Source organism: Actinomadura chokoriensis (genome assembly GCF_041463665.1).
Taxonomy (GTDB): domain Bacteria; phylum Actinomycetota; class Actinomycetes; order Streptosporangiales; family Streptosporangiaceae; genus Spirillospora; species Spirillospora chokoriensis_A.
The window spans coordinates 287,306-342,679 of sequence record NZ_JAXCEJ010000002.1; the positions used below are offsets into that span (position 1 = coordinate 287,306).

Genomic DNA, 55,374 nt, shown 5'->3' on the forward strand with positions numbered 1-55,374 from the left:
GCGGCTCCCTCATCGATGCCCTGGAATCGGATTTTGCGATCGTCCGGACAGTTGAAATAGATCAGCGAATAGGAGGGGCCAAAACCAATCTGCTCCGGCACCTTCACCAACGGCCCTTCGCGGTTGAAATCGGCGGCGAACCGCGTGCACCCGTTCACGACCTCGGCCGGACCACCCAACGTGAACGCCTTGTCCCGGTAGTGGGGCTGGTTGATGTCCCTGACCGACGACGCGGCCGAAGAACCAGTTCCCGCCACCGTGCCCGGATCCGGGCTTCCACCCTCGCCGCACGCGGCCAGACTCAGTGTTGCCAAAACGCAATAAAGAAATGCACTCGCTCGCATAGATAGATCATTCCACCGGGGGCGTTCCTTCCTTGACCATCCCGAACCGCTGGCCAGTTCCGGTCACACACGATCATGCATGTGGACCATCACCCGCGTTGTGACGCCGGGCGGAGTCAGAGCTCGAACTGAACCTGCCTCCCCGTCCAAGGTCGGAGTCTTGGCCGCCCCATGAAGTCCGTGCACTTCTACTCGGTGCCGCACTGATCGGCGATCGACAGCGAGCCGGACCAGCGGCTCATCTCCCACCGAGGGAAATCAGAGGCCGTAGCGGGTGAGGACGTCGCGTTTGCGCGGGGTCATGAACTTGCGGGTCATCCGGCCGGTGGTGAGCCACGCGATGGCGTCGCCGTTCCTGGTACTCGCCAGCATCTTGTCGACCAAGTAAGGCGCGACATCATCGACGTGGTCGCACAGAATGTTGAGTATCTTGCGCTGTTTCGCCACCTGGTCCGGCGCCGCGGCCGCCTCCCGGAGCCATCCTTCGGTGATGAGTATGCCGGGGCTGACCTGCCCGACCCGAACGTCGGTGCCGGCGGATTCCTTCACCAGCGCACGAGTGAAGGAGTCCAGCCCCCGCTTGGTCGCCGAATAGACGCCCATACCCGGCCGGATACGGCCATCACTGCCACCACCGAGGACATTGAAGATCTGGCCGCCGCCGCTGGCGCGCATGCCACGGACCGCGACCTGAGAGCCGAACACGGTGCCCAGCATGTTCGTGGTGACCATCACGCGAACCTCGTCCGCAGGGGTCTCCACGATCGGACGGGTGGTGTGAGCGACACCCGCATTGTTGATCCACAAGTCGACCCCGCCGAGCACGTCCACCGCGGCGTCCCACAGCTTCTGGACCTGCGCGGCATCGGTGACGTCCACCGCGTGCCCGTGGACCGTGACGCCGTCCGGCGCATCTTTCCGCAGCCGCTCGGCGGCATCGTCCACCGCGTCCTGGGTGCGGCCGGTGACGACCACGGAGTTTCCGCGCCGAACCAGTTCACGCGCGAGCGCGAAACCAATTCCCTTCGTACTGCCGGTGACGACTACATTGCGCACGGCTACTCCTGGAAGCAGATACGGACAGAAGTTCACGCCATTCCGTGCCCCGTACCCGGAATGGCGCCGAGCTTACGCCGTCACAGCGTTCTCGGACAGACCTCCAGGTCTCCTGGCAGCCGCGTCCCGGCGCCTCCGCTCGACGAAAGGCGACCCGCTCCCAGGCACGGCACAGGGTACCGTCCGGTAACGGTCAGCGGCATGCGACAGCGTGGGCACGCGCAGCAATTCGGCCTCGTCCGCAAGCACCACCCGGACCGGTTCCAGGACCCCGGTGCAAGGAGGAGGGCGCTGCGCGCACCCGGCTGATCAACGCGGCCAGGGACGTCCTCATCAACCACCGCGCGAGCTATGACGCGTACCGCGGCCAGGCTGAGGAGAAACCCGAGGTCGCCGCCGATCCCTGGGGCTCGGCGGCGAAGGGCCGTCCGCGCACCCCGCCTCCGCCCCTGCGCAGGCAGGACGTGCCGCACCGCCGTATGCCTCCGCCGCCCCGATACGGCAGGTCGCCGACATGGCCGCCGCCCGCCGCCGCCCGCCGCCGGCCGTCCTCCTGCCCGGGTACGCATCCTCTCCAGGATCGCCATCGCCATCGCTTTCATCTGGGTCGGCGGCTTCACGCTGATCATCGTCAGTATGTTGCTGTCGTCTCCCACCCCGGACACACCGGATCCGGAAGCCGCGGTACCCGCCGGGTTCGCCGGGGGCTCACTCTTCCTCGATCTCCCGATGCCACGCGGCCATCCCGGCAAACCCGGGAATCAACGTCAGCTGCTCCGGCCGGTAGAGCAGCCGCGCCATCGCGACCGCGAGCCAGGGCACCCCCGGCCCCCGCAACTGGACCGGCTCGCAGTCCGGGAAGGTCAGCAGCAGGCGGAAATGGTCGGGCGTGGGCAAGAACTCGCTGAGCCCGTCATGCCAGAACGACAACGGCCCGACGCCGGTGGCGATCAGCAGCCGTTCGCTCGTCAGGAAGACCCGCGCGATTTGATGCTCGCGCCATTGCGCAGCCGCGAGCGCATTCGCGCGGTTCCGCGCCATCGCATTCCCGGCGGCGTTGACGGCGAGCGCCCCGAGTATGAATCCCGCCGAACCGAACGCGAGGACCGACTGCTGCTGATAGGTGACGTCCATGGCGTAAAAGCGGGAGTACTCCAGCGGCAGCTCCGCATACGCGGACTCACCGTCCCGAAGCCGCATCGAGACGAACGGCAGCGGCTCCAGCTCCCCACCGGTCACCACATGCCGGAACAGCTCTCCCCCGGCCAGCAGGCCCTGCTGATGCTCAACCGGTCCCCACGCCATACCCGTCTCACAATGTCGTCGATACGCAGGAATGAACCACCCGAAGGTTACCGCCACTTCAGCGATCAAGCCCCCTGCCACCGGACGCGAGCGGGCAGCCGACCGAGCCTCCGAGACGCGACTTCCTGGGCCCGATACCCCATCCGGCTCCTTGGAGTTCCGCAGGCCGATCCCCCAAGCCGAGCCGCCTCTACCAGACGTCCCAGAGCCGGTGTGCGAGCTCTTGCGCCACGTGATCAACAGCCCCCAGGTCGGCCGCTCGATCAGCCGTCAGGAAACACCCCGGTGCAGGTCCAGTTCGCCGTGCCTTATGCGCGTCAGCAGTCGCGCAAAGTCCGCGGAACGCAACCCCATACGCGAACCATCCGGCTCCTTGGAGTCTCGAACACCAATAATGCTGCCAAGTCTCGCCAACTCAACGCAGGCTTCGTCGTTGACACCGCCGCTGTATGAACTCTTCCGCCACTTCGTCAAGACAGTTCCTTCAGCTTCTGCTCGATCAGAGACCTCGACGCGGACCGAGAGAGAGCCTCGGCACCGATCTCATCGAACCGTATCGTGAGGGTGCGGACCTCGTCACCGGCCTCGATCAGCCGGCCACCGATCTGCGCCCCCGCGTAGGCGATGTCTCGATTACGAACAGTGAGAACCTGAAATGGCCCGTCGAACCCTGGGTGAGCGCCTGCGGACGAAGGGACGATACGCATAGTCACGTTGTGTGACTCTTGCAGGTCAAGCAGCCTGTGAAGTTGGTCGCGCATGACATCCCTACCGCCGACTAGATGGTCCAGTACCGTCTCGTCGAACAAGATCCACAATCTCGGTGGCTGCGGTCGGCTCAGCATCTCCTGCCGCTTGAGCCGAACCTCCAATGCACCTTCGATGTCCCCGACACCCGCACCGGCCAAAAGCAGCGACCGGGCATATTCATAAGTCTGAACCGGGACCGGAAGCGACTGACCGTGATATATCTTGATCACGTCGGCCGCCAATTCGTACTGAATGTACTGTTTGAACCAGTCGGGGTCATGTCCCGTGCGGGCGTAGTGCAACAACCGCTGGAAGTGACCACCCGTGTTCCACACCGAATCAAGTCGCTTCATGTGATCATCTTGCGGCCTGAGTCGTCCAGCCTCCCAGTTGGATACGGTGCCACGAGCCGCCTTTGCGATCAAACCGACCTGCGCCAGTGAGAGCCCCCTCTGAGTGCGGTGAAACCACAGGTCAAAGGCCAGCCAGGACCAGTGTGAAGCGTTCGGGTCGATCGTCTCACGGACACTCACTGGCCCTCCAGGTGTATCCAGCGAATCGCGATGCACAGCACATTAACTCTCGAACACCGATCCTGTGCGAGATCACAGAAAACAGGACGGGTGGATATGAACGATCAAGTGCCAGTGGTTCAAATGCCCAGTTCACACGAAATCCGGATGACCCTACTCGGAGTGGACTCATCGGTCTCGCTCGCACGGGAACTCGTCCGCTACGCCCTCACCCGTTGGGGTTGCGGCCGGGACCTGATCGATGACTCGACGGTCGTCATGAGCGAAATCGTGACGAATGCGGTCGAAGCAGCGAGCGGGCATCTGCTCAGAATCCGGGTCGCACTGGACAGCGGTGCGCCGGTACTGGAGTGCTGGGACCCGTCCCCCGAACTCCCACGCGTGTCCGCCGCGGGCCTGGACGCCCTCAGCGGACGCGGCCTCGCGATCATCGCCGCCTACGCCAAGGACACCGGCGTCCGCCCGTCCGCCACGGGCGAGGGCAAGATCGTATGGGCCCTGATGCCCGTCCCCGAGAACGCTCCTGCTCCTCCGCAGCCGTGCCCGAACGGCGCGGCCTCACCGTGAACGTGGTTGCCCGGGTTCACGGATCCGTGAAGCGCTCGCCGTGCGCCGGTACTGCTTGCTGTACTTGTCGCGGGCCCGCCGGATCCGCGTGTGCAGGTCCGCGAGATCGCCCTCTTCCATGCCGGCGAGTTCGGCGCTCCCGGTCTCCCGGACGAGGGCCTTCTCGGGCTCGTTCAGCGAGTTCAGCAGCGCCTTCATCGGGCCTCCCGCGGGCGGTGCCTGCGTCGAGCGTCGCACGGTTCCGCTAAAGGGAGGGACGAGAGCCACCGGAGAACGGCAAATCGCGATATTCGGGCTGGTCGACCGCTCTCCGGGCCGAGCTCAGGCGGCCTGGGGCTGGGTGTCGGCGGTCGTCACGCGGCGGGCGAACGCGCCTATCTCCTTGATGGCGAGCAGGCCCTCGCGGGAGATGTCGGCGAAGATCTGGAAAACGTGGGCCTGCCCCTCCCAGAGCTGGAGGGTGCAGGGCACGTCGGCGGCGCCGAGGCGTTCGGCCATCAGTTCGGCGTCGGCCCGGATGACCTCGATCGCGCCCGCCTGGATGAGGGTGGGAGGCAGGGCGCTCAGGTCGGCGTGCACCGGGGAGAGCCAGGGGTCGGTCAGTTCGGCGCCGGGGAAGCAGGTGCGGACCATGTCCCACATGCGCGGCGCGGGGATGAAGGGGTCGAGCGGCGCGTTGACGTGCGCGATCTTGACGTCGATGTCAAGGTCGGCGAAGGGCGACAGGGCGGCGATCCCGGCGGGACGGGGCAGGCCGTCGCGGAGGGCGTGGATCGGGGCCATGAACGCGAGGTAGCCGCCCGCGGAGTCGCCCGCGATCACGACGTCGTCCGCCGCGTGGGTCTCCAGAAGCCACCGGTAGGCCGCGACGCAGTCCTCGATGGTCGTCTGGATGGTGACGCGGGGCTGCATGCGGTAGGCGACCGAGAGGACCGGCATGCCGGCGGCCTGGGAGATGCGGGCGATCATGCGGCGGTGGGTGCGCAGCCCGCAGGCGACGAAACCGCCGCCGTGGAAGTAGAGGATCACCCCGCGGGAGTCGGCGGGCACCCCGGGGCCGCGGACCCACTCGGCGGCGCAGCCGAGGCCCTTCACCTTTGTGAGCTTCGTGCCGCGCGGGGGCACCAGGAGCACGGCGCCGAGGTCGAGCAGCGGGGCGAAGCGCAGCGTCAGCGGGGTCCATGGAAGCCGCGAGACGAGCGGCCGCATGAACCAGCGCATCAGCCGGGCTGCCACCCGCGCGCCCCGGCCGCATCCCGAACGTTCCTCGATGACCGGTGCGATCGCCATGTGCCGTTCCTCCCGCCGTGTCCGGACGGGAGCTTACCAAGTAAGTGCTTGGGTATCTACGGGTGGAGTGCCTCGTCGGGCAGGCCCGCGGTCACCCCGGTGAAGCGGACGGTCAGGCCCTCGCGTTCGGGGGCGCAGCAGTACGGCCCGGCCATGGCCTCGACGCCCGGCGGGAAGGGGGCCAGGCGGATCAGTTGCCAGGGGCCCGAATCCGCGCGGGCCCGGATCGTGACGGCGTCGCCCGAGCGGCTGGCGCGGAGGGTCACCTCGCGGCCGTGCCAGGGGACGGGGCCCGACGACCAGTCGGAGACCTTGCGGGTGACGACCGCGCCCAACTGGAGTTCGCCGTCGCAGTATTCGACGCCTGCCTTGATCCAGTTCTCCTCGTCCAGGCGCACGAGGAGGCCGGCCTGGTCGAACTGCTGGTCGTAGTCGGCGACGAACGAGACCTCGGCCGCCGCCTCGGGGCCGAGGGGAGACAGCAGGGCGTGGCCGCCGTCGCGGTCATAGCCGTAGGACGTCGTCCGCCAGAAATCGCTGCCCTTCGCGGCGGTGACGAGCAGCGCGGAACCGTCCCGGACGGCCGAAGGGGGCGGGTTGAGCCATTCACCGGAGCTCACGCCCCGGAATCTACGGGAGGGGTGGGGTTATCTCCACCCCTGGCGATGGACATTCCCCCCGGTCTTCATGGAGCTGGGCCCAGTGCCCGCGGAAATGTCAGACGCGAGGATTGTGATTGGACGAGGACACCGGCGCTGGGAGGGGCACCAATGGCGAGCACGGCGGCACTGGGGGCGATGCGGAACAGGGCACGACCGCTGCTCACCGAGGCGGGGCTGCTGGTGGTCCTGTTCGCGTTCTACAAGTGGGGGCGGACGCTGATCGAGCAGGGGCCCGCCCAGGCGATGTCGAACGCGGCATGGCTGTGGCGGTTCGAGCGGTCGTGGCTGCCGAACGAGGTCGATTTCCAGCAGTGGGCGCTCGGCTGGGACCACACCGCACTCCTGGCCAATGTCTACTACGTGGGCGTCCATTTTCCGGGGACGGCGTTGCTGCTGATCTGGCTTTATGTGCGGCACAGGTCGTCCTATGCCAGGGTGCGCAACGAACTGGTGGTGCTGACGGCGGCCGGGCTGGGTGTGCACATGCTGTATCCGCTCGCACCGCCCCGCCTGGCCGGGATCGGCGCCGTCGACACCATGTCGACCGTGGGGCCGTCCGCCTATCCCGCCGCGGCGGACGGTGTCGCCAACCAGTACGCGGCGATGCCGTCCCTCCACATCGGGTGGGCGCTTCTCGTGGCGGTCGCGGTGGTCCGGGTGTCGCGGAGCCGGTGGCGGTGGGCCGTCGCCCTGCACGCGCCGGTCACGGTCGTCGTGGTGGTCGTGACGGCCAACCACTACTGGACGGACGGGATCGTCGCCGCCGTTCTCCTCTCGGCCGCGATGGTGCTGGTTTCCGTCGCCGCCATGGTGCGGCAGGGCATGGTGCGGCAGGGTGGAGTGCGGCAGGGTGTTGGGCATGTTGCCGACGCACACGAGCGCCCAGGTCCCGGACGTCCCCGTCGCCCTGCTGCCGGTGGGGAGCTTCGAGCAGCACGGGCCCTTCCTGCCCCTCGCGACGGACACGGTGATCGCCTGCACGCTGGCGGCGGAGATCGCGAAGACGCATGCGGTGCGGACGCTCCCGCCCGTGACGATCTCGTGCTCGCATGAGCACGCCGGCTGGCCGGGCACGGTGAGCATCTCGGCGGCGACCCTGCTCGCGGTGGTGGGGGACGTCGCCGAGTCGCTGCGCAGGGCCGGGGTGCCGAAGCTCGTACTGGTCAACGGGCACGGCGGCAACTACGTCCTCGGGAACATCGTGCAGGAGGCGTACGGGGACATGGCGCTCTTCCCGGGCTTCGACGATTGGGAGGCGGCCAGGCGCGCGGCGGGCGTCGAGACGTCCGGGGACGGCGACATGCACGCTGGGGAACTGGAGACGTCGATCCTGCTGCACGCCCATCCGGAGCTGGTCGGGGACGGGTACGAAACCGCCGATCACTTGGCCGGGGACCGGCGGCATCTGCTGACGACGGGGATGGCTGCCTACACCGGGTCGGGCGTCATCGGGCGCCCTTCACTGGCCCGCGCCGGCAAGGGCCGGGACGCGCTGCGGAGTCTTGTCGCGGCGTTCGGGGAGGTCCTCGCGGTACTTCAGCAGCAGGGTCGCGGCACCGGGCAGGCACGCGATGAGGCTCAGCACCCCGTACACGACGGAGACGGTCAGACCCTGCGCTGAGCCGAGCCCGGCGGCGCCGAACGCCAGCGAGAGGACGGCCTCGCGCGGCCCCCAGCCGCCCACGTTGATCGGCAGCACCATCACCAGCAGCGCCAGCAGCAGCAGCGGAAGCAACTGGACGACCGGTGCCGTCGCGCCGACCAGGCGGGCCGCGACGACGAACAGCGCCAGATGACCGGCCAGCGCCGCGACGGACAGTCCCACGATGCCCGGCCAAGCGCGCCCGGCGGCGCGAAGGTCGCTGAATGTGGACGCCAGGGAAGGATGCTTCCAGCGCCCCAGAACGAGAATCAGCAGTAGCAGCACCGCGATCCCCACCGGGATGAGTGCCGGAGCCATAGCCGACATCAAGGCCGGGTAGGCGAACAGCGCGGCAAGGCCCGCGACGATGGCGACACCCTGACCGGCGGTCCGTTCGAGGAAGACGGCCCGCACCCCGCGAGCGACGTCTCCCGAACGGTGGCCGTGGCTCACCGCCCGGTGAACGTCCCCGAGGACGCCCGCCGGAAGTACGGCATTGAGGAATTGGGATCTGTAGTAGTCCGTGATGGCACCGGCCATGGGCAGGTGCAGGCCGAGGCGTCGCGCGACCAGGCACCAGCGGACCGCGCTGAGCACCGTGGTCATGAGCCCAATGGCGAGCGCAAGAACGACGGATTCGGGATCGATGGCATGGAGCGCCGCCACGAAAGCGTCCGTGCTGTGCCACCACAGCAGCGCGGCGAGGATGCCCAGGCCGATGACGAGGCGCCCCCAAGGCCAGAGCTTCTTCACGATGTTCCCCCAGGTAGAGCAAGCAGATCCAGGTGGTGGACCTCGACGGTGAGCCGGCCTCCGGCGCATTCGGCGAGGCGGCGGCCCAGGTAGTCGTCCGCGAACGGGGCCAGGTCCGGTCGCTGCTCGACCGCGGCGCCGACCCAGCCGCGCAGCCATTCGGCGGTCAGCGCGGCCTGGCCGGGGCCGAGCCGCCACGGGCTCGGACGGGTCACGACGGTGGCGCCGCGGCCTCCGAACGCCTTGACGGCGGTGGTGACGGCGTCCGGTCCGAGCAGCCCGCGGCGGCGCTGGTGGGCGTCGAAGGCGGCGGCGAACTCGGCGTCGAGCGGCTCGGACGGGGACAGCCGGACGCGGCCGACGACCGACAGGGTGAGCAGCGCCGGGCAGCCGGTCGCCGCGGCGACCGTCTCGATCTCGGCGGCGGTGAGCACGTCCAGCAGTGCGGACGCGACGACGAGCGACGCGCCGACCAGGTCGGACGCGCGCAGCCCGGCGAGGTCGCCCGCCCGCGTCTCGATCGTCGCGGGCGGCCCGTCGGCGGTGACGTAGGCGTTGGCGCGGGCCAGGTCGAGCAGGACGGGGTCGTCGTCGTACAGGATCCAGTGCTGCGGGCCGCGCAGCCGCCCCGACAGCCAGCGGCCGAGCGAGCCGGTGCCGCAGCCGAGGTCCCAGATGACCAGCGGCCCGTCCGGCGGGAGCGCGGCCCGCAGCGGGACGAGCAGGTCGGCGGCGCGGGCGGCGGCGTCGGCGCCCTCGCGCAGCGCGAGCCACGACGGCGAGTACCCGGTCATCGCGCCTCCCTGCGCAGCCGGGACAGGACGGCGGCCATGCGGCGGGCCGTGTCGTCCCAGCCGGGCAGCATGCCGCGGCGCAGCCGGGCGGCGGCGCGCAGGCGGCCCCGGAGATCGGGCTCGGCGAGCCAGCGGCGCAGCGCCGCGGCCAGCGCGCCGGGATCGTCCGGCGGGACGAGCAGGCCGGGGACGGCGCCGGTCGGGTCCCAGCCGAGCGTGCCCGGGACGCCGTCCACCGACGTCGCGACGACGGGGACGCCGCGCGCGAGCGCCTCGGTCACCACCATCCCGAACGTCTCGGCGCGGGACGCGAGGACCAGCAGGTCGGCGGCGGCGTAGGCGTCGTCCAGCCGCTTGCCGGTCAGCGGGCCCGGCAGGTCGACGCGGCCGGTGAGCCGGCGGGCGCCGATCAGCCGGCGCAGGCGGGCCGCGTGCTCGGGGTCGCGGCCGAGCGGCCCGGCGCATTCGCAGTGCCAGGGCAGGTGCCCGAGTCTGGAGAGCGCCTCCACGAGGACGTCGTGCCCCTTGCGCGGGGTCACCGACGCCACGCACAGCAGGCGGCTCGCGCCGTCGGTGCCGGACGCGAGCGGCGCTGGATCGGTGCCCGGCGGCACGGCGTGGACGCGGGACGGGTCGAGGCCGTGGTGCGCGACGAGATGGTCCTTGGCCCATGGGCTGGTCGCGACGACGGCCCCGGCGGCGCCGAGGACGTCGCGTTCACCAGCGTTCAGGTCGTCCTGCCCGGGTTCGTCCGCCAGCGGGAGGTGGACGAGGACGGCCAGCCGCAGCCGCCCTGCCTCGGGGACGACGACATCCGGCACCCCGCACGCGACCAGGCCGTCCATCAGGACGACGGCGCCGTCGGGCAGCGCGGCGAGGGTGCGGGCGAGGCCGTCCCGCGCGGCCGGGTCCGGGCGAGGCCACGCGCCCGGCGCCGCAAGCTCCCGGACGGGACGCCCCGACGCCGCCAGCTCGTCGCACAGTCGCCGGTCGTAGCGGTTGCCGCCGCTCGGCGCGTCTCCGTCGTCGATGCCGCCCGGGACGACGACGCAGGTCTCCGGCGCGGTGGGCGGGGTCACAGGTCGCGCTCGTAGCTGGCCCAGGCGACGTGCGACTCGTGCAGCGTCACCTCGATGCCGGACAGCCCGCGCGCGTTCTCGCCCAGCGCGCCCGCGTGGACGCGATCAGCGAGCCGGTCGGCGATGACCTTGGCGAGGAACTCGGTGGAGGTGTTGACCCCCGCGAAATCCGGCTCGTCGTCCAGGTTGCGGTAGTTCAGCCCGCCCAGGACCTCGCCGAGTTCGCGGGTGGCGAGCCCGATGTCGACGACGAGCCCGTCCGGGTCGAGATCGGCCCGGCGGAACGACGCGTCCACCACGTAGGTGGCGCCGTGCAGCCGCTGCGCGGGGCCGAAGACCTCGCCGCGGAAGCTGTGCGCGATCATGACGTGGTCGCGGACGGTGATGGCGAACAACGGCGTCCTCCTCATTTCCGATTCAGCTCGTATCCGATTCAGTAGACGATCCGGTGGCACAGGGCGGGGACGTCGCCGCTCGCGAGCGCCGGCATGACGTCCGGCAGCTCGGCGAACGGGCTCTCCCCGGTGATCAGCGCGTCGAACGCGGGGTTCGCCAGCAGGCGCAGCGCCAGCGCGAGCCGGTCGGCGAAGCCGCGGCTCGCCCGGCGGGACGGCGGCAGGGCGCCGACCTGGCTGCCCCGGACGGTCAGCCGCCGCGAGTGGAAGAACTCGCCGAGCGGGACGCTGACCCGCCGGTCGCCGTACCAGCTCAGCTCGACGACCTGCCCGTCCGGCGCGAGCAGCTCCAGCGACCGCGCCAGCCCCGCCTCCGTCGCGCTCGCGTGGACGACCAGGTCACAGCCGCCGAGGGCCCGCTCGGGCGAGGCGAACTCCACGCCGAGCGCCGCCGCGACGCCGGCGCGGGACGGGTCGGTGTCGACCAGCTGCACCCGGCTCCCCGGGAACCCCGCTAGGACCCCGGCCACCGAGCAGCCGACCATCCCCGCGCCGACCACGGCGATGCGGTCGCCGACGAGCGGCACCGCGTCCCACAGCGCGTTCACGGCGGTCTCGACCGTCCCGGCGAGGACGGCGCGCTCCGGCGGCACGTCGTCCGGGACGACGCTGACCGCGCCGGCCGGGACGACGTACCGGGTCTGGTGCGGGTAGAGGCAGAACACCGTGCGGCCGGCCAGTTCCGACGGCCCGTGCTCGACCACCCCGACGTTCAGGTACCCGTACTTGACCGGGCCCGGGAACCTCCCGTCCTGGAACGGCGCCCGCATGATCGCGTGCTGGTTCGGCGGGACGCCGCCGCGGAACACGATCGCCTCGGTCCCCCGGCTCACGCCTGAGTACACGGTCCTGACCAGCACCTCTCCCGCTCCGGGTTCGGGCAGGACGGCAGCGCGGATCTCCCCTTCACCGGGCGACCGGATCCAGAAGGCGCGCGCGTCGCGCTCCATCCGTGCTCCTTCCCCGCCTGACTCGCACCCGCCTGACCCGCACCCGCCGGTCGCGCCGCGCGAACAGCCACAGCACGTCCCGCCCGAACGACCACACCAGCAGCGCGAGCGCCGCCGCCACCAGCGGTCCAGCGTGCGGGACGACGCCCGCCGCGGCGGCGACCAGCACCACGCCCTGCACCACCGCGACGGCCTTCCGCGCGACGCTCGGCCGCAGCTCGGCGCGCAGCCACGGCGCCGCCCAGGCCGCCGCGCCGAACACGTACCGCATGGCGCCGATCGCGAGGACCCACGCCCCCGCCGACCAGGCGACCTCGACGCTCAGCACCAGCACCAGGAAGGCGTCGACCTCCATGTCGAACCGCGCCCCGAGAGCGGAGGCCGTGCCCGTGCGCCGGGCGACCCGGCCGTCCACGCCGTCCAGGACGAGCGCCACCGAGGCGGCCGCGACCAGCGCCACGGTGTGCCCGCCTCCTGTCAGATGCCCCGCGACCAGCGCCGTGACGCCTCCGGTGAGCACCACCCGGGCCAGCGTCACGTGATCGGCCGGGCCCAGCGTGCGGCACCCCCGGAACGCCCGGCGGAGGAGAGCCCACGACGCCAGCGAGTATCCGACGCCCACGGCCAGGCCCGCGTGGCCGGGGCGAAGCACCGCCAGCAGCGCGAGCTGCGCCGCCACCGCGAGACCCAGCTCGGGGCCGCGGGTGAGCCGGGGCCGGCGCGGCGGCGGGACGGACACCCGCACCTGCGGCACCGGCCGCGTCAGGGTCATCGGCCGCGACATCAGCGCACCTCGCTGACCGGCGCCTCATCGAGAACCGCGGGGGCGTCCAGCTGCGGCAGGTCGTGGCCGAGCCGGTCGCGCTTGGCGGTGAGGTAGCGGACGTTGTCGTCGCTGACCGGGACGAGCAGCGGCACGCGGGCCGCGACGGCGACGCCGTAGGACTCCAGCGCGCTGACCTTGCCCGGGTTGTTCGACATCAGGCGCACCGACCGGACGCCGAGGTGACGCAGGATCCGGGCGGCCGGTCCATAGTCGCGGACGTCCACCGGCAGCCCGATGGCGGTGGCCGAGTCGACGGTGTCGAGGCCCTGGTCGTCCTGCAGGATGTGGGTGCGGACCTTCGCCACCAGCCCGATCCCCCGGCCCTCGTGCCCGCGCAGGTAGACCAGGACACCGGCGCCCTCGCGGACGATCGCGTCCAGCGCCGCGCCGAGCTGGTCCCCGCACTCGCAGCGGGTCGCGGCGAAGATGTCGCCCGTCATGCACTCGGAGTGCATCCGGACGAGCACGTCCCCGCGCCCCCGGACGTCGCCGCGCGCCAGCGCCATGTGCTCGTGCCCGTCGACCGGATCCCGGAACGCGACGGCGCGGAACACGCCCCGCCTGGTCCGCAGATCCGCCTCCGCGACGTCCTTCTCGTCGATGCCCTGCTCGCGCATCGCTCCCCTTCCTCGGCTCCGCAATCACCCGTGGTACGTGGCGACCGCACCGGCTGGTTGCGTCCAGAACGGTCCGTACAACCGATGGCACGCAGAGGAGGCGCCGCAGGGTTCAGCGCAGGCGCGTCCGAACCACCAACTCGTGAAGGGCACGGCGGTTCCCGGGAACTCGGCAGGGGGCGCGGGCTGTCGACACGATTGTCCGGCCGCTGCAAGGCGATTACAGATCAGCCACAGACTTGCAGAAAGTTTCTGCAAGAGCTTTACGTGGTTGAAACACGTTGCTAACGTCCCGGTCCAGTCACCCCCAGTACCGACCTGCGGGACGGCGGCCCCGGCGGGCTCGTCCCGCGAAGGAGGACACCATGCGGCGCATCCCCCTGATCGGCGGCACCCCTCTCGCGGGCGGCATCGTGTGCGCCGCCGCCGCGCTCACCCTTTCCGCCTGCGGCGGCGATGACGGCGGCGGCTCCGCAGGCGGCGCGAACGCGGCGGGCCTGCAGGGCCGCGGGCCCATCACCTTCGTCACCGGCAAGGACCGCTCGGGCTACCTGCAGAAGCAGATCGACGGCTGGAACGCCGACCATCCGAAGGAGCAGGTCCGCGTCATCGAACTGCCGGACGAGCCGAACGACCAGCGCCAGCAGATGATCCAGAACGCCACCACCAAGTCCGACGCCTACGCGGTGCTCAACCTCGACGTCGTGTGGACCGCCGAGTTCGCCGCGAACCGCTGGCTGGCCGAGCTGCCCAAGGACAAGATCGACCTGTCCAGGATGCTGCCTGCGACGATCACCACCGGGCAGTACCGCGGCCGGCTGTACGCGGTGCCGTCGACGTCCGACGCCGGGATGCTCTACTACCGCGAGGACCTCCTCAAGAAGGCCGACGTCTCCGCGCCGCCGAAGACCTACGCCGAGATGTGGGACGCCTGCGACAAGATCCAGAAGCTGCCCGAGGCGAAGGACGTCGACTGCTTCTTCACCGAGGTCAACAAGACCGAGAGCATGACGATCAGCGCGGTCGAGGCGATCGGCAGCGCGGGCGGATCGATCATCGGGCAGGACGGCAGGACGGCAGGCCGGCGCTGAACACCCCGCAGGCCGCGCAGGGCGTCCAGTTCCTCGTCGACGCCAAGAAGGAGCACATGCCGAAGGAGGCCGTCACCCTCGACACCGAGGGCGGGCGCCGCTACTTCCAGTCCGGGAAGCTCGTGTTCCAGCGGCAGTGGCCCTACCAGTACGCGCTGGCGAACCAGAAGGACGGCTCGTCCAAGGTGGCGGGCAGGTTCGCGGTCGCGCCGCTGCCCGGCCCGAACGGCCCCGGCGTCGCCAACCTCGGCGGCCACAACCTCGCGATCTCCGCGTTCGCGAAGAACAAGGCGACCTCGCTCGACTTCATCCGGTACCTGACCGGCGAGCAGTCGCAGCGCGCCAACCTGCTCGCCACCTCGCAGGCCCCGACGGTCGCCGCGCTGTACGACGACCCGGAGATGGTGAAGAAGTTCCCGTACCTGCCCGTCCTGAAGCAGGCCATCGCGAACGCGAGGCCGCGTCCGGTCGCGGTGAAGTACGGCGACGTGACCGCCGCGATCCAGGGCGAGATGTACGACGCGGTGACCGGCAAGAAGCCCGTCGACCAGGCCCTGACCGACCTGCAGGCCAAGCTCCAGCCGCTGACCGCTCAGTGAGCGGCATGACCACCGTCCGGAACGGGACGCCGTCCGCCGCGGGCACCCCCGCGGCGGGCGCGCCCCGCGGGCACGGGCGCGACGTGCAGGGGACGAGGCGGCTCGCGGCGCTGCTGCTGTCGCCGACGCTGCTCGTCCTCGCGCTGGTCATCGGGTACCCCGTCCTCGCCGGGTTCCGCGAGTCGCTGTACGCGCGCGGCGAGGGACTGGACGCCCAGGGCTTCGTCGTGGAGGGCGACCGGTTCGTGGGCCTGGACAACTACACCGCGATCTTCCAGGGCGACCGCGCCGACGCGTTCTGGAACGCCTTCTCCAACACCACGTTCTTCACGCTGACGACCGTCGTGCTGGAGACGCTGATCGGCGTCGCGATGGCGCTGATCATGCACCAGGCGTTCCGGGGGCGCGCGATCGTGCGCGCCGGCATCCTCGTCCCGTGGGCGATCCCGACCGCGATCTCCGGCCTGCTGTGGCGCTGGATCTTCCAGGCGGACGGCGCCGCGAACGCGGTGCTGGGGCGGCAGATCCTGTGGACCGCCGACGGGTTCGCCGCCAAGGTCGCCATCGTCGTCGCCGAGGTGTGGAAGACCTCCCCGTTCATCGGGCTGCTCGTCCTCGCCGGGCTGCAGATGATCCCCCGGGACGTCTACGAGGCGGCCCGGGTGGACGGCGCCGGCCCCCTCCAGCAGTTCTGGCGGATCACGCTGCCGCTGGTCAAGCCCGCGCTGCTGGTCGCCGTCCTGTTCCGCATGCTCGACGTGCTGCGCATGTTCGACCTGCCCGCCGTGCTGATCGGCGTCAACCAGAGGTCGGTGGAGACGCTGACGATGATCGCCTGGTTCGAGGCGTCCAACCTGCGGTACGGGTCGGCCGCGGCGTACGCGACCGTCCTGTTCCTGTACATCGCGCTGATCGCGTACCTGTTCGTGCGGCTGCTCGGCGCCGACATCATCGGCGAGGCCCGCCGGCAGGCGGGACGCGAGCGGAAGAAGGCGGCATGACCCGGCCGAAGCGCCTGCTGTCCTCTCTCGGGTTCGCGGCGGTGGCGCTCTACTGCCTCGCGCCGTTCTACTGGATGACGATCTCGGCGTTCCGCCGCCCGCAGGACCAGTTCGACAACTCGATCGTCCCGGCCCGGTGGTCGTGGGAGAACTTCTCCGCGGTCTTCTCCGGCGACAACGGGTTCGGGCGCGCCCTGCTGAACAGCGTGATCGTGGCGGGCTGCACCACCGTGCTGACCCTGCTGATCGGCACCTTCACCGCGTACGCGCTGGCCAGGCTCGACTTCCGGTTCAAGAACGCCGTGCTCGGGCTGATCATCGCGAGCACGATGTTCCCGGGAATCTCGCAGCTCGTCCCCTTGCTGAAGCTCTTCACGGAGATCAAGTGGATCAACACCTACCAGGCGATGGTGCTGCCCAGCCTCGGGTTCGCGCTGCCGCTGTCGGTATGGCTGCTCACGGCGTTCTTCCGGCAGCTGCCGTTCGAGCTGGAGCAGGCCGCGATGGTGGACGGCTGCACCCGCGGCCAGGCCTTCCGCAAGATCATCGTCCCGCTGGCGGCGCCGGGGGTGTTCACCACGGCGATCCTGACCTTCATCGCCGCGTGGAACGAGTTCCTCATCGCGCTGTCCATGGTCAACAAGAAGGAGATGCAGACCGCCACGGTCGCGATCTCCAAGTTCACCGGCGTCTCCGGGTTCGACCAGCCGTTCGGCACCCAGATGGCGGCCGGGGTGATCGTGACCGTCCCGCTCATCGCCGTGGTGCTGGTCTTCCAGCGCCGGATCGTCGCCGGGCTCACCGCCGGCGGTGTCAAGTAGCCCTGACCGCTCCCGATCCGAAGGATGTTCATGACCCAGGACGCCCTGCTCGCAAGCGCCTCCCGCGCGGAGGCGGGCACCCGCTGGTGGCGCGACGCCGTCATCTACCAGGTGTACGTGCGCAGCTTCGCCGACTCGGGCGGAGACGGCGTCGGCGACCTGCCCGGCATCAGGTCCCGGCTGCCCTACCTCGCCGGCCTCGGCGTGGACGCGCTCTGGCTGACCCCGTTCTACGTCTCCCCCATGGCCGACTTCGGCTACGACGTGGCCGACTACCGCGACGTCGACCCGCTGTTCGGCACGCTCGCCGACGCCCGCGACCTGATCGCCGACGCGCACGGCCACGGCCTGCGGATCATCGTCGACGTCGTGCCCAACCACACGTCCGACCGGCACGCCTGGTTCCAGGCCGCGCTCGCCGCCGCCCCCGGCTCCGCCGAACGCGCCCGCTACATCTTCCGGGACGGACGGGGCCCGGACGGCGCGCAGCCCCCGAACGACTGGGAGTCGGTCTTCGGCGGCCCCGCCTGGACCCGGGTCCCGGACGGCCAGTGGTACCTGCACCTGTTCGCGTCCGCACAACCCGACCTGAACTGGGAGAACCCCGAGGTCCACGCCGAGTTCGCGGACATCCTGAAGTTCTGGCTCGACCTCGGCGTGGACGGCTTCCGCATCGACGTCGCCCACGGAATGGCCAAGGCCCCAGGGCTGCCGGACGTCGGCCACACGAACCAGGTCGAAATGCTCGGCACGGCCGTCCTGCCGTACTTCGACCAGGATTCCGTGCACGACATCCACCGCGAATGGCGGCGGCTGCTCGACTCCTACGACGGCGAACGGATCGCCGTCGCCGAGGCGTGGGCGCCGACGCCGCAGCGGCTCGCCGACTACACCCGTCCGGACGAACTGCACCAGGCGTTCAACTTCCACTACCTGACCGCCCCCTGGAACGCCGACGGGCTCCGGGAGGTCATCGACGAGTCGCTCCGCACCGCCGCCGCGGTCGGCGCGCCCGCGACGTGGGTGCTGTCGAACCACGACGTGAAACGGCACGTCACCCGGTACGGCGACGGTGAGCGAGGGCTCCGGCGGGCCCGCGCGGCGGCGCTGCTGACGCTCGCGCTGCCCGGCTCGTCCTACCTCTACCAGGGCGAGGAGCTGGGCCTGCCGGAGGTGCTCGACCTGCCGGAGGAGTTCCAGCAGGACCCGCAGCGGCTGCGCGGCGCGGGCGCCGGCCGCGACGGCTGCCGCGTCCCGCTGCCGTGGGAGGGGGAGCAGCCGCCGTTCGGCTTCGGCGCGGGCGCCGCGTCCTGGCTCCCGATCCCCACCGCGTGGCGCGACCTGACCGTCGCAGCGCAGAGCGCCGACCCCGGCTCCATGCTGGCCCTCTACCACGAGGCGCTGCGCGTCCGCCGCGAGCATCCGGCGCTCGGCGACGGCGAACTGCGCTGGGAGTCGGGTCCACCCGGCACACTTGTCTTCGTGCGGGAGAACGGGGGAAGGCGGCTCGCGTGCGCGGTGAACACGGGCGGCCGCCCGGTCCGTCTTCCCGTGCGGGGAACACCGCTCCTCGCGAGCGGACCGGTCCACACGGCGGACGGCCACGCGGAGCTACCCCCGGACACCGCTCTGTGGTGGGACGGCGAGGAGGGCTAACTTGAAACCCATGACGACGCGCCTGGCGGACATCGCGGCACACGCCGGGGTGAGCGAGGCGACCGTGAGCCGCGTGCTCAACGGCAAGCCGGGCGTGTCCCCGACCACGCGCCAGGCGGTGCTGACCGCCCTGGACGTGCTCGGCTACGAGCGCCCGGCCCGGCTGCGCCAGCAGCGGGCCGGGCTGATCGGGCTGATCATCCCCGAGCTGACCAACCCGATCTTCCCGGCGTTCGCCGAGGTCATCGAGAGCGCGCTGGCCCGGCACGGGTACATGGCGGTGCTGTGCTCGCAGGCTCCGGGCGGCGTCGCCGAGGACGACTACATCGAGATGCTGCTGGAGCGCGGCGTCGCGGGGATCATCTTCGTCAACGGCCTGCACGCCAACGCGGGCTCCGACCGGGCCCGCTACGCGCGGCTGCTGGAGCAGGCGCTCCCGATCGTCCTGGTGAACGGGCACCGGCCCGACATCGACGCGCCGTTCGTCTCGAACGACGACGTGGCGTCGCTGGAGGCGATCGTCGCGCATCTGGCCGCAATGGGCCACCGGCGGATCGGGCTGGCGATCGGCCAGGACGTGTACGTGCCGACGCGGCGCAAGACCGAGGGGTTCCGGCGCGGCATGGCGGCGCACACCGACCTCGCCCCGGACGAGGTGGACGAGCTGATCGTCAACACCATGTACACGGTCGAGGGCGGGCAGGCCGCGGCGGCCAAGCTGCTCGACGCCGGCTGCACGGCGATCTGCGGCGGCAACGACATCATGGCGCTCGGCGCGATCCGCGCCGCCCGCTCGCGCGGCCTCCAGGTGCCCGAGGACGTCTCCGTGACCGGCATGGACGACTCGCTCCTGACCGCCTACCTCGACCCTCCGCTGACCACCATCCGGCAGTCGGTGCGGGAGATGTCGATGGCGGCGGTGAGCACCGTTCTGGACGAGATCCGCGGGGCCCGCGCGCCCCGCACGGAGCTGCTCTACCGGCCGGAACTCGTCGTCCGGCGCTCCACCGCCCCGGCCCCGGCGGCGGCCCGGCTGTCCCCCGTCAAGGAGGGCTGAGCCGCCGGCCGGGAGGGCTTGACCGTACACTGACCGGGCGGTCGGACAGGTCCTGACGGCACCTGTCCCGCGGCCAGGTTGTTGTAACGGTTATGTTTCGGCGCATTGACAGTGAGCCGGGTCCCGGTCTTTCCTTCGTGGGAGCGCTCCCACACGGTGCAAGAAACAACCTGAGAGGGGTCCGCCATGAGGGCCATCATGCGGCGCGGACTGAGTACGGCGATGGCGGCGGTACTCGTCGGCAGCCTGTCCGTCGCGTGCGGCGGGGACGACGGCGACGGCGACGGCGGCTCGGACAGCGGGCCGGTCGAGCTGACCGTCGACGTCTTCGGCGAGCCGGGCTACGACGCGCTCTACAAGCAGTACGAGCAGTCGCACCCCAACGTCAAGATCAAGCAGCGCAAGGTCTCCACGCTGGACGAGTACAAGCCGCGCATCCAGCAGTGGATGGCCACCGGAAGCGGCGCCGGCGACGTCGTCATGCTGGAGGAGGGCATCCTCCCCCTGTACATGCAGCAGCAGGCGAAGTTCCTCAACCTGTTCGACTACGGCGGCAAGGACCTGGAGAAGAACTTCCTGCCGTGGAAGTGGCAGATGGGCCTCACCGCCGACGGCAAGCAGCTCGTCGGCCTCGGCACCGACATCGGCCCGCTCGCCATGTGCTACCGCAAGGACCTCTTCAAGAAGGCGGGCCTGCCCACCGACCGGGAGAAGGTCGGCCAGCTCTGGGCGACGTGGGACGAGTTCCTCGCGACCGGGCAGAAGTTCCAGCAGAAGGTGCCCGGCACCAAGTGGCTGGACGGGCCGACCGCCGTCTTCCGCGCCACCGTCCTGCAGAACGCCGGCGCCGGCCCCGGCTACAGCTTCTTCGACAAGAGCAACAACCTCGCCTACGACAGCAACCCGGCCGTCAAGCAGGCGTTCGACACGTCGCTGAAGTTCGCGGAGAACAAGCTCACCGCGGACATGTCGATCTTCACCCCGCCGTGGCAGACCGCCCTCAAGCGGAACACCTTCGCCGCCCTGCCGTGCCCGTCCTGGATGCTCGGGGGCATCGAGGAGTTCTCCGGCGACTTCGGCAAGGGCAAGTGGGACGTCGCCAAGACCCCGGGCGGCGCCGGCTACTGGGGCGGCTCGTGGCTCGCCGTCCCCAAGCAGACCAAGCACGCGAAGGCCGCCGCCGAGCTGGCCAAGTTCCTGACCTCCCCGGAGGGCCAGGTGGCGGCGTACAAGGCCGCGAACGTCTTCCCGTCCTCGCCGCAGGCCGCACAGGACCCGGCGGTCGCCGGAGCGAAGAGCGCCTACTTCGGCGACGCCCCGGTCGGCCAGATCTTCGGTGAGCTGGCGGCCGGCGTGAAGCCCGTCCACCTCGGGCCGAAGAACGAGGACGTCCGCGCCGCGGTGGAGAACGTCCTGATCTCCGTGGGCCAGGGCAGGCAGAAGCCGGCCGACGCCTGGGCGAAGTCCGTGGACGAGGCCAAGAAGGCCGCCAGGTAATCCCCGGCGACCCGTGACCACGGCGGCGGCGCCGCGCCGTTACCTCCCCGCCGGCGCCGCCGCCGTTCCCATCTCCCCCTCGTCCCGTCCTCGGAAAGGAGGCGCACGACGATGACCACCGACCTGCGCCCCAGCCGGAACGGCCCACCGCCGCCGCCTCCACCGGCGAAGACCCGCCCGGGCGCCACCCGCACCTGGCGGACCCGGCTGGCCCGGCTCGATGTGAAGGGCGCGCCCTATGCCTTCATCTCGCCGTTCTACATCGTCTTCCTGATCTTCGGCGCGTTCCCGCTCGGCTACACGCTCTGGGTCTCCCTGCACGACTGGGAGCTGGCGTCCGGGACGCGCGAGTTCGTCGGGCTCGACAACTACGACTACCTGCTGACCGACGCCGACTTCTGGCACGCGACGGTCAACACCATCGGCATCTTCGCCGTCTCGACGATCCCGCAGCTGCTGGTCGCGCTGCTGATCGCCAACGCGCTGAACCGGCGGATGCGGCTGCCCACGCTGTTCCGGATCGGCATGGTCGCCCCGCTGGTCACCTCGACCGCCGCCGTCGCGATCGTGTTCACCCAGATGTTCGACACCAACTGGGGCATGATCAACTGGGTGATCGGGCTGTTCGGCGTCGACCCGATCCACTGGTCGAGCAGCCGCGGCTGGTCCTGGGTCGCCATCGCGATGATGGTCGACTGGCGCTGGACCGGCTACAACGCGCTCATCTACCTGGCCGCCATGCAGGCGATCCCGAAGGACCTGTACGAGGCCGCCGCCATCGACGGCGCCTCCCGGATCCGGCAGTTCTGGCAGATCACGGTGCCGATGCTGCGGCCCACGATCATCTTCACGGTGATCATCTCGACGATCGGCGGGCTGCAGCTGTTCACCGAGCCCGTCCTGTTCAGCGTCGGCACGCCGAACAAGATGGACGGCGGCCCGATGCACCAGTTCCAGACGATCACGATGTACATGTACGACAACGCGTTCGGCCATGACCGGTACGGCTACGGCGCGACCGTCGCCTGGGCGCTGTTCGTGATGATCATCGTGTTCTCCCTGATCAACTTCCTGGCCGTGCGGCGCACGGGAGGCACCAAGTGACCACGCTCCTCGCAGGGCCCGGCGGCAGGCCGGGCACCCCGAACGGCGGAGCACGGCAGGCCGCGCGGCACGGCCGGTTCCGCGGCATGTGGAACGCGAGCCCGCTGACCTACCTCACGCTGATCGCCGCGCTGGCACTGTCGATCTTCCCGATCTACTGGATGATCATCGTCGCGACCCGCACCAACAGCGTGGTCGCCGACGTCCCGCCGCCGCTGCTGCCCGGCGGGCACGGAGCCGACAACGTCGGCCGGCTGTTCGACAACCCCGAGGCCTACTTCGCCAAGGGCCTGCTGAACTCCGCGCTCGCCTCCGCCGCGGTGACGGTCTCCACGGTATTCTTCGCCTCGCTGGCCGGCTTCGCGTTCGCCAAGCTGCGCTTCCGCGGCAAGAACGGGCTGCTGCTCACCATCATCGCGACGATGATGATCCCGGTGCAGATGGGCATCATCCCGCTCTACATGATCATGGTGAAGCTGGGCTGGCAGAACCATCTGCAGGCGGTCATCGTGCCGTTCCTCGTCACCGGGTTCGGCGTGTTCATGATGCGGCAGTACGCCGACCAGGCCGTCCCGGACGAGCTGATCGAGGCGGCCCGCGTCGACGGGTGCACCACGTTCGGCATCTACTGGCGCGTCGTGCTGCCCGCACTGCGTCCCGCCGCCGGCGTTCTCGGCCTGTTCACGTTCATGCAGACCTGGAACGAGTTCATGTGGCCGCTCGCGGTGCTGAATCCCGACAACCCGACGGTGCAGTTGTCCATCAACAACCTGGCGAACGCGTATTTCAAGGACTACACGCTCATGTTCGCCGGCACCAGCGTGGCCATCCTGCCGCTCCTCGTCGTGTTCATCATTTTCGGCCGCCAGATCATCGGCGGAATCATGGAAGGTGCTGTGAAGGCGTGACCTCCCTACAGGACGACACCAGCGCGGCTCCCGCCGCGCCTTTCCCGGCCGGGTTCCGCTGGGGGGCCGCCACCGCCGCCTACCAGATCGAGGGAGCCGCCGGGGAGGACGGGCGCGGGCCGTCCATCTGGGACACCTTCTGCCGCACGCCGGGCAAAGTGCTCAACGGCGAGAACGGCGACGTCGCCGTGGACCACTACCACCGGTTCCGCGAGGACGTGGCGCTCATGTCCGACCTCGGCCTGACCTCGTACCGGTTCTCGATCTCCTGGCCCCGGGTGCAGCCGACCGGGGCCGGCGCCTTCAACCCCGAGGGCCTCGACTTCTACCGGCGGCTGGTCGACACGCTGCTGGAGGCCGGCATCGAGCCCTGGCCGACCCTCTACCACTGGGACCTCCCCCAGCCGCTGGAGGACAAGGGCGGCTGGCCCGAGCGGGAGACCGCGCACCGGTTCGCCGAGTACGCCGCGCACGTGCACGCCGCGCTCGGCGACCGCGTCCGCCACTGGACGACGGTGAACGAGCCGTGGTGCGCGGCGTTCCTCGGCTACGCGTCCGGGGAGCACGCGCCCGGCCGCCGGGACGCCGCCGCGTCGCTGATGGCCGCGCACCATCTGATGCTCGGCCACGGCCTCGCCGTCGAGGCCATGCGGGCGCACATACCGGACAACGCGTTCGGAGCCGCCGTCAACCTGTACGCGGTGTCGCCCGCGACGGACGACCCCGCCGACGTGGACGCCGCGCGCCGCATCGACGGCCTGCAGAACCGGCTGTTCCTCGACCCGCTGCTGCTCGGCCGCTACCCCGACGACGTCCTCGCCGACACCTCCCGCTACGGGTTCGACCCGCAGGACGCCGACCTCGCCGTCATCAACCAGCGGATCGACCAGCTCGGCATCAACTACTACTCGCGGCACACCGTCGCCGGCACCCCCGGCGAGGCGACGCAGACCGCGTCGTCGCCGTTCTCCACCCACTCCCCCTGGGTGGGCAGCGACCATGTCCGGTTCGTCCCGGCGGGGCGTCCCGTCACCGGGATGGGCTGGGAGATCGACGAGCGCGGCCTTCACGAGGTGCTGACCCGGCTGCACCGCGAGTACCCGTCCCTCCCGCTGTACATCACCGAGAACGGCGCGGGATACGACGAGACCCCGGACGGAAATGGCACGGTCCAGGACGTGGAGCGCATCGCCTATCTGGACGCGCACCTGCGCGCCTGCCACGAAGCCATCGCCGAAGGCGTCCCGCTCGGCGGTTACTTCACCTGGTCGCTGCTGGATAATTTCGAATGGGCTTGGGGCTATTCCAAGCGCTTCGGGCTCGTCCACGTCGACTACGCCACGCAGCGCCGGGTGCCCAAGGACAGCGCGCGCTGGTACGCCGGGGTGATCCGGCGGGGCGGGCTGCCCGGACGGGCCTGACCCGGGGGACGGTGGACGGTACGGACGAAGGGGGCCGGATGGCGGGCAGGAGCGCGCGTCCGACGTTGGAAGAGGTGGCGGCGCGGGCCGGGGTGGGCCGCGGCACGGTGTCGCGGGTGGTCAACGGTTCGCCGCGGGTCAGCCCGCAGGCCCGCGAGGCGGTGCTGCGGGCGATCGAGGAGCTCGGGTACGTGCCGAACCGCGCGGCCCGCGCGCTCGTCACCCGCCGCACCGACACCGTGGCGCTCGTCGTCGCCGAGTCGGACCAGCGGCTGTTCGGCGAGCCGTACTTCGCCGGGATCATCCGCGGGATCAGCAACGGGCTCGGCGACACCGGGCTGCAGCTCCTGCTCGCCCTCGCCCGCTCCCCCGCCGAGTACGGCCGGCTGGAGGAGTACCTCACCACCCAGCACGTGGACGGGGTGCTCCTCACCTCCCTGCACGCCGAGGACCCGCTGCCCGCGAAGCTGGAGGCCAACGGCGTGCCGACCGTCCTCGGCGGCTGCCCGCCCGGCCTGGCGCCGGTCAGCTACGTCGACGTCGACAACCGCCGGGGGGCCCGCGAGGCCGTCAGCCACCTGATCTCCGGGGGCCGGCGGCACATCGCGGCGATCGCCGGCCCCCAGGACATGGGGGTCGGCATCGACCGGCTGGCCGGCTACCGGGAGGCGCTCGCCGCCGCGGGGCTGCCCGAGTACGTCGAGTACGGCGACTTCGGCGAGGCCAGCGCGATCGCCGCCGCCGAGAAGCTGCTGGCCACCGAGCCGGAACTGGACGCGGTGTTCGCGGCGAGCGACCCGATGGCGTTCGGCGCGCTGCGCGTCCTGCACCGGCGCGGGCGGCGCATCCCGGACGACGTCGCGGTGATCGGGTTCGACGACTCCTCCGCCGCGCCGCTCGCCGACCCGCCGCTCAGCACCGTCCACCAGTCCCCGGAGGAGATGGGCGTCGAGATGGCGCGGCTGCTGGTGTCCCGGATCCGCGGCGAGACCGTCGACGACCCCGTGGTCATCCTGCGGCCGCACCTGGTGCTGCGCGAATCCGCCTGATCTACGATCATCGGATGGGTTACGAACCGTCCGCCGACGAACTGGTCCACCTGTCCCGCTGCGCCGAACTCGCCGCCGAGGCGCTGGAAGAGGGAGACGAGCCGTTCGGGTCGGTGCTGGTCGCCGCGTCCGGGAAGGTCCTGTTCGAGGACCGGAACCGCACCGCGGGCGGCGACCACACCCGCCACCCCGAGTTCGAGATCGCCCGGTGGGCGGCGGCGAACATGACGGCGGAGGAGCGCGCGGCGGCGACCGTCTTCACGTCCGGCGAGCACTGCCCGATGTGCTCGGCCGCGCACGGATGGGTCGGGCTCGGCCGCATCGTCTACATCATGTCGTCCCGGCAGCTGGTCGCGCTGCGCGCCGAACTCGGCGTCGCGCCCGGCCCCGTCGCGCCGCTCCCGATCCAGGAGGTCGCGCCGGGCGTCCCGGTGGACGGCCCGGTCGCCGCCCTCGAAGCGACCGTGCGCGAACTGCACGCCCGCACCCGCACCTGAGGGCGGCGACTCCTTCACCGCCTGGTCAGCGCCTCCAGCCGCTCCACCGCCGCACGCCAGTCCGACGGCAGCCAGCAGCGCGTCGCCCGGTGCCCGGCATAGGCGAGGGTGTAGGTGAAATGATCCGCCACCAGACACCCCTCCTCCGACGACTCCGTCGTGACGACGCGGTCGAGCGCGTCCCGCAGGCCGCGCATTTCATCGTCCTTCAACGTGATCTTGTCGCCGTCGACGAGCGCCGTTCCCGAATTGCCGACGGTCACCCGTTTCCGAATTCCGGCGAATCCTCCGGTGCGCTCGTAGGCGACCAGCACATCGGGCCCGGTCGCAGCGGGCATTGACGCCTCCTTTTCGCGCGGGCCGCCGGGCAGCACCCACGCTTCCCTGTGACGGCGGCCCGCGGCCCGGGCTACTCGCTGAAAAGGATTCCGCCGGTGTCGCGCGCGGCGACGCAGCGGTTCGGGAACGTCCGCTCGAACTCCCGGGGGTTGCCGCGCCAGTTGCCGTGCGCGCTCACCTGGACCGGCGCGTGCTCCTGCGTGCAGGGCGCCGTCTTCGGCGGGATGTTCCCGACCTCCCCGTCGACGGATTCGAGCTGGTCACAGGCCCGGGCGGCCTCGGGCATCCCGCCGTCCGGGTCGCAGAAGAGGCTCTTGGCGGTGACGGGACCGCTCTCCGGCGTCACCGTGAACATGTAGAAGCCGGTCGGGCCGGCCGCCTGCGCGGGCGCGGCCGGCGCGAGGACCGCCATCCCCGCCAGCGCGGCCGCCCACCGGAAACGGGCACGCGACATGTGCATGTGTTCCTCCTGAATTCGTCCGCCGCGATCTGCGGCAATGGACCTACCGGGACGTCACATCGTGGTCGGCGCCCTGTCGCATCCAGCCATTAGGCGCCACACACTGCCACAAACAAGGGCAGATCAAGTCCCGACCGGGCCACCGTTGCACACTTAAACGAGGTCTGCCCATTTGCGCAGCGCGACTTGACCACAAATTAACCGCGCCCTGTGGTTTCCCGCACGGAACGTGCGGCCCCGAGACCGGCTCGCGGGCGGCGAACCGGTCCTCGATCACCATGGGTAGGTGCCGCCGTTCTCGTTGAGGAATACGCCGGTTTCGGGAGCTGAGATCTGGCGCGCGATGTGAACTCCGCCTTCGGTTGCCGTGAGGACACCCGCGTGGCCGTTGAGATCGGTTGCGCAGAAGCCCGGGGAGAGTGCGTTGACCCTGATGCCCGAGTCGCGGAGTGCGTCGGCGTAGATGAGGGTTATGGCATTCAGGGCCGCTTTGGACGAGTTGTAGCCGAGCAGCGTCGCGTACTGGGTGAGTACCTCGGCGGGGTCGCTCAGAAAGGCGAAGGTGCCGAGACCGCTGGAGACGTTGCCGATGTACCCGGACTCCGACCTGCGCAGGAGCGAGAGCATGGCATTGGTGACGGCTATGACGCCGAAGACGTTGGTCTCGTAGACCTCGCGGACGGCGGCCACCGGCACCTCGCTGGGCGGGCGCAGCCGGTCTCGGGTGATGGCGGCGTTGTTGACGAGGACGTCCAGGCGTCCGTGGTCGGCTTCGATCAGTTCGGCCGCGGATGTGATCGTCGCGGGATCCGTCACGTCCAGGTGGACGAAGCGGGCGTCCATGCCTTGGTCGGTCAGGCCGGCGGCGGCGGTCCTTCCGCGTTCGGGGTCGCGAGCTCCGAGGAGCACGGTGTGGCCGTCTTCGGCGAGCGCGGTGGCCGTTGCCAGGCCGATGCCCTTGTTGGCGCCGGTGATCAGAACGATCTTCTTGGTGGTCATGGGGCCACCTTGGTCCTGCGCTTCGGGATGCGGGAGAGCACCGTCGAAGCTGGTATCGGCAGTGCCATGGTGGAGGCGGCGCCGGGCGGGGAGACTGGACGGGTGGAGTACGGGGACCGGGCCGAGTTGGCCGCCTTCCTGCGGCGGTGGCGCGCACGGATCCAGCCTTCGGATGTCGGGCTGGAGCGGGGGCGCCGGCGGACGCCCGGGCTGCGGCGGCAGGAGGTCGCGCAACTCGCGGGCATGTCGGTGGACTACTACGCCCGGCTTGAGCAAGGGCGGGGGCCCCGGCCGTCGCGGCAGATGCTCGTCGCGCTCGGGCGGGCGCTGCGGTTGACCGATGACGAGCGGGCGCATCTGCACTACCTGGCGGGCGAGGTGCCGAGGCCGTCGCCCACGCCGGCGCGGGAGGTACGGCCGGGGCTGCTGCATCTGCTGGAGCGGCTGGACGATGCTCCCGCGCTCGTGTGCGACGCCAAGTACGACGTTCTTGCGTGGAACCCCATGGCCGCTGCGCTGCTGGGAGACTTCGCGTTGGCGCCGGAGGGCGAGCGTAACGTCGTCTGGCGGTTCTTCACCCGGCCGGAATCTCGCGACCGTGTCGATCCCGCGGATGCGCGGCGGTTCGCGCGGGAGACGGTCGCCGATCTGCGCACGGTGGCGGGCCGGTATCCGTGCGATCCCGGCGTTCGCGGGCTGATCGAGCGGCTGCTGGCCGCGAGCACCGAGTTCCGGGAGTTGTGGGACGGGGGCGACGTCCAGGTCAGGCGCTCGACGCGCAAGCGGATCCGGCATCCGGTGGTCGGGTGGCTCGACCTTGAGTGCGACGCCTTGCACGATCCGGCGCGCGACCAATGGGCGATCTTCTACACGGGGGCGTCGGAGACGGCGGCCGAGGCTCTTCGATCGTTGCGGAGTCTGGCCGCCGCCGGGTGACGGATCAGGAAGCCGCATCTTCCTCAGGCTGATCAGCCGCCGCAGGTGCCGCCGTTCAGGGTGAACCGGCCGGGCACGCCGTTGGCGCCGTCCTGGCGGCCGAGGAAGCCGAACTCGGCCGTGCCGTGCGGCGGGATCGACCGGTTCCAGTCCGCCGCCGTCACCGTGACGGACGATCCGTCCTGCACCTGGCTGCCGTTCCACAGCTGGGTGATCGCCTGGCCGTCCGGGAACTCGAAGCCGAGCCGCCACCCCTCGATCTCGCCGTCGCCCAGGTTCGTGATCCGCACCGTCGCCTGGAAGCCCTGCGGCCACGTCCCGTCCACCTGGTAGGACACCGAGCAGGCGGACGCGGCGGGCTCCGTCCGCGCCGGGCTCGCCAACGGCGGCGCGGCCGTCTCGTGGGACGAATCGGGCGCCAGGGCGCTCAGCAGCACGCCCGCGAGCACCACCGCGCCGACCGCGGCACCGGCGACGACCAGCGGCTTGCGCACCGGCACCGGCAGGGGGGCGGCGGGGGGAGGCGGCTCGTCCAGGACCCGCGTCGGCTGGTGCCCGTCCCGCGGGACGTCCGGCGTCCAGCGGCCCTCCCCGGCCGGAACACCGCGGGTCGGGGCCGCCTGGAAGCCGGCGGCGCCCGCGAGCACGCGCGCCGCCTCGCGGGCCGTGGGCCGGGCTTCGGGGTCTTCATGCCGGCAGTCGCGGGAGAGGGCGGCGACCTGGGCCGGGATCGCCGAGGCGCCGGCCAGGGACTTCTCCAGCATCACGCCCAGCGAGTAGATGTCGGCCGCCGAGGTCGGCGGCGTGCCCGCCACGAGTTCGGGGGCGACGTAGGCGGGCGTGCCGAGGAGGGGGCCGCCTGGCGTGGACGGGCCGGTGAACGCGATGCCGAAATCCAGGACCTTCGCGCCGACGGGGGTGAGGAAGACGTTCGCGGGCTTGATGTCGCGGTGGACGATCCCGGCGGCGTGGGCGGCGGAAAGGGCGTCGGCGACGCGCGCGCAGATCCCCGCCGCCTCCCGCCAGGGCATTGGCCCACGGGACAGGCGCGCCGCCAGGCTCTCCCCCTCCAGCAGCTCCATGACCACGTACGGGACGGAGCCCTGCTCGCCGTAGTCGTAGACGCCCGTGATGCTCGGGTGGTTGAGCCCCGCGGCGGCCTTGGCCTCCTGGCGGAGCCGCCTCGTGTACTCCTCGGGCCAGCCCTCCTTGGGCACCTTGACGGCCACGGCGCGGTCGAGCACGAGGTCGACCGCGCGCCAGACGGTCGCCATGCCTCCGGTGCCGAGCGGGCGCTCCAGGCGGTAGCGGTCCCCCAGGCGGTCGCCCGGGGCGACGATCTCGGGCATGCCCGCAGCCTATGCCGGGACCGGGAGTCAGGGCACGAGGTAGTGGGAGTCACGCGCGTCGGTGATCGCCATGTGGCCGGGGGCGTGGCCGATGGCGAACTTCGGACGGGACGCCATCACCGCCGCCTGCGGGGTCACGCCGCACGCCCAGAACACGGGGATCTCGTCCACCCGGATCTCGACCGGGTCGCCGAAGTCGGGCGCGTCCAGGTCGTCGATGCCGAGTTCCACGGGATCTCCCACGTGCACGGGGGCGCCGTGGACGGACGGGTACCGGGCCGTCACCCGCACGGCGTCCGCGACCTGCGCGGCCGGGATCGGACGCATCGACACCACGAGCGGTCCACCGAACGCGCCGGCGCGGCGGCACATCCGGTTCGTCCGGTACATGGGGACGTTCCGGTCCTGCTCGATGTGCCGGACGGGGACGCCGGCCTCGCGGAGCGCGTCCTCGAAGGTGAAGCTGCATCCGAGCAGGAACGAGACGAGGTCGGCGCGCCAGTGTCCGGTGACGTCCGTCGCCTCGGCGACCGGCTCGCCGTGCTCGTAGACGACGTAGCCGGGCAGGTCGGTGCGCAGGTCGCCGGCGAACAGCGCGGCGGACGTCTCGCCGGGTTCGGTGACGTCGAGGACGGGGCAGGGCTTGGGGTTGCGCTGGGCGAACAGCAGCAGGTCGTAGGCGTCCTCGCGCGGCACGCTGATGAGGTTCGCCTGCGTCCAGCCCGCGCACCAGCCGGAGGTGGGGACGCGGAGGCCGGCCCGGAACAGCGCTCTGGCCTGGTCCGGGCTGAGGGCGCCCGGGTCGAGGGGTGCGGTCATGTTCGGTCCTTTCCGGCGCCACCCCGGCGGCGGACCCGGAGCCCGCCCAGCGCGACCTCGATCGCTGCGGCTCTGCGGGCCTGCCGAACGCGCGGCCGGCGAGGCGGGGAGAAACCGGGTCACGCGGCGCCCGACACCCCCACACCGAGCGCCGCGTGACCCGGTCGGCCCAGATCCTGGACTGTCGCCGGCGGCCCTGTGTCGAGAACGTCCAGCCCTCGGTTCATGGTTCCCGATCGACGAGACGAACCGTGATTTCCCGCCGGGGGTCATGACGTGGTGCGGTCCGTCACGCGGGCGCGTAGTTCATGACGTGGTCGTGCAGGAGCTGCGGCGCCTCGGGGTCGCCGCGGCGGAACGCCTCGATCAGCTCCGCGTGCTCGGCCGACTTGGAGTAGATCTCCGTCTGGTGCAGGCGCAGGGACAGGGTCGTCCACAGCTCGATGCCGAGGCCCTCCCACACCGAGACGAGCAGCCGGTTCCCGGCCGTCTCGACGATCTCGCGGTGGAAGGCGATGCTGAGCCGCATCTGCTGCTGCAGGTCGCCGTCCCGCACGGCCTCGATCAGCCGGCCGTTGTGGCCCTCCAGGGCGTCCACGCAGCCGGCGAGGCGGGGCAGCGCCAGCTCCACGGCCGTCCGCTCCAGCCCGGCCCGGACGGGGAAGATCTCGGCGAGGTCGCGCTCGGTGAAGTCGCGGACGCGGGCGCCGCGGTTCGGCAGCGACTCGATCAGCCGCTCCGCCTCCAGCTGGCGGAGCGCCTCGCGGACCGGCCCCTGGCTGACCCCGAGCTCGGCGGCGATCCGGCGCTCGACGATGCGCTCGCCCGGCTCCCAGCGGCCCGAGCTGATGCCCTCCACGATGAACTCCCGGATCTGGTCGGCGAGTCCGGTGCGCAGCAGCTGGGCGGGCGTTTTCACGAAACTCGATCGTAGCGCCACGATGGGTAAGCACCTCGCGATGGGGTAGGCGAATCCTGACCGCGTGCAATATGATCGATCATAGATCAATGATGATCGGGTGTGTCGTGGCGATCCTACGGCGCCACCCCGGACACAGGAAGGTCGCCGATGGCTGAGACCGCCAAGGCCGCTCCGGCGCGAGACCGGAGGGCCCGCGGCGCCGAGGACTCCGAGCCCGAGGCCGCCGCGTCGCCGCCGAAAGGGTCCGTCCCGGCGGAGGACGCCGAGACGCTCGTCGGCTACTACCGGCGGATGCTGCTGATCAGGCGGTTCGAGGAGCGCGCCGCGCGCGCCTACACCGAGGCCAAGATCGGCGGGTACTGCCACCTGAACCTCGGCGAGGAGGCCACGGTCGTCGGTCTGACGGCCGCGCTGCGTCCCACCGACTACCTCTTCACCAACTACCGCGATCACGGCTACGCCATCGCCAAGGGCATCGGCGCCGACCGCGTGATGGCCGAGCTGTACGGGCGGTCCACCGGCGTGTCCAAGGGCTGGGGCGGGTCGATGCACCTGTTCGACGCCGAGGCTCGGCTGCTCGGCGGGTACGGCATCGTCGGCGGGCAGCTCCCCCTCGCGACCGGCGCGGCGCTCGCCGTCTCCTACCGGGGCGGGGACGAGGTCGTCATGTGCCAGATGGGCGACGGGACGGCCGCGATCGGCGCGTTCCACGAGTCGCTGAACCTCGCGGGCCTGTGGGATCTCCCCGTCGTCTTCGTTGTGATCAACAACGGCCTGGGTATGGGCACCACCGTGGAGAAGTCCGCCGCCGAGCCCGAGCTGTACAAGCGCGGCGCCGCCTACCGGATCGAGAGCGCCCGCGTCGACGGGACCGACGTGGTCGCGGTCCGGGACGCCGCGCGCACCGCCGTCGAGCGCGCCCGCAAGGAGAGCAGGCCGTACCTCCTGGAGACGGTCAGCCCCCGGTTGAAGGGGCACTCGGTCGTCGACCCGGCCCGCTACCGGACCAAGGAGGAGAAGGACGCCCTGAAGGCGGCCGATCCCCTCGCCAGGATGGCGCTGGACCTGGAGGAGGCCGGGGTCCTCTCCCGCGAGGAGCGCGACCGCATCGACGCCGAGGTGACGGCCGAGATCGACGAGGCCGCCGCGTTCGCCGACGAGAGCCCCGCGCCCGAGATCTCCACGCTGTTCGACTACACCTACGCGACCCCGGTCGAAGGCGAGCTGCGCCGGTTCCCCGCCGACCCCGTATTCGGTTCCTGAGAGGCACCCCCATGGCAACCGTGACCTATCGCCAGGCCCTCCGGGACACGCTCCGCGCCGAGATGCTGCGGGACGAGAACGTCCTGCTGATGGGCGAGGAGATCGGGCTCTTCGAGGGCTCCTACAAGATCACCGAAGGTCTGCTGAAGGAGTTCGGGCCGCGCCGCGTCCGCGACACCCCGATCGCCGAGGAGGGCTTCGTCGGCGCCGCGATCGGCGCCGCGATGCTCGGGCTCCGCCCGGTCGTCGAGATCATGACGATCAACTTCTCGCTGCTCGCGCTCGACCAGATCGTCAACCACGCCGCCAAGATCTACGGCATGTTCGGCGGGCAGGCCAGCGTCCCGATGGTGATCCGCACCCCGGGCGGCGGCGGCCAGCAGCTCGGCGCCACGCACTCGCAGAACGTCGAGCTGTTCTACTCGTTCATCCCCGGGCTGAAGGTCCTCGCGCCGAGCACGCCCGCGGAGGCGTCGGCGATGCTGAAGGCCGCCATCCGCGACGACGACCCGGTGCTGTTCCTGGAGAACCTCGCCCTCTACAACACCAAGGCCGAGATCCCCGCCGCGATCGAGGACATCGAGCCCGCCGAGATCGGCCGCGCCGGCGTCACCCGGGAGGGCACCGACATCACGATCATCGGCTACTCCCGGATGGCGCGCGTCGCCGGCGAGGTCGCCGAGAAGCTCGCCGCCGAGGGCGTGTCCGCCGAGGTCGTCGACCTGCGCAGCCTCCGCCCGCTGGACCGGCGGACCGTCGTGGAGTCCGTCCGCAAGACCGGCTGCGCGGTCGTCGCCGAGGACGACTGGCTCACCTACGGCATCGGCGCCGAGATCGCCGCGACGATCCAGGAGGGCGCGTTCGACTGGCTGGACGCCCCGGTCCGCCGCGTCGCGATGGCCGAGGTGCCGCTCCCCTACGCCAAGTCCCTGGAGTCGGCGGCGCTGCCGTCCGCCGAGTCCCTGCTCACCGCCGTCCGCGACACGCTCCGCGCGACCGGCCGTGCCCTGTCCGACTGGGGGACGCCCCCCAGACCCCCGCAGCGCGATCCTCACTCCACCGAAGCTCGGCTGCGGTCGCCCGAATCGCTGGAGCCCACCTCATGACCGAGATCCTCATGCCGCGCCTCTCCGACACGATGGAGGAGGGCGTCATCAGCTCCTGGCAGAAGCAGCCGGGGGACGAGGTCGCGGTCGGCGACGTCATCGTCGACATCGAGACCGACAAGGCGGTCATGGAGTACGAGGCCTACGAGGCCGGCGTGCTCGAGAAGATCCTGGTGCCGGAGGGCGAGTCCGCCGCGATCGGCGCGCCCATCGCGGTGATCACCCCGGCGGGCGGCGCCGGGCAGGCGGCGGCCGCGAAACCGGCGGCGGAACCCGCCACGGAACCGGCCACGGAACCGGCCACGGAACCGGCCGCCGAGGCGGAGCCGGAAACCGTGCCGGAACCCGCGCCCAAGGCGGAGGCCGAGGCGGAGCCGGCGGCCGCCGAGGCGCCCGCACGGGCCCCGGAGCGCTCCGCGGCGTCGCGTCCGCCGTCGTCGCCGCTGGCGCGGCGGCTGGCCCGCGACCACGGCATCGACCTGGCGACGCTGAGCGGGTCGGGTCCGGGCGGACGCATCGTCCGCGCCGACATCGAGGCCGCGGTCCGCGGCGGGGCCCGGGCCGAGGCCCCGGCCGCTCCCGCACCGGCCGCTCCCGCACCGGCGGCCGCCGCGCCTGCGGCCCCGCCCGTCCGGGCGCGTGCGGAGGACCAGGACGTCGAGGCCGTCCCGCTGAACCGCTTCCGCAAGGTCGCGGCCAAGCGGCTGACCGAGAGCAAGCGCGACGCGCCGCACTTCTACCTGAACCGCGAGGTGGACGCCGAGGCGCTGCTGGCGTTCCGCAAGACGCTGAACGAGGCGCTCGCCCCGGCCAAGGTCAGCGTGAACGACCTGATCGTGAAGGCGGTTTCGACTGCGCTGCGCGAGCACCCGGCGGTGAACGTCTCCTACACCGAGGAGAACCTGCTCTTCCACAAGCGCGTCAACGTCGGCATCGCGGTCGCGGTCGAGGACGGCCTGGTCGTGCCCGTGGTCAGGGACACCGACCGCAAGAGCGTCTCCCAGATCGGCCAGGAGAGCCGCGAACTCGCAGGCAAGGCCCGCGAGGGCAAGCTCACCCTCAACGAGATGAGCGGCGGCACGTTCAGCGTCAGCAACCTCGGCATGTTCGGCGTCGACTCCTTCTCCGCGGTGATCAACCCGCCGGAGGCGGCGATCCTCGCGGTGGGCGCGATCCGGGACGAGCCGGTCGTCCGTGACGGCGAGGTCGTCCCGGGCAAGCGCATGGCGATGACCCTGTCGGTCGACCACCGCGCCACCGACGGCGCCACGGCCGCCAGGTTCCTGGACCGCCTCGCCACTCTCCTCCAGAACCCGCTCCTCATCGTCGCGTAGTACGGCGAGATCATCGCGGAGCACGTCGAGATCATCGCGCTGCACGGCGAGGGCGGCAGGGCGCCCCGGCGAGGTCTCCCGCCGAGTTCGGCGGGAGACCTCGCTCCCTGCGACGTTCCCTAGGCGAGCTTGTAGAGGACGGGCATCGCCTGGATGCCGTTGGCCCGCAGGTTGGCGCGGACGAACGTCAGGAAGCTCGGCTTCGTGAACTGGTGGAGTGCGAAGCGGGCGAGGCCGTGGTCCCAGCGCGCGTGGTTGACCAGGGTGTACGGCGCGTCCCCGATCGGCTGGAGCAGGGTGGAGTTGTCCAGGCCGGTCTCGGCGGCGTACCAGCCGGCGAGGTGCTCCCACAGGCGGGCGGCGACCGCGGGATCCTCGGCCTTGAAGTGGTTGAACAGGAACAGGCCCTGCCGGTTCTTGTCGACGTCCCCGAGCCGCCTGACGTTGCGGAGCGTCGTGACGCGCGTCTCCCCCGCCGCCTCGATGAGCCACCGGTACTCCGGGGCCGCCCGGACGTCGCCGATCGTCTCCGGGGCGGTCGTCTCGATGAGGACGACGGCGTCGAAGCGCGGCGCGCCCGGGGCCGGCGGCATCAGCACCGCCCGGTACACGGTGGCCTTCACGACGGTGTCGAGTTCCTCCAGCCGGGACGCGTGCGCCTTCAGTGCGGCGAGCACGTCGCGCCGGTGCGCGCTTCGCCGCACGAACGGGGCCCGGCCGGGCGGGTCGACCGTGGCGCCGACGTAGACGTAGCCGTACGGGGCCGGTTCGCGCAGCGTGGCGCGGGGATATTTCGTCCTGGGGTTGCGGATCGTGACCGTCATCGGTGACTCCTCCCTTCCGTGCGCTTCCTCCTTCTTCCAGTCTGAGTGGGTGCTCACTCAGAGTCAAGCGGGCCGGGTTCGCCGGTGGCCGTATCCGGCCAGCAGGCCGCGGCGACCAACCAGGACGGGGCCGCCGCTCGAAGAAGGGGCGGGCATGGCGAGGAGACCGGTCGATCCGGCGCCGCGGCACACCTGGCCCAGCGCCGATGGAACGGCGCCGCCGCGGCGGACATCCGGGACCGGGCAGGGGATTTCACGATGCCGACCATCCAGACGTCCAGGGCGCGGATCGCCGCGCTGGTCGCCGCCGGGGGCGTGCTGCTGGCGAGCGGGCTCGCCGGGCTCGCGCCGGGGGCGGGCACCGCGTCCAGCCACCGCGAGGCGCCGCTCATCTCTGGGCAGCCGCAGTACGACAACACCGACGTGTACGCGTTCGTCAGCCCGGACAAGCCGGACACGACAACGCTGATCGCCAACTTCATCCCGTTCGAGGACCCGGCGGGCGGGCCCAACTTCTACAAGTTCGCCCGGGACGCGCGGTACGAGGTGAACATCGACAACGACGGGGACTCGCTGCCGGACCTCACCTACCGGTTCCAGTTCCATGACCGGCTGAAGAACGGGAACACGTTCCTCTACAACACCGGGCCGGTGACAAGCCTCGACGATCCGGACCTCAACTTCACCCAGTCCTACGACCTGACGCTGATCCGGCGGATGGACGGGAACGTGCGCGGCATCCACAGGATCGCCGAGAACGTGCCGGTCGCACCGTCCAACGTGGGCCGCGCCTCGATGCCGGACTACGCGAAGCTGCGGTCGCAGGCGATCAGGGCGGCGGGGAACGGGGTGATGTCGTTCGCCGGGCAGGCCGACGACTCGTTCTTCCTCGACCTGCGCGTCTTCGACCTGCTGTACGGGGCGAACCTGAAGGAGGTCGGCAACGACACCCTGAGCGGCTACAACGTGAACACCATCGCGCTGCAGATCCCGACCCGGCATCTGGTGAAGGGGAACGACCCCGTGATCGGGGTGAACTCGACGGTGTCGCGGCTCACCGCGTCCGGCCAGTACGCGCAGGTGTCGCGGCTCGGGAGCCCGCTGGTGAACGAGGTGGTCATCCCGCGCGGCAAGAAGGACACGTTCAACGCGTCCACGCCATGGCAGGACGCGCAGTTCGCCGGGTTCGTCACCGATCCGGAGCTGCCGAAGCTGATCGAGAAGATCTACAAGATCCCGGCGCCGCCGGGGCCGCGCCAGGACCTCGTCCAGGCGTTCCTGACCGGCGTGCCGGGGCTGAACCAGCCGGCGCGCGTCCGGCCCGCCGAGCTGCTGCGGCTCAACACGTCGATCAAGCCGTCCGGGAAGCCGGACCGGCTCGGGGTGCTCGGCGGCGACAAGGCCGGCTTCCCGAACGGGCGGCGGCTCACCGACGACGTCGTCGACATCGAGCTGCAGGCCGTCGAGGGCGAGCTGCTCGGCAAGAAGAACGACCTGGGTGACGCCGTCAACGCCAACGACGTCGCGTTCGAGAAGGCGTTCCCGTACGTCGCGCAGCCGCGTTCGGGGTCGGACGTGCGCGGCGCGATGAAGCCCGGGGGGAATGCCTCCGGCACGGCGGACGACGGCGGGCGGGTGAACTTCCTCAACGCGGGCGCGGTCGAGAAGGCGTCCGGGTCGGACGGCGACGGCTCCGGGGTGCTCTCCGTGCTGCCGGTGGCGGCGCTGTCGGGCGCCGCGGCGTTCGTGCTGACCGGCGGGCTGCTGTGGTGGCGGCGCCGGCGTCCGGCGATGGGACGGCGCTGAACCGATGCGTCCCCTCCTCACCGGGGCTCTCGCCGCCGGGCTGGCCGCGGCGCTCACGCTCGGATCGGCGGTCGCCTTCGGCCGCCCGTCCGGGTCCACCGCCGCGGCCGGCCCGGCCGGTCCCCCGGCCTCCGGCATCGCCGGGCTCCAGGCACGGCTTCGCGAGCAGCCGCATGACGCGGCCGGCTGGGCGTCCCTCGGTGCCGCCTACATCGAGCAGGCCCGGGTGACGGCGGACCCGACCTACTACCCGAAGGCCGACGAAGTGCTGCGGCGTTCGCTGCGGGAGGCGCCCGGAAACGACGACGCGCAGGCCGGGCTGGGCGCGCTCGCCGCGGCGCGGCACGACTTCCACGGGGCGCTCCGGTACGCGGACCGGTCGCTCAGGGCGAACCCGCACGGCCAGCGGGCCGCCGCCGTCCGGGTGGACGCGCTGGTCGAGCTGGGCCGCTCCGGCGAGGCCCTCTCCGCCGCCCGGCGCGCCGACGCCGTCCGTCCGGGCATCCCGATCTTCACGCGGCTCGCGTACGTGCGGGAGCTGCGCGGCGAGGCGGCCGAGGCGCGCCGCGTCCTGAAGCTGGCGCGGGACTCCGCCACCGAGCGCGGCGACCTCGCCTACATCGCGGTCCAGCTCGGCGAGCTCGCCTGGAACGACGGCGACCTCGGGCGGGCGGGCCGCGAATACGCCGAGGCGCTGCGCGTCTCGCCCGGGTACGTGCCCGCCCTGGACGGGCGCGCCCGCGTCCGGGCCGCGCGGGACGACATCGGGGGCGCGCTCACCGACCGGGCGGAGATCGTCCGCCGGCTGCCGCTGCCGCAGTACCTGACCGAGTACGGGGAGCTGCTGGAGTCGGCCGGACGCCGGGACGAGGCGAAACGGCAGTACGCGGTCGCGACGGCGTGGGCGCGGATCGCCAGGGCCAACGGCGTCGACGCCGACCTTGAGATCGCGCTGTTCGGGAACGACCACGGCGATCCGGAGGAGGCGCTGCGCGCGGCGCGCGCCGAGTACGAGCGGCGCTGCCCGGGCGCGGGCGTCCGGCAGTGCAGCGTCCATGCGGCGGACGCGCTCGCCTGGGCCCTGCACGTCAACGGCCGGGACGAGGAGGCGCTCCGCTACGCCCGCCAGGCGACGGCGACCGGATACCGGCGCGCACAGTTCCGCTTCCATCTCGGCGTCATCGAGAAGGCCCTCGGCGAGCGCGCCGCCGCGCGGAACGACCTGGCCGAGTCGCTGCGCCGCAATCCGCGGTTCTCGCCCCTGTGGGCGCCCCGCGCCAAGGCGGCACTGGACGACCTCGGAGGAGCATCATGATCGCGCTCGCGGTCGCCGCCGGGCTGCTCGCCGCGCACCCGCTCGGCAACTTCACCGTCAACCACTACGACGGTCTCGTCGTGGCCCCCCACGAACTGCGCATCGACCATGTCGAGGACCTCGCGGAAATCCCTGCGACGCAGGCCATGCCGGAAGTGGACTCCGACGGTGACGGGCGCCCGTCCACCGCCGAGCTGTCGGCCTGGGCGGCCAAGTCCTGCCGGCGGGTCGCGTCGTCCTTCCGTGTCACGGTGGACGGACGTGCCGTCACGGCGGCCGTCCGGTCCGCGTCCGCCACGGCGCCGCGCGGGCAGGCGGGGTTGCCGACGCTGCGGCTCGAATGCCGGATCGCCGCCCCGGCCGGGGCCGGGACGATCTCCTTCCGGGACGGCGGCGCGGACGACAGGATCGGCTGGCGGGAGATCACCGCGCGGGGCGACCGGATGACGCTGTCCGCGTCCGACGTGCCGGCGTCGTCCCGCAGCCGGCGGCTCACCGCCTACCCGGAGGACATGCTCGCCTCCCCGCTCGACCAGCGGTCGGCGGCGCTCACCGTGCGGCCGGGCGGGCCGCCGCTCGCCGACCCCGCACTCGGTGACGGGGCGTCCGGTGACGGGGCGTCCGGTGACGGGGCGTCCGGTGGCGGGGCGTCCGGTGGCGGGGCGTCCGGCGGCGCGGAGCGGCTGCTGCCGCGCGGCGCGGACGGGCTCACCCAGCGGTTCACGTCCCTGGTCGCCCGGCACGACCTCACGCCCGGGTTCGCCGCGCTCGCCTTCCTGATCGCGCTGCTGCTCGGCGCGCTGCACGCGCTCGCCCCCGGCCACGGAAAGACGATCATGGCGGCGCACGCGATCGGGGACGGCCGGCGGCGGACGCGGGACGTCCTCGCGCTCGGCCTCACCGTCACGCTCACCCACACCGCCGGGGTGCTCGCGCTCGGCCTGCTCGTGACGACCGGGTCGCTGCTCGCGCCCGAGGCGGTGTTCCCCTGGCTCGGCGCGGCCGGCGGCGTCCTCGTGACGGCGGCGGGGGCCGTGCTGCTGCGCCGCGCCCTGCGCAACCGCCGCCACTCCCCCGGCCACGAACACGGGCATGGACATGGGCATGGGCACGGACATGAGCACGGGCACGGCCACGGGCATGGGCACGGGCACGGCCACGGGCATGGGCACGGGCACGGAGAGGCGCACGGGCATGGGACGTCGCGGCGCGGCGGGATCGTGCTGATGGGGCTGGCGGGTGGCATGGTCCCGAGCCCGTCCGCGGTGGTGGTGCTGGTCGGCGGTGCCGCGATCGGGCGGGCGTGGTTCGGGGTCGTGCTCGTCCTCGCCTACGGGCTCGGCCTGGCCGCCGCCCTGGTGGCGGTGGGGCTGCTGGTCGTCGGTTCCGGACGCGCCCTCATGCGGCGCATTCCGGCCACGCGGCTGCGGCTTCCGGGCGGCATGATGCCGATAGGGACCTCCGCGACCGTCGTCGTCCTAGGGCTCGGGCTGACACTGCGCAGCCTCGTCCCATGACGGCCGGCCCGAGGCGGACCCGGATGCGCAGTGCCGGAGGGACGACCTACCGAGGGGAGCCCGGCATGCCGGCAGAGGCGGGACCGCCGGGCCGCGGCGCGGTGTCCGCACCCGACGCGGACCTGCTGCTCGGCCGGACGGCGCGCGGCGACGAGCGCGCGTTCGAACTGCTGTACGACGTGGTCGCGGCGCCCGTGCACGGGCTGGCGCGGCGGGTCGTCCGCGACCCGGCGATGGCGGAGGAGGTGACGCAGGAGGTGATGATCGAGGTGTGGCGGTCCGCGGCCCGCTACGATCCGGACCGCGGCGGCGCCATGGCGTGGATCATGACGATCGCGCACCGCCGCGCCGTGGACCGGGTGCGGCGCGAGCAGTCCGCGGGCGAGCGCGAGGCGCGGGCCGCCGAGCCCGGGGCGTCCGCGCACGGCCCGGCCGCCGCCGACCCGGTGGCCGAGCGGGTCGAGGCGCGGCTGGAGCACGAGCGCGTGCGGCGCTGCCTGCGGACGCTGACGCAGCTGCAGCGCGAGTCGGTGACGCTCGCCTACTACGGCGGGCACACCTACCGTGAGGTCGCCACCCTCGTCGGGGCGCCGCCGAACACGGTGCGGACGCGGATGCGCGACGGCATCATCCGCCTGCGCGACTGCCTGGGGGTGGAACGATGACGGACGATCCGCACGCCCTCGCCGGCGCGTACGCGCTGGACGCCCTGGACGACGCGGCGCAGCGGCGGCTGTTCGAGACGCACCTCACCGGGTGCGAGACCTGCGCGACCGAGCTGCACGAGTTCCGGGCGACGACGGCCCGGCTGGGCGTCGCGGTCGCCGAGCCGCCCCCGCCGCAGCTGCGCGACCGGGTGCTGGCCGAGATCCGCGACGTCCGGCAGCTTCCGCCGGAGCCCCCGCGCCGCGCCTCCGTGCACCCGATCCGGCCGCGGCGGTGGCGGCGCGCGGTCGCCGCCGGGCTGGCCGCGGCCGCGTGCCTGGTGACGGCCGCGTCCGTGGGTGTCGCGGTCCGCGAACGGCAGCGGGTGGAACGGACGGAGGCGGCGTACCAGAGCGTCGCCTCGGTGCTGTCCGCGCCGGACGCGCGCTCGGCGACGGGCCGCGCCACCGGCGGCGGGACGGTGACGATCGTCGCGTCCGCGTCGCGCGGACGGGTGGTCGTCGCGTCGGACGGGCTGCGGGCGCTGCCGTCGTCGCGGGCGTACCAGCTGTGGCTGATCGGCGCGGGCGGCCCCCGCTCGGCGGGGCTGCTGCCAGCCGACCGGACCGGCCCCGTCGTCGCCGGGACCTGGCGTCCGTCCGACAGGCTGGGCGTCACCGTCGAGCCCGCCGGCGGCTCCGCGCGTCCGACCACCACGCCGCTCGTCCTGCTGAGCCCCACCTGACCCTTGTACCGAGGTCGAGGCCGTCCACGAGCGGAACCCGCGCCACCCGTGGATCCCGGCCGAGGGCTGGACCGCCCCGCCGACCCCTTGCTCCGTGGCCTCCCGGTCACCCCGCCCAGGTGATGCCGGTGATCTGGAACTCCTTGATGTCGCGGAGCACCAGGTACTCGATGGACGCGTCGACGTCGTCCACCGTGACGGTGTAGGCCACGCCGACCGCGTCGAGCGGCCTGCCCGGCGGCGGCAGCCCCAGATCGACGGCGGCGCCCGCCTGCCACGCCAGCTCGCAGAGGAAGTCGACAAGACGGTCTTCGACCGGCTTCGGAAGGGACACGTGAAGAACCTCGCCCGCCGTCTCGGAGCAGAAGACGGTCCAGCCGGCCTTACCGGCGGTCACTCCGCGTCGTCGTCTCGGAGCCGCCGCCCGTTCCGGAGCTCGTCCAGCGAGATCTTCCTGCCCGACTCCATCTCCTTGATCGCCTTGGCGCGGCGCTCCTCCCGGTCGGGCAGCTGGCCGAACATCGCCTCCGCGTGCCACCCGGCCAGCAGGTTCGTCAGCTCGGGCCCGAACGTCGCCCCCATGACCTCCCACAGGAACTCGGCCCGCTTCGCGTCCGGCAGCCACTCGCTGATGCCCGCGATCGTCCTCGGGACCGGCTGGACCTGGCCCGGGAGGAAAGGCTCCACCGGCTGTGCGCTCATGTCGCTCCCGTCTGTCTCGTGCCGTCCCCGCTCACCCGTACACGGGGGACCCTACAACCCCGCACCGACAGGACAGAGCGTCATGTCGCGGAACCCAGCGTGTTCACTTCCCCGGTTTCAAGGGGAAACGGTTCATGGGTGAAGGGGCGGACGCGGCGTCAGGTGCGCGTCGCGCCGCGGTCCAGCCGGAAGAGGTCCTCGTCGATCCGGTCGAGGGCGAGCCGGACGGCGCCGAGCCCCACCGCCTCGTCCCCGAGCTGGGAACCCTCGATCCGGACGGGGCTCGGGCACAGCGGCCGGACCCGTCGGCACAGCTCGGCGGCGAGCGTGCCGCCGGACCGGACCAGCGGACCGCCGATGACGATCATCTCGGGGTCGAGAGCGAGGGCCATCGCCGCGACTCCGCGCGCCATCCGGGCGGCGAGCGCGTTCACCAGGGCCCTCGCCTCGGCGTCGCCGCCGGCCGCCGCGTCCAGGACGCGCGCCGCCCGGTCGAGGGACGGCTCCCCGGCCAGCATCGCCGCGGTGTCGCACAGCCCCAGCTCGGGCAGCGCGCCGACCTCGCCGGCGGCGCCCCAGCACCCCCGGTGCAGCCGCCCGCCGATGAGAGTGCCCGCCCCGGTGTGCAGCGCGGCGTATACGCACACGACGTCGTCGGCGGCGCGGGCGGCGCCGCGCCACCGCTCGGCGAGCGCGGCGAGGTTGGCGTCGTTCTCGACGAGGACGGGACAGGGGAACGAGCGGCTCAGCTCGTGGGCGAGGCGCACCCCCTTCCAGCCCGGAACGACCGAGCAGGACGCGACCGTCCCGTCCGGGGCGACGACGCCGGGGGTGCCCGCGGCGACCGCCCACAGCGACCGCCGGTCGATCCGCACCGCGCCGAGGCACGTCCCGACCGCGGCGCGCACCGCGGCGATCCGCTCGCCGGGCGGGGCCTGGTCGTCCAGCGCGGCGCTGTACCCGCCGACGACCTCGCCGGTGAGGTCGGCGACGAGCAGCCGCACCCAGTGCGCGTCGACGTCGATGCCGAGCGCGTGCCCGGCCTCCGCGCGGAACCGGTACCGGCGGGCGGGACGCCCGACCCCCGCACCCGGGCGCGGCGCGTTCTCCGCGGCGAGACCCCGGCGGATCAGCTCGCCCAGCACGCCCTCGGTGGTGGGCCGGGACAGCGCGACCCGTCCGGCCAGTTCCGACAGCGTCGCCTCACCGCCGTCGCGCAGCGCCCGCAGGGTCGCGGCCGAGTTGAGGCGGCGGAGCACCGAGGGGTCTCCCCCGTGCAGAGGATGTTGCGACACGGCACCTCTTGACGGCGTTCGGCGGACGGACGACATTGTCGCCCGTCGCCCGGTGGAACATGCTCGCGCAATGCCGTACGCGGCTTCGGCAGCGTCAAGGATACCCAGGTCAAAAGGCCGGCCGAAGACGCCAGGGCCGCGCCTCGTCAGTCGTCATAGGCAAGGCCGTGGCCGAACGCGAAGAGGGCCTTCTTGCCGTCGCCCTTGTTGATGGGCTCCTGGTCGGCGCTCCGCATCCACGTCACCGGAAGCCGGCCGCGGGGATCCGCGTGGCCGTACAGGACGTCCGCGACGCCTTCGCCTTCCGTGCCCGGCAGCCAGGCCGCGACCAGGGCGTCCCAGTTCGGCAGCTCCTTGGCGATGTCGAGCGGACGGCCCGACACCAGCACCACGGTCAGCGGGACGCCGGCGCCGCGCAGCCGCCCGATGGTCTTCAGGTCGGCGTCGTCAAGTCCGAGGCCACCGGTCCGGTCACCGTGGTACTCGGCGTACGGGGTCTCCCCCACGACGGCGATCGCCGCGTCGTAGGACGAGTCGATGCCGTTGCCGTCCTTGCTGTAGGTGACGGTCGCGCCCGGGCCGGCCACCTCGCGGATGCCGTCCAGGATCGTGGTGCCCGGGGTGATCGGGCCCGGCCTGCCCTGCCAGGTGATCGTCCAGCCGCCGGACTGCATGCCGATGTCGTGCGCGCTGCGGCCCGCGACGAAGACCTTGTCGTCGTCGTCCAGCGGTAGGGCGCCGTCCTCGTTCTTCAGCAGCACCTGCGACTCCGCGACCGCCCGCCGCGCCAGCCTCCGGTGCGCCGCGCTGCCGATCGTCTTCAGATACGACCGGTCCGCCATCGGACGCTCGAACAGGCCCAGCTCGAACTTCTTCGTCAGGATGCGGCGGTTCGCGTCGTCCACGCGGGACATTGGCACCCCGCCGCCCTTCACCTCGTCCCGCAGGTAGTCGATGAACCGGCGCCACTCGGTCGGCACCATCACCATGTCGATCCCGGCGTTGACCGCGGCGGCGACCTCTTGCCGGGTGAACCCCGGCTTCCCGTCGATGTCGTCGATGCCCTTGTAGTCCGACACGACGAACCCGGTGAAGCCCAGTTCCTTCTTCAACACGTCCGTGATCAGGTACCTGTTCTGGTGCATCCTCAGCCCGTTCCACGAACTGTAGGAGACCATCACCGCGCCGACGCCGCGCTTCACGGCCGCGCGGAACGGCGGCAGGTGCACCGCGCGGAGCTCCTTCTCCTGGACTTTCGCGTCACCCCGGTCGTCGCCGCCCTCGGTGCCGCCGTCCCCCACGAAATGCTTCGCCGTGGCCAGGACGGACGTGGGCCCGCCCAGCCCGTCCCCCTGCAGCCCGTCGATGAGCGCCGTCATCATCGACGGCAGCTCGGGCACCTCGCCGAACGACTCGTAGGTCCGTCCCCACCGGTCGTCGCGGGCGACGCACACGCAGGGCGCGAAGTCCCAGTCGACGCCCGTCCCCGCCATCTCCTCGGCGGTCGCGGCGCCGATCCTGCGGACCAGCGCCGGGTCACGGGTCGCGCCGAGCCCGATGTTGTGCGGGAAGATCGTCGCGCCGAGCACGTTGTTGTGGCCGTGCACCGCGTCCACCCCGTACATGATCGGGATGCGCAGCGGCCCGGCGAGCGCGCCCCGCTGGAACCCGTCGTACATGTCCGCCCAGCTCTCCGGCGTGTTCGGGTTGGGCGCCGACCCGCCGCTGGACAGCACCGAACCGACCCGGTAGCGAGTGATCTCCTCCGGAGTGACGTACCTGCGCTCCGGCTGCGTCATCTGGCCGATCTTGTCGTCCAGGCTCATCCGGCCGAGCAGGTCGTCCACCCGGGCCGCGACGGACAGGTGCCGGTCCAGGTAGGGGGCGGGGCGCTGGTCGGCCCGGACCGGCCCGCCGTACGCGGCGAACGCCAGCGCCGCCGGCAGCCCGAAGGCCAGAAGACGAGACCGCATCGCATGCGGGGAGGAGCTGTGCATGCGGAAGGCTTTTCCAGGGTTGATCAAACGCAACGCAACCGGATATCAGCGCATGGGCAATATCTGACGGTCACCACAGGGCATAGGGCCCTCGATCGGGATCGAACCGACACCTCCAGGACCACAACCTGGCGTGCAGACCACTACACCACGAAGGCCGCATCTCCGGCAGGAATCGAACCTGCGACCTCCGGGTCCGCAACCCGGCGCGCTCTCCACTGCGCCACGGAGACATGTTCTACCGCGTGCCGAGTGCAGGAATCGAACCTGCCCGTTGCGGGCTATGAATCCGCCGGATACACCAGCATCCTCACTCGGCGCGGAGGGTGCGAGATTCGAACTCGCGCAGGGGTGACCCTGACCACGGCTTAGCGGGCCGCTGCCTTTCCACTCGGCCAACCCTCCGGAAAATAAAAAAAGACCGCCCGTGGTCTGCGGGCGGTCGGCGTCGAACGTAGTGCTCACGTCCGTCGGCAACTCCCGAGACCGGAAAGGCCGCTGCTGTGCATTCGATGACGAAGCATTTCCCAACCTCCTCCCGGTCTCGCTCCGAACAACACCCATGATGCCGCGCCGATTCCCACCCCGGCAACCTATTTGCGGCCCACTCACCGAACCCGGTTCCCGCCCGCCTCGGACAGCCGGGACGGCGTGCTGCCTGGCCTCCCGTCCAACACCTTCAGGACGGCCGCCGCCGACCTCGCCGCCGCGCGGACGTCACACAGTGGGGCGCGGCGCGTCCAGCGCCGAGCTCAACGCGCGGAGCGCCTGGTAGACGCGGACCTTGACAACGTCTACCGGCACCCCCAGCGAGGCGGCGGCCTCGTTGACCGACCGGCCCCGGAAGACCGTCTCGGTGAGGATCTCGCGGTGCGCGGACGGCAGCGCCTGGAAGGCCCGGGCGACCACCGCGGGGCGCATCCGCTGCCCCGGCATACCGGGGACCAACGAACCGGTGTCTTTGCCCATTCGCAGTGCCACGCAACGAACCTCGCACCACATCCCCCCGACCGCGCCCCCCTTATGCCCGCGTTAAGGAAGCGTTGAGGGTGGGGGTCAGAGGGGTTGGTGGAGGGTCGTTCCGGAGGCGAGGAGGGCGAGGGCGGCGGCGCCGTAGAGGCCGGCGTCGCGGTCGAGGGTGGTGGGGGCGACGCGCAGGTCCTGGAGGTGGGGCATGCCGGCGCGTTCGGTGATGGCCCGGCGGAGCGGGTCGAGGAGCAGGTCGCCTGAGGCGACGCCGCCGCCGATGACGACGTCGCGGACGTCCAGGACGGCGGCGGTGCTGAGGATCGCGGTGGCGAGGGCGTTCGCGGCGCGGTGGAAGGCGGCGCGCGGGATGCGGGCTCCGTCGCGGGCGGCGGCGGCGAGGGCCTTGGCGTCGGGGCGGCCGGTCGCGAGGGTCCAGCCCCGGGCGAGTGCCCAGCGGACCATGCTGGGGCCTCCCGCGACCGTCTCCAGGCAGCCGCGGGCGCCGCACACGCAGGGTTCGCCGTCGTGGTCGACGAGGACGTGGCCGATGTGGCCGGCGTTGCCGGTCCGTCCCGTCCAGGGGCGGCCGTCGATGACGAGGCCGCCGCCGACGCCGGTCGACACGACGACGCCGAGCAGGGACGTGGCGGGGTGACCGCCGCGCCACCATTCGCCGAGGGCCATGCACTGCGCGTCGCCCGCAAGGGAGACCGGGACACCGGGTACGAGGCGCTGGACGGCGGCGACGAGCGGGTAGCCGCGCCAGCGGGGGATGTTGATCGGGCTGACCGTGCCGGCGCGCGTGTCGATCGGGCCCGCCGAGCCGATCCCGACGCCGGTGACTCCGGGCTCGGCGAAGTCGGCGACGAGGCCGCGGAGGGTGGCGGTGGGCGACTGGCCGACGGGGTGCTCGGCGCGGTCGAGGAGCTTCCCGGACGCGTCGACGCGGGCGACGGCGAACATGCTCCCGCCGATGTCGAGGGCGAGGACGGTCATGACCCGATACCCGGGAGCACGCGGTAGAGCGTTCCCTTTCCGGCGAGGCGGGTCGCGGGCGCGGCGGCGGGGACGAAGGCGGCTTCGCCCCGGGTGAGCGTCAGGGTTCGGTCGGTGGTGAGGCGGGCCTCGCCTTCCAGGCAGAGGAGCGTCTGGGGCAGGCCGGTGGGCAGTTCTTCGGGGTCGTCCGTGAGGTCGTGGTGGACGAGGGTGAACTCCGCGGCGGTGGTCCGGTAGCTGTTCTTCGTCGGTTCGACCCGGGCCGGGGCGGACGGGACGAATTCCACGACGCGCATCAGTTCGGGGACGTCCATGTGCTTTCCGGTGAGGCCGCAGCGCAGGACGTTGTCGGAGTTCGCCATGACTTCGATCGCGAGGCCGCCCAGATAGGAGTGGGGAACTCCGGCGTCGAGGAAGAGGGCTTCGCCGGGCTTGAGTTCGACGTGGTTGAGCAGGAGCGCGGCGAGGATTCCGGGATCGCCGGGGTGGGCGCGGGCGATGCCGGCGTAGACGCCGGTGAGGGCGGGTTCGACGGCGGCCAGGACAGGGCGGGAACTCTCGTCCAGCATCTGGGTGAGGACGGTGCGGAGTGCTTCGGCGGGGGGCTCCGTCCGGAGGGCGGCGATCCAGGGACGCAGCCCGGGAACGGCGAGGCTTTCGAGGAGGGCGGCCGTCTCCAGGGGGGCCCGGAAACCGCAGAGGCCGTGGAAGTCGGTGAGCGCGCAGACCATCTCCGGTTTGTGGAAGGGGTCCTTGTAGGTGCGGGTGCGGTCGTCGATCGGGATGCCGCACGCCTCTTCTGCGGCGAACCCGGCCTCGGCCTGCGCCATGGTGGGGTGCACCTGGAGGGACAGCGGTTTCTCGACTGCCAGCACCTTGAGCAGGTAAGGGAGCGTAGGGCCGAACCGGGCCACCGAGGACGCGCCGAGCATGCCGGCCGGGTCGCGCCCGATGAGGACGTTGAGCGGCGTCCCGTCCACCGACGAGGGGGCCGCCGGATGCGCGCCCGCCCACAGCTCCGCCTGCGGAAGACCGGTCGGCTCGGCGCCGAGCAGCTCCGGCAACGCGGTTCGCGACCCCCAGTCGTAGGGGCGGATCACGGTGGACAGCGGCAGGGGCACCAACCCGCGCGTTCTCCTTACTCGGTGCGCCACGTCGGGAAGTCGGCGCTCGTGAAGGACAGAGTACAAGCGCCGGGCTCGCGCGGGCACGAGGCCCGGCCCACGTGATCAACACGACACCAGGACGCGGCGACGGCCCGGTGAACCTTCGACGGCCCCGCCGTCGAACTGATAAGGGGGACGGTTTCCGGCGGGCCGAACCCTTAGGATGAACGCCGGGGAGGTGGTGCAGGTGGGCAAGCACAACAAGCCGGCGACGCGGGCGTGCCCCGGCTGCAACGGGACCGGGACCAGCACCGCCACCCACGAGAAGTGCAACGTCTGCCGCGGCACGGGACGCATCTGAGCCCTCACCCCGGCCAGGGGATCTTGAAGCGGCGGCGCGGGCCTTCGAGAAATGGTTGAATCAGGCGCTATGTGGCACTCGTCACTGCGCTCGAAGCCCTGGCGACGGAGTTATCAGCCCGGTGTTCCCGGCGATTTCGAGATTCCGGACATCCCCATCACGCGGCTGCTCGACGATGCCGCGGACCGGTACCCGCGCAAACCGGCACTGATCTTCTTCGGCCGGCAGATCTCCTACCGCGACCTGCGCGAGGCCGCGGACCGGTTCGCCGACGGCCTGCACCGCCTCGGGGTGCGGCCCGGCGACCGGGTGGCGCTGATCCTGCCCAACTGCCCGCAGCAGGTCATCGCGTTCTACGGGGTGCTGCGCCTCGGGGCCATCGCCGTCCAGCACAACCCGCTCTACACCGAAGAGGAGATGCTCCGCCAGCTCGCGGACTGCGGCGCGCGGGTGGCGGTCGTCCTGGATCGTTCTTTCGCGACGGTGCGGGCGGTGCGTTCCCGGCTGAGGCTGGACCACATCGTCGTGACGTCCCTGCTCGACTTCCTCCCGGCGTCCAGGCGGATCGCGCTGCGGCTGCCGCTGGTGCAGGCGCAGCAGCAGCGCGCGGCCATCACGGCGGACGTGCCGCACGATCCGGGCGTCGTCCCGTTCAAGGAACTGCAGCAGCGGGCGCGCCGCCCGGTGGGGCAGCTGCCCGTCGAACCGGCGCGGCACCTGGCGGCGATCCTGTACACCGGCGGGACGGAGGGGCGTCCCAAGGGCGCGATGCTGACGCACCGGAACCTCGTCGCGAACGCGTGCCAGCAGCACGCGTGGGACGTCGACGGGCGGCCGGGACGGGACGTGACGCTGGCGGTGCTGCCGCTGTTCCACTCGTTCGGCCTGATGAGCTGCCTGGTCGCGCCGGTGATGACGGCGGGGGCCGTAGTGCTGCTGCCCCGGTTCGACGGCGACCGGGTGGTGAGCGCGATCCGCAAGTACCGACCGACCATCTTCCCCGGTGTGCCGACGCTGTACGAGCAGGTGCTCGACAGCCCACGGTTCCGGCCGGACGACCTGCGGTCGCTGCGCATCTTCATCTCCGGGGCGATGAGCCTGTCGCAGGGCACGATCGACCGGCTGGAGCGGCTCGGCGCGAAGGGCCTCATCAACTGCTACGGGCTGACGGAGGCGTCCCCGGCCGTCACCGGGAACCCGCTGGACGGCACCGCCCGGAACCTGACCGTCGGGCTGCCGCTGTCCATGACCGACGCCGTCGTCGTCGACCAGGACGAGCCGACGCGGGTGCTGCCGCCCGGTGCGGCCGGAGAGCTCGTCGTGCGCGGGCCGCAGGTCTTCGCCGGCTACTGGAACGCGCCGCTCGCCACCGCGCAGACCCTGTCGAAGGGCTGGCTGCGCACGGGTGACATCGCCGTAATGGACGAGGATGGCTTCATCACCATCCTGGGGCGCATGCGGGACATGATGAAGGTGAGCGGCTTCACCGTGTTCCCGACCGAGGTGGAGAAGGTGCTGCGCCGCCACCCCGCCGTCCACGACTGTGCCGTGGTCGGCGTGCCGGACGCCCGGCGCGGGGAGCGCGTCATCGCCCACGTGGTGGAACACCCCGCCTACCCCTTCTCGGCCGAGGAACTGCGGACGCACTGCAAGCGCTACCTGTCGCACTACAAGGTGCCGGCGGAGTTCCGCCCGCGGACCGAGCTGCCGAGGAACCCGCTCGGCAAGATCGTCCGGCAGCGGCTGCGGGACGAGTTCGCTGAGTCCGCGCAGGAGCGGATGGGCTCGGCCCACAGTGGTCGACCGACCCACAGTGCCTGAATGACGCACAGTGCCTGAATGACGCACAGGGCCTGAATGACGCACAGGGCCTGAATGACGCACAGGGCTTAATTGACGCACAGTGCTTGGCCGACGCGGGGTGGTTCACTTAGTGGGTGCAGACCGAGACCGTCCAGTCCGGGCTCTTCGCCCGGCTCGTTGAGATCGGGCGCGATTCGGCCCGCGCTGATGCGTCCCCGGAAACGCTCTACGACCGGCATGGTGTGCTGGTCGTGCGGGTCGGTGACGTGGTGGTGAAGGCGCACCAGGCCGATCGTGAGCACGGGCCACCGTTCCTCGAACGGATACGGCTGGCGAGCACGCTTCCGGAACTCCTGATAGGACCACAGAGCCCGCCGCTCACCGTGGACGGCAGGACGGTCACAATCGCGCCATTCGGTGAGCCGGTCGATCCGGGCCAGGAGCTTCCCTGGGAAGAGGGGGCGCGGCTCTTGGCTGCTCTCCATTCGGAAAGTGTTCCGGCAAGAGCACCGTCTTGGGGGCGTCCGACGCGTGTGGCGCGCCTTGTCTCACGGCTTGGCGAAGGTCCGGCCGAGGACGAGGTGAGACGCGCGTTCGCCACCCTTCCGGCCTGGATCCGCGGCGAGGAGGACGAGCCCGCCGGACGGGCGGAGCACCTCATTCACGGGGACTGGCACTTGGGCCAGATGGTCCGCGCGCAGGACGGACGCTGGCGGCTCATCGACATCGAGGACATGGGCAGAGGAGACCCCGCCTGGGACCTCGCCCGACCTGCGGCGCTCTACTCCGCCGGGGTTCTCCCGCCGGACGACTGGGGGCGGTTCCTGGGCGCCTACACGGCGGCCGGAGGCCCGGCGGTCCCTACCCGGGACGACCCTTGGACGAGGCTGGACATACCCGCACGAAGTCTTGCGATCCAGATAGCCGCGACGTGCGTCATATCCGCAGAAAGGGATGATCGGACACTCGACGAGCCAGAGCAGGCGATGATCGACGCCTGCGCGAGAATATCCGCGGCGGGGGACGCGGCATGACGTGGCGCGAAACCTGTCCTACGTTTAGCCTCTACCTGGGGATCCAGACCGGAAGGACGACAAGGCGATGCACTGCCCTAAGTGTCGTGGCGTGATGCGGACCTACACCCGCAGCGGCGTCCACATCGAGCAATGTGACAGCTGCCGGGGGATCTTCCTCGACTACGGCGAGCTCGAGGCCCTGGCCCAGATGGAGGCGCAGTACCGTGCGGCGCCCCCGCCCGCCGCGGCGCCGGGCTGGGGGTCGCCCGGGCCGGCGGTGCACCACCATCACCACGGGCACCGCCGCCCGCACCACGGCAGCGTCTTCAACATGCTCTTCTCGACCTGACGTGTCCCGATGCGGCCCGCCCCCGGCAGGAGGCGGGCCGCACGCATGTCACGGGCGCGGGTCACGGGCGCGGGTCACAGGCGCGGGTCGACGGGCTCGGACTCCAGCGCCAGGACGGCGAAGACCGCCTGGTGGACGCGCCACAGCGGCTCCCCGGCGGCGAGCCGGGCGAGCGCCTCGGCGCCGAGCGCGTGCTCCCGCATCGCCAGCGACCGCTTGCGGCCGAGGGACCTTCGGCGCAGCCGGTCGAGGTTCTCCGGCTCGGTGTAGTCCGGGCCGTAGATGATCCGCAGGTACTCCGGCCCGCGGCACTTGACGCCGGGCTGGATCTTCGCGCCGTCCGGGAACGGCCCCAGCGGCTTGACGACCATGCCCTCGCCGCCCGCGGCGGTCAGTTTCTCCCACCATTCGGTGACGGCGGTCTCCGACCGCGGCGAATCCAGGTCGACGGTCACCGACTCCGTCCGCTGGATGAGGCCGCTCGCGTCACCGTCCGCCAGCCGTGCCGCCACGACCATGTGCCATTCGTGGTCGCGTGCGTCCGCCCAGGAGCGGCCTTCTCCCGCGAGGACCTGGAACGGGGCGAACCGCATGCCGGTCACTCCGTCGACCGTCCAGCAGTAGCGCGCGTAGGCGTCACGGAAGCGGGACGCGTTGGCGGCGCGCCGGTCGATGTGCTCGCGGAGGCCGCCGAGGTCGAGACCCCGTGCGTCCGCGCGCGCCAGCACGCCGGAGGCCATCGGAAGGGCGGCGCGGGCTGCCGCCCCGGTCGCCGCGTACTGCGTGCGGATGAGGTCCATGGCCTTGGCCGACCACGGCAGCAGTTCGCCGTCGATGACGAGCCATCCGGTGTCCAGCTCCTCCCAGAGCCCGGCCGCGCCGATCGCGGTGCGGAGCCGGTCCAGTACCTCGGTGGTGCGGGACGGGTCGCGGAAGAACGAACGTCCGGTGCGCGTGTAGACGGCGCCGGTCGTCCCGTCGGTCACGCCGAAGCGTTCCACGGCGACGGCGGCGTCACGGCAGACGACGGCCACGGCGCGGGAACCCATGTGCTTCTCCTCGCACACCGCAAGGGTGATCCCTTTGGTCCGGTAGGCGGCCAGGGCCTCGGCCGGGTGCTCTAGGTATCCGGGCAGGGTCGAGGTGTCGGCGGGCGCCATGGTGGGCGGCAGGTAGACGAGCCAGCGCGGGTCCACGGCGAACCGGCTCATCACCTCCAGCGCGGCCATCGCGTTCTCCTCGCGGACGGCGACGCGGCCCATGAGGCGGGTCTCGACCCCATGGTTGCCGAGGACGTCACTGATGTTGAGGACATCGTTCTCCCGCTGCACAGGCGCGGAATCCGCCAAGGGGCGCGTCGGCTCGTACCAGACCTGACGGGCCGGAACCGACGCCAGTTCACGCTCCGGATAGCGCAACGCGGTGAGCTTTCCACCGAACACGGCACCGGTGTCGAGGCAGATGGTGTTGTTGACCCATTCCGCATCGGGGACGGGGGTGTGCCCGTACACGACCATGGCCTTGCCTCGGTAGTCACGCGCCCACGGGTACCGGACGGGAAGCCCGTACTCGTCGGTCTCCCCTGTGCTGTCGCCATAGAGCGCGAACGAGCGGACTCGTCCGGACGCGCGGCCGTGGTACTCCTCCTTCAGACCGGCGTGGGCCACGACGAGACGGCCGTCGTCCAGCACGTAGTGGCTGATGAGGCCGTCCATGAATTTCAGTGCGCTTTCGCGGAAGTCGTCGTCCTCGGCGGCGAACTGCTCCAGGGAGTTCTCCAGGCCGTGCGTCACCCGCACCTTGCGTCCGCGAAGAGCACGGACGAGTTTCGCCTCGTGGTTACCCGAAACGCACAGTGCGTCGCCTGCGGCGACCATGCCCATCACCAGACGCAGCACGCCCGGAGTGTCGGGCCCGCGGTCGACGAGGTCGCCGACGAACACGGCGGTGCGTCCACCGGGATGGTTCGCTCCCACGGCACGGCCCTGCACGTCCTGCTCGATCTCGTAACCGAGGTCGGTGAGAAGGTCCTCCAGCTCCGCGCGGCACCCGTGCACGTCGCCGATGACGTCGAACG

55 protein-coding genes, 4 tRNA genes and 3 pseudogenes (2 of these 62 only partly in view) are annotated in these 55,374 nt (G+C 71.7%); 28 read left to right on the forward strand and 34 right to left on the reverse strand.

Features of this window, described 5'->3' with window-relative positions:
• The 5 genes from SM418_RS04690 to SM418_RS04710 form a co-directional block, all read right to left on the reverse strand.
• Positions 1 to 344 carry the 5' portion of a hypothetical protein gene (locus SM418_RS04690; RefSeq protein ID WP_371939304.1) on the reverse strand. 229 nt of this gene lie to the left of the window's left edge, so only the first 344 of its 573 coding nucleotides appear in the window; the start codon lies at positions 342 to 344; its stop codon lies off the left edge, out of view.
• Positions 345 to 602: 258 nt separating this feature from the next.
• Positions 603 to 1,400, reverse strand: a complete 798-nt coding sequence (locus SM418_RS04695; protein WP_371939306.1) for an SDR family oxidoreductase — start codon at positions 1,398 to 1,400, stop codon at positions 603 to 605.
• A gap of 708 nt (positions 1,401 to 2,108) precedes the next feature.
• Entirely contained in the window at positions 2,109 to 2,705 is a 597-nt protein-coding gene (locus SM418_RS04700) for a hypothetical protein (protein WP_371939307.1), read from the reverse strand.
• Positions 2,706 to 2,975: 270 nt separating this feature from the next.
• The gene (locus SM418_RS04705) at positions 2,976 to 3,179 is read right to left on the reverse strand and encodes a DUF397 domain-containing protein (protein WP_371939308.1); all 204 of its coding nucleotides are present in this window, start codon (positions 3,177 to 3,179) and stop codon (positions 2,976 to 2,978) included.
• A complete protein-coding gene (locus SM418_RS04710) occupies positions 3,176 to 3,988 on the reverse strand; it encodes a helix-turn-helix domain-containing protein (RefSeq protein ID WP_371939309.1) in 813 nt (270 codons plus the stop codon). The genes SM418_RS04705 and SM418_RS04710 overlap by 4 nt, the downstream gene beginning before the upstream one ends.
• Positions 3,989 to 4,150: 162 nt before the next feature.
• On the opposite strand from SM418_RS04710, the gene SM418_RS04715 reads away from it, so the two are divergent.
• Complete coding sequence (locus tag SM418_RS04715; RefSeq protein ID WP_371939311.1) at positions 4,151 to 4,555, forward strand: ATP-binding protein; 405 nt, start codon at positions 4,151 to 4,153, stop codon at positions 4,553 to 4,555.
• Here the strand turns inward: SM418_RS04715 and SM418_RS04720 are convergent.
• From SM418_RS04720 to SM418_RS04730, 3 genes are all read right to left on the reverse strand, one after another.
• Entirely contained in the window at positions 4,547 to 4,753 is a 207-nt protein-coding gene (locus SM418_RS04720) for a hypothetical protein (protein ID WP_371939312.1), read from the reverse strand. The two genes, SM418_RS04715 and SM418_RS04720, sit on opposite strands and share 9 nt — an antisense overlap.
• Positions 4,754 to 4,876: 123 nt before the next feature.
• Positions 4,877 to 5,845 (reverse strand): alpha/beta hydrolase, encoded by a 969-nt coding sequence (locus SM418_RS04725; protein ID WP_371939313.1) that lies wholly within the window; start codon positions 5,843 to 5,845, stop codon positions 4,877 to 4,879.
• A gap of 56 nt (positions 5,846 to 5,901) precedes the next feature.
• A complete protein-coding gene (locus SM418_RS04730; protein WP_371939314.1) occupies positions 5,902 to 6,465 on the reverse strand; it encodes a DUF1349 domain-containing protein in 564 nt (187 codons plus the stop codon).
• 285 nt (positions 6,466 to 6,750) lie between these two features.
• Between SM418_RS04730 and SM418_RS04735 the strand changes: the two are divergent.
• Together SM418_RS04735 and SM418_RS04740 are read left to right on the forward strand one after the other, a co-directional pair.
• Positions 6,751 to 7,284: pseudogene (locus tag SM418_RS04735) on the forward strand (phosphatase PAP2 family protein); the annotation flags it as partial.
• Between the two features lie 82 nt (positions 7,285 to 7,366).
• On the forward strand, positions 7,367 to 8,128 hold the full coding sequence (locus tag SM418_RS04740; RefSeq protein WP_371939315.1) for a creatininase family protein: 762 nt from the start codon (positions 7,367 to 7,369) through the stop codon (positions 8,126 to 8,128).
• 3 nt (positions 8,129 to 8,131) lie between these two features.
• On the opposite strand, the pseudogene SM418_RS04745 reads toward SM418_RS04740, so the two are convergent.
• The 7 genes and pseudogenes from SM418_RS04745 to ribA form a co-directional block, all read right to left on the reverse strand.
• Positions 8,132 to 8,971 (reverse strand): annotated as a pseudogene (locus SM418_RS04745) (lysylphosphatidylglycerol synthase transmembrane domain-containing protein); the annotation flags it as partial.
• Positions 8,899 to 9,696 carry a class I SAM-dependent methyltransferase gene (locus SM418_RS04750; protein WP_371939317.1) on the reverse strand — a complete coding sequence of 266 codons (798 nt, stop codon included), beginning with the start codon at positions 9,694 to 9,696 and terminating at the stop codon, positions 8,899 to 8,901. The gene SM418_RS04750 and the pseudogene SM418_RS04745, both read right to left, overlap by 73 nt.
• Positions 9,693 to 10,775, reverse strand: a complete 1,083-nt coding sequence (locus SM418_RS04755; protein WP_371939319.1) for a glycosyltransferase family 4 protein — start codon at positions 10,773 to 10,775, stop codon at positions 9,693 to 9,695. Before SM418_RS04755 ends, SM418_RS04750 begins: the two co-directional genes overlap by 4 nt.
• Positions 10,772 to 11,170 carry a 6-pyruvoyl trahydropterin synthase family protein gene (locus SM418_RS04760; protein WP_371939320.1) on the reverse strand — a complete coding sequence of 133 codons (399 nt, stop codon included), beginning with the start codon at positions 11,168 to 11,170 and terminating at the stop codon, positions 10,772 to 10,774. Before SM418_RS04760 ends, SM418_RS04755 begins: the two co-directional genes overlap by 4 nt.
• A 38-nt stretch (positions 11,171 to 11,208) precedes the next feature.
• Complete coding sequence (locus SM418_RS04765) at positions 11,209 to 12,180, reverse strand: zinc-dependent alcohol dehydrogenase (protein ID WP_371939321.1); 972 nt, start codon at positions 12,178 to 12,180, stop codon at positions 11,209 to 11,211.
• Positions 12,137 to 12,964 (reverse strand): CDP-alcohol phosphatidyltransferase family protein, encoded by an 828-nt coding sequence (locus tag SM418_RS04770; RefSeq protein ID WP_371939322.1) that lies wholly within the window; start codon positions 12,962 to 12,964, stop codon positions 12,137 to 12,139. The genes SM418_RS04765 and SM418_RS04770 overlap by 44 nt, the downstream gene beginning before the upstream one ends.
• Positions 12,964 to 13,623, reverse strand: coding sequence for a GTP cyclohydrolase II (ribA, locus tag SM418_RS04775; protein ID WP_371939323.1), 660 nt, complete (start codon positions 13,621 to 13,623; stop codon positions 12,964 to 12,966). Before ribA ends, SM418_RS04770 begins: the two co-directional genes overlap by 1 nt.
• A gap of 365 nt (positions 13,624 to 13,988) precedes the next feature.
• Here ribA and SM418_RS04780 point away from each other — a divergent pair, with 365 nt between their 5' ends.
• The 12 genes from SM418_RS04780 to SM418_RS04835 all read left to right on the forward strand — a co-directional run bounded on the left by SM418_RS04780 (position 13,989) and on the right by SM418_RS04835 (position 26,324).
• Entirely contained in the window at positions 13,989 to 14,714 is a 726-nt protein-coding gene (locus SM418_RS04780) for an extracellular solute-binding protein (RefSeq protein WP_371939324.1), read from the forward strand.
• Complete coding sequence (locus SM418_RS04785) at positions 14,711 to 15,313, forward strand: extracellular solute-binding protein (RefSeq protein WP_371939664.1); 603 nt, start codon at positions 14,711 to 14,713, stop codon at positions 15,311 to 15,313. Before SM418_RS04780 ends, SM418_RS04785 begins: the two co-directional genes overlap by 4 nt.
• 5 nt (positions 15,314 to 15,318) lie before the next feature.
• Positions 15,319 to 16,314, forward strand: a complete 996-nt coding sequence (locus tag SM418_RS04790; protein WP_371939325.1) for a carbohydrate ABC transporter permease — start codon at positions 15,319 to 15,321, stop codon at positions 16,312 to 16,314.
• The gene (locus SM418_RS04795) at positions 16,311 to 17,135 is read left to right on the forward strand and encodes a carbohydrate ABC transporter permease (protein ID WP_371939326.1); all 825 of its coding nucleotides are present in this window, start codon (positions 16,311 to 16,313) and stop codon (positions 17,133 to 17,135) included. The genes SM418_RS04790 and SM418_RS04795 overlap by 4 nt, the downstream gene beginning before the upstream one ends.
• 30 nt (positions 17,136 to 17,165) lie before the next feature.
• Positions 17,166 to 18,791 carry a glycoside hydrolase family 13 protein gene (locus SM418_RS04800; RefSeq protein ID WP_371939327.1) on the forward strand — a complete coding sequence of 542 codons (1,626 nt, stop codon included), beginning with the start codon at positions 17,166 to 17,168 and terminating at the stop codon, positions 18,789 to 18,791.
• 10 nt (positions 18,792 to 18,801) lie between these two features.
• Positions 18,802 to 19,848: a LacI family DNA-binding transcriptional regulator gene (locus tag SM418_RS04805; protein ID WP_371939329.1), complete on the forward strand. Its 1,047-nt coding sequence runs from the start codon at positions 18,802 to 18,804 to the stop codon at positions 19,846 to 19,848.
• A gap of 186 nt (positions 19,849 to 20,034) precedes the next feature.
• Entirely contained in the window at positions 20,035 to 21,345 is a 1,311-nt protein-coding gene (locus SM418_RS04810) for an ABC transporter substrate-binding protein (RefSeq protein WP_371939331.1), read from the forward strand.
• Positions 21,346 to 21,456: 111 nt separating this feature from the next.
• Positions 21,457 to 22,449, forward strand: a complete 993-nt coding sequence (locus tag SM418_RS04815; protein ID WP_371939333.1) for a carbohydrate ABC transporter permease — start codon at positions 21,457 to 21,459, stop codon at positions 22,447 to 22,449.
• Positions 22,450 to 22,535: 86 nt separating this feature from the next.
• Positions 22,536 to 23,357 carry a carbohydrate ABC transporter permease gene (locus tag SM418_RS04820; RefSeq protein ID WP_371939665.1) on the forward strand — a complete coding sequence of 274 codons (822 nt, stop codon included), beginning with the start codon at positions 22,536 to 22,538 and terminating at the stop codon, positions 23,355 to 23,357.
• On the forward strand, positions 23,354 to 24,778 hold the full coding sequence (locus SM418_RS04825) for a GH1 family beta-glucosidase (RefSeq protein WP_371939334.1): 1,425 nt from the start codon (positions 23,354 to 23,356) through the stop codon (positions 24,776 to 24,778). Before SM418_RS04820 ends, SM418_RS04825 begins: the two co-directional genes overlap by 4 nt.
• Positions 24,779 to 24,816: 38 nt before the next feature.
• On the forward strand, positions 24,817 to 25,827 hold the full coding sequence (locus tag SM418_RS04830; RefSeq protein ID WP_371939335.1) for a LacI family DNA-binding transcriptional regulator: 1,011 nt from the start codon (positions 24,817 to 24,819) through the stop codon (positions 25,825 to 25,827).
• Between the two features lie 14 nt (positions 25,828 to 25,841).
• Positions 25,842 to 26,324 (forward strand): nucleoside deaminase, encoded by a 483-nt coding sequence (locus SM418_RS04835; RefSeq protein WP_371939337.1) that lies wholly within the window; start codon positions 25,842 to 25,844, stop codon positions 26,322 to 26,324.
• A 14-nt stretch (positions 26,325 to 26,338) separates the two neighbouring features.
• On the opposite strand, the gene SM418_RS04840 is transcribed toward SM418_RS04835, so the two are convergent.
• The 3 genes from SM418_RS04840 to SM418_RS04850 all read right to left on the reverse strand — a co-directional run bounded on the left by SM418_RS04840 (position 26,339) and on the right by SM418_RS04850 (position 28,122).
• Positions 26,339 to 26,662 carry a hypothetical protein gene (locus SM418_RS04840; RefSeq protein ID WP_371939338.1) on the reverse strand — a complete coding sequence of 108 codons (324 nt, stop codon included), beginning with the start codon at positions 26,660 to 26,662 and terminating at the stop codon, positions 26,339 to 26,341.
• A gap of 71 nt (positions 26,663 to 26,733) precedes the next feature.
• Positions 26,734 to 27,123, reverse strand: coding sequence for an SSI family serine proteinase inhibitor (locus SM418_RS04845; protein ID WP_371939339.1), 390 nt, complete (start codon positions 27,121 to 27,123; stop codon positions 26,734 to 26,736).
• 273 nt (positions 27,124 to 27,396) lie between these two features.
• Positions 27,397 to 28,122 carry an SDR family NAD(P)-dependent oxidoreductase gene (locus SM418_RS04850; RefSeq protein WP_371939340.1) on the reverse strand — a complete coding sequence of 242 codons (726 nt, stop codon included), beginning with the start codon at positions 28,120 to 28,122 and terminating at the stop codon, positions 27,397 to 27,399.
• Between the two features lie 9 nt (positions 28,123 to 28,131).
• Between SM418_RS04850 and SM418_RS04855 the strand changes: the two genes are divergently transcribed.
• Positions 28,132 to 29,058: a helix-turn-helix transcriptional regulator gene (locus SM418_RS04855; RefSeq protein ID WP_371939341.1), complete on the forward strand. Its 927-nt coding sequence runs from the start codon at positions 28,132 to 28,134 to the stop codon at positions 29,056 to 29,058.
• 32 nt (positions 29,059 to 29,090) lie between these two features.
• On the opposite strand, the gene SM418_RS04860 is transcribed toward SM418_RS04855, so the two are convergent.
• The 3 genes from SM418_RS04860 to SM418_RS04870 form a co-directional block, all read right to left on the reverse strand.
• Positions 29,091 to 30,407 (reverse strand): protein kinase domain-containing protein, encoded by a 1,317-nt coding sequence (locus SM418_RS04860; protein WP_371939342.1) that lies wholly within the window; start codon positions 30,405 to 30,407, stop codon positions 29,091 to 29,093.
• 27 nt (positions 30,408 to 30,434) lie between these two features.
• The gene (locus SM418_RS04865) at positions 30,435 to 31,226 is read right to left on the reverse strand and encodes a putative hydro-lyase (RefSeq protein ID WP_371939343.1); all 792 of its coding nucleotides are present in this window, start codon (positions 31,224 to 31,226) and stop codon (positions 30,435 to 30,437) included.
• 289 nt (positions 31,227 to 31,515) lie between these two features.
• Positions 31,516 to 32,145 carry a GntR family transcriptional regulator gene (locus SM418_RS04870; RefSeq protein WP_371939344.1) on the reverse strand — a complete coding sequence of 210 codons (630 nt, stop codon included), beginning with the start codon at positions 32,143 to 32,145 and terminating at the stop codon, positions 31,516 to 31,518.
• Between the two features lie 150 nt (positions 32,146 to 32,295).
• Between SM418_RS04870 and pdhA the strand changes: the two genes are divergently transcribed.
• The 3 genes and pseudogenes from pdhA to SM418_RS04885 all read left to right on the forward strand — a co-directional run bounded on the left by pdhA (position 32,296) and on the right by SM418_RS04885 (position 35,851).
• The gene (pdhA, locus tag SM418_RS04875) at positions 32,296 to 33,411 is read left to right on the forward strand and encodes a pyruvate dehydrogenase (acetyl-transferring) E1 component subunit alpha (protein ID WP_371939346.1); all 1,116 of its coding nucleotides are present in this window, start codon (positions 32,296 to 32,298) and stop codon (positions 33,409 to 33,411) included.
• 11 nt (positions 33,412 to 33,422) lie between these two features.
• Positions 33,423 to 34,415, forward strand: a pseudogene (locus tag SM418_RS04880) (alpha-ketoacid dehydrogenase subunit beta); the annotation flags it as partial.
• 98 nt (positions 34,416 to 34,513) lie between these two features.
• On the forward strand, positions 34,514 to 35,851 hold the full coding sequence (locus SM418_RS04885) for a dihydrolipoamide acetyltransferase family protein (RefSeq protein ID WP_371939347.1): 1,338 nt from the start codon (positions 34,514 to 34,516) through the stop codon (positions 35,849 to 35,851).
• A 119-nt stretch (positions 35,852 to 35,970) separates the two neighbouring features.
• Here SM418_RS04885 and SM418_RS04890 read toward each other — a convergent pair whose 3' ends face one another.
• Entirely contained in the window at positions 35,971 to 36,675 is a 705-nt protein-coding gene (locus SM418_RS04890; protein ID WP_371939349.1) for a hypothetical protein, read from the reverse strand.
• Positions 36,676 to 36,933: 258 nt separating this feature from the next.
• Here SM418_RS04890 and SM418_RS04895 point away from each other — a divergent pair, with 258 nt between their 5' ends.
• From SM418_RS04895 to SM418_RS04915, 5 genes are all read left to right on the forward strand, one after another.
• Positions 36,934 to 38,481 (forward strand): DUF4331 domain-containing protein, encoded by a 1,548-nt coding sequence (locus SM418_RS04895; protein ID WP_371939350.1) that lies wholly within the window; start codon positions 36,934 to 36,936, stop codon positions 38,479 to 38,481.
• 4 nt (positions 38,482 to 38,485) lie between these two features.
• Positions 38,486 to 39,796, forward strand: a complete 1,311-nt coding sequence (locus SM418_RS04900; protein WP_371939351.1) for a tetratricopeptide repeat protein — start codon at positions 38,486 to 38,488, stop codon at positions 39,794 to 39,796.
• A complete protein-coding gene (locus SM418_RS04905) occupies positions 39,793 to 41,313 on the forward strand; it encodes a High-affinity nickel-transporter (protein WP_371939353.1) in 1,521 nt (506 codons plus the stop codon). The genes SM418_RS04900 and SM418_RS04905 overlap by 4 nt, the downstream gene beginning before the upstream one ends.
• 65 nt (positions 41,314 to 41,378) lie before the next feature.
• Positions 41,379 to 41,978 carry an ECF RNA polymerase sigma factor SigK gene (gene sigK, locus SM418_RS04910; RefSeq protein WP_371939354.1) on the forward strand — a complete coding sequence of 200 codons (600 nt, stop codon included), beginning with the start codon at positions 41,379 to 41,381 and terminating at the stop codon, positions 41,976 to 41,978.
• Positions 41,975 to 42,703 carry an anti-sigma factor gene (locus tag SM418_RS04915; RefSeq protein WP_371939355.1) on the forward strand — a complete coding sequence of 243 codons (729 nt, stop codon included), beginning with the start codon at positions 41,975 to 41,977 and terminating at the stop codon, positions 42,701 to 42,703. Before sigK ends, SM418_RS04915 begins: the two co-directional genes overlap by 4 nt.
• Positions 42,704 to 42,809: 106 nt before the next feature.
• Here the strand turns inward: SM418_RS04915 and SM418_RS04920 are convergent, their stop codons facing one another.
• From SM418_RS04920 to manA, 11 genes are all read right to left on the reverse strand, one after another.
• On the reverse strand, positions 42,810 to 43,100 hold the full coding sequence (locus SM418_RS04920) for a hypothetical protein (protein WP_371939356.1): 291 nt from the start codon (positions 43,098 to 43,100) through the stop codon (positions 42,810 to 42,812).
• Positions 43,097 to 43,405: a hypothetical protein gene (locus tag SM418_RS04925; protein WP_371939357.1), complete on the reverse strand. Its 309-nt coding sequence runs from the start codon at positions 43,403 to 43,405 to the stop codon at positions 43,097 to 43,099. Before SM418_RS04925 ends, SM418_RS04920 begins: the two co-directional genes overlap by 4 nt.
• A gap of 158 nt (positions 43,406 to 43,563) precedes the next feature.
• Complete coding sequence (locus SM418_RS04930; RefSeq protein WP_371939358.1) at positions 43,564 to 44,700, reverse strand: ROK family transcriptional regulator; 1,137 nt, start codon at positions 44,698 to 44,700, stop codon at positions 43,564 to 43,566.
• A 146-nt stretch (positions 44,701 to 44,846) separates the two neighbouring features.
• On the reverse strand, positions 44,847 to 46,673 hold the full coding sequence (locus SM418_RS04935) for a glycoside hydrolase family 3 protein (RefSeq protein WP_371939359.1): 1,827 nt from the start codon (positions 46,671 to 46,673) through the stop codon (positions 44,847 to 44,849).
• A 110-nt stretch (positions 46,674 to 46,783) separates the two neighbouring features.
• Positions 46,784 to 46,855: transfer RNA gene (locus SM418_RS04940), tRNA-His, on the reverse strand.
• Between the two features lie 2 nt (positions 46,856 to 46,857).
• Positions 46,858 to 46,930: transfer RNA gene (locus SM418_RS04945), tRNA-Arg, on the reverse strand.
• A 13-nt stretch (positions 46,931 to 46,943) separates the two neighbouring features.
• Positions 46,944 to 47,016: transfer RNA gene (locus SM418_RS04950), tRNA-Met, on the reverse strand.
• Between the two features lies 1 nt (position 47,017).
• A tRNA-Ser gene (locus tag SM418_RS04955) sits at positions 47,018 to 47,102 on the reverse strand.
• A gap of 312 nt (positions 47,103 to 47,414) precedes the next feature.
• Positions 47,415 to 47,678 (reverse strand): sigma factor-like helix-turn-helix DNA-binding protein, encoded by a 264-nt coding sequence (locus SM418_RS04960; RefSeq protein WP_371939360.1) that lies wholly within the window; start codon positions 47,676 to 47,678, stop codon positions 47,415 to 47,417.
• 75 nt (positions 47,679 to 47,753) lie between these two features.
• Positions 47,754 to 48,662: an ROK family protein gene (locus tag SM418_RS04965; RefSeq protein WP_371939361.1), complete on the reverse strand. Its 909-nt coding sequence runs from the start codon at positions 48,660 to 48,662 to the stop codon at positions 47,754 to 47,756.
• Positions 48,659 to 49,783, reverse strand: coding sequence for a mannose-6-phosphate isomerase, class I (gene manA / locus SM418_RS04970; RefSeq protein WP_371939666.1), 1,125 nt, complete (start codon positions 49,781 to 49,783; stop codon positions 48,659 to 48,661). The genes SM418_RS04965 and manA overlap by 4 nt, the downstream gene beginning before the upstream one ends.
• Positions 49,784 to 49,991: 208 nt before the next feature.
• Here manA and SM418_RS04975 point away from each other — a divergent pair, with 208 nt between their 5' ends.
• The 4 genes from SM418_RS04975 (at position 49,992) to SM418_RS04990 (ending at position 53,297) form a co-directional block, all read left to right on the forward strand.
• A complete protein-coding gene (locus tag SM418_RS04975) occupies positions 49,992 to 50,129 on the forward strand; it encodes a hypothetical protein (RefSeq protein ID WP_371939362.1) in 138 nt (45 codons plus the stop codon).
• Positions 50,130 to 50,198: 69 nt separating this feature from the next.
• Complete coding sequence (locus SM418_RS04980) at positions 50,199 to 51,950, forward strand: AMP-binding protein (protein ID WP_371939363.1); 1,752 nt, start codon at positions 50,199 to 50,201, stop codon at positions 51,948 to 51,950.
• A 116-nt stretch (positions 51,951 to 52,066) separates the two neighbouring features.
• Positions 52,067 to 52,966 carry a phosphotransferase family protein gene (locus tag SM418_RS04985; protein WP_371939364.1) on the forward strand — a complete coding sequence of 300 codons (900 nt, stop codon included), beginning with the start codon at positions 52,067 to 52,069 and terminating at the stop codon, positions 52,964 to 52,966.
• A 67-nt stretch (positions 52,967 to 53,033) separates the two neighbouring features.
• Positions 53,034 to 53,297: a TFIIB-type zinc ribbon-containing protein gene (locus SM418_RS04990; protein ID WP_371939365.1), complete on the forward strand. Its 264-nt coding sequence runs from the start codon at positions 53,034 to 53,036 to the stop codon at positions 53,295 to 53,297.
• 74 nt (positions 53,298 to 53,371) lie between these two features.
• Here SM418_RS04990 and SM418_RS04995 read toward each other — a convergent pair whose 3' ends face one another.
• Positions 53,372 to 55,374: the 3' portion of a polynucleotide kinase-phosphatase gene (locus SM418_RS04995; RefSeq protein WP_371939366.1), read on the reverse strand. It continues 541 nt past the right edge of the window; the window shows 2,003 of its 2,544 coding nt (coding positions 542–2,544); the start codon falls outside the window, past its right edge; it ends in the stop codon at positions 53,372 to 53,374.

Coding starts and splice junctions, on each gene's coding strand:
- SM418_RS04700 (WP_371939307.1), bottom strand. CDS start 2,705: ATGGCGTGGGGACCGGTTGAGCATCAGCAGGGCCTGCTGGCCGGGGGA.
- SM418_RS04720 (WP_371939312.1), bottom strand. CDS start 4,753: ATGAAGGCGCTGCTGAACTCGCTGAACGAGCCCGAGAAGGCCCTCGTC.
- SM418_RS04725 (WP_371939313.1), bottom strand. CDS start 5,845: ATGGCGATCGCACCGGTCATCGAGGAACGTTCGGGATGCGGCCGGGGC.
- SM418_RS04740 (WP_371939315.1), top strand. CDS start 7,367: ATGTTGCCGACGCACACGAGCGCCCAGGTCCCGGACGTCCCCGTCGCC.
- SM418_RS04750 (WP_371939317.1), bottom strand. CDS start 9,696: ATGACCGGGTACTCGCCGTCGTGGCTCGCGCTGCGCGAGGGCGCCGAC.
- SM418_RS04765 (WP_371939321.1), bottom strand. CDS start 12,180: ATGGAGCGCGACGCGCGCGCCTTCTGGATCCGGTCGCCCGGTGAAGGG.
- SM418_RS04770 (WP_371939322.1), bottom strand. CDS start 12,964: ATGTCGCGGCCGATGACCCTGACGCGGCCGGTGCCGCAGGTGCGGGTG.
- ribA (WP_371939323.1), bottom strand. CDS start 13,623: ATGCGCGAGCAGGGCATCGACGAGAAGGACGTCGCGGAGGCGGATCTG.
- SM418_RS04780 (WP_371939324.1), top strand. CDS start 13,989: ATGCGGCGCATCCCCCTGATCGGCGGCACCCCTCTCGCGGGCGGCATC.
- SM418_RS04790 (WP_371939325.1), top strand. CDS start 15,319: ATGACCACCGTCCGGAACGGGACGCCGTCCGCCGCGGGCACCCCCGCG.
- SM418_RS04795 (WP_371939326.1), top strand. CDS start 16,311: ATGACCCGGCCGAAGCGCCTGCTGTCCTCTCTCGGGTTCGCGGCGGTG.
- SM418_RS04800 (WP_371939327.1), top strand. CDS start 17,166: ATGACCCAGGACGCCCTGCTCGCAAGCGCCTCCCGCGCGGAGGCGGGC.
- SM418_RS04805 (WP_371939329.1), top strand. CDS start 18,802: ATGACGACGCGCCTGGCGGACATCGCGGCACACGCCGGGGTGAGCGAG.
- SM418_RS04810 (WP_371939331.1), top strand. CDS start 20,035: ATGAGGGCCATCATGCGGCGCGGACTGAGTACGGCGATGGCGGCGGTA.
- SM418_RS04815 (WP_371939333.1), top strand. CDS start 21,457: ATGACCACCGACCTGCGCCCCAGCCGGAACGGCCCACCGCCGCCGCCT.
- SM418_RS04820 (WP_371939665.1), top strand. CDS start 22,536: ATGTGGAACGCGAGCCCGCTGACCTACCTCACGCTGATCGCCGCGCTG.
- SM418_RS04830 (WP_371939335.1), top strand. CDS start 24,817: ATGGCGGGCAGGAGCGCGCGTCCGACGTTGGAAGAGGTGGCGGCGCGG.
- SM418_RS04835 (WP_371939337.1), top strand. CDS start 25,842: ATGGGTTACGAACCGTCCGCCGACGAACTGGTCCACCTGTCCCGCTGC.
- SM418_RS04840 (WP_371939338.1), bottom strand. CDS start 26,662: ATGCCCGCTGCGACCGGGCCCGATGTGCTGGTCGCCTACGAGCGCACC.
- SM418_RS04845 (WP_371939339.1), bottom strand. CDS start 27,123: ATGCACATGTCGCGTGCCCGTTTCCGGTGGGCGGCCGCGCTGGCGGGG.
- SM418_RS04850 (WP_371939340.1), bottom strand. CDS start 28,122: ATGACCACCAAGAAGATCGTTCTGATCACCGGCGCCAACAAGGGCATC.
- SM418_RS04860 (WP_371939342.1), bottom strand. CDS start 30,407: ATGCCCGAGATCGTCGCCCCGGGCGACCGCCTGGGGGACCGCTACCGC.
- SM418_RS04865 (WP_371939343.1), bottom strand. CDS start 31,226: ATGACCGCACCCCTCGACCCGGGCGCCCTCAGCCCGGACCAGGCCAGA.
- pdhA (WP_371939346.1), top strand. CDS start 32,296: ATGGCTGAGACCGCCAAGGCCGCTCCGGCGCGAGACCGGAGGGCCCGC.
- SM418_RS04885 (WP_371939347.1), top strand. CDS start 34,514: ATGACCGAGATCCTCATGCCGCGCCTCTCCGACACGATGGAGGAGGGC.
- SM418_RS04890 (WP_371939349.1), bottom strand. CDS start 36,675: ATGACGGTCACGATCCGCAACCCCAGGACGAAATATCCCCGCGCCACG.
- SM418_RS04895 (WP_371939350.1), top strand. CDS start 36,934: ATGCCGACCATCCAGACGTCCAGGGCGCGGATCGCCGCGCTGGTCGCC.
- SM418_RS04900 (WP_371939351.1), top strand. CDS start 38,486: ATGCGTCCCCTCCTCACCGGGGCTCTCGCCGCCGGGCTGGCCGCGGCG.
- SM418_RS04905 (WP_371939353.1), top strand. CDS start 39,793: ATGATCGCGCTCGCGGTCGCCGCCGGGCTGCTCGCCGCGCACCCGCTC.
- sigK (WP_371939354.1), top strand. CDS start 41,379: ATGCCGGCAGAGGCGGGACCGCCGGGCCGCGGCGCGGTGTCCGCACCC.
- SM418_RS04915 (WP_371939355.1), top strand. CDS start 41,975: ATGACGGACGATCCGCACGCCCTCGCCGGCGCGTACGCGCTGGACGCC.
- SM418_RS04925 (WP_371939357.1), bottom strand. CDS start 43,405: ATGAGCGCACAGCCGGTGGAGCCTTTCCTCCCGGGCCAGGTCCAGCCG.
- SM418_RS04935 (WP_371939359.1), bottom strand. CDS start 46,673: ATGCGGTCTCGTCTTCTGGCCTTCGGGCTGCCGGCGGCGCTGGCGTTC.
- SM418_RS04965 (WP_371939361.1), bottom strand. CDS start 48,662: ATGACCGTCCTCGCCCTCGACATCGGCGGGAGCATGTTCGCCGTCGCC.
- SM418_RS04975 (WP_371939362.1), top strand. CDS start 49,992: ATGAACGCCGGGGAGGTGGTGCAGGTGGGCAAGCACAACAAGCCGGCG.
- SM418_RS04980 (WP_371939363.1), top strand. CDS start 50,199: ATGTGGCACTCGTCACTGCGCTCGAAGCCCTGGCGACGGAGTTATCAG.
- SM418_RS04990 (WP_371939365.1), top strand. CDS start 53,034: ATGCACTGCCCTAAGTGTCGTGGCGTGATGCGGACCTACACCCGCAGC.